The sequence below is a fragment of the Ruegeria sp. BHSC276 genome (assembly GCF_059612945.1).
Genome location: NZ_JBXWRP010000008.1, coordinates 56,586 through 113,040 on the forward strand (window position 1 = coordinate 56,586; position 56,455 = coordinate 113,040).

General features: G+C 63.6%; 55 protein-coding genes and 1 riboswitch (2 of these 56 only partly in view). Of the genes, 18 read left to right on the top strand and 37 right to left on the bottom strand.

What is annotated here, in order from left to right; genetic code table 11:
• The 10 genes from AC2FMD_RS14340 to AC2FMD_RS14385 all read right to left on the bottom strand — a co-directional run.
• Nucleotides 1-473 carry the 5' portion of an ABC transporter ATP-binding protein gene (locus tag AC2FMD_RS14340; protein ID WP_496795146.1) on the bottom strand. It extends 361 nt beyond the left edge of the window, so the window shows 473 of its 834 coding nt (coding positions 1-473); it begins with the start codon at nt 471-473; the stop codon falls past the left edge of the window.
• Between the two features lie 83 nt (nt 474-556).
• The gene (locus AC2FMD_RS14345; protein WP_496710991.1) at nt 557-1,840 is read right to left on the bottom strand and encodes an ABC transporter substrate-binding protein; all 1,284 of its coding nucleotides are present in this window, start codon (nt 1,838-1,840) and stop codon (nt 557-559) included.
• 71 nt (nt 1,841-1,911) lie between these two features.
• Complete coding sequence (locus AC2FMD_RS14350) at nt 1,912-2,988, bottom strand: branched-chain amino acid ABC transporter permease (protein WP_005979938.1); 1,077 nt, start codon at nt 2,986-2,988, stop codon at nt 1,912-1,914.
• Nucleotides 2,989-2,991: 3 nt separating this feature from the next.
• Nucleotides 2,992-3,249 (bottom strand): hypothetical protein, encoded by a 258-nt coding sequence (locus tag AC2FMD_RS14355; protein WP_170443918.1) that lies wholly within the window; start codon nt 3,247-3,249, stop codon nt 2,992-2,994.
• 3 nt (nt 3,250-3,252) lie between these two features.
• Nucleotides 3,253-4,239 (bottom strand): branched-chain amino acid ABC transporter permease, encoded by a 987-nt coding sequence (locus AC2FMD_RS14360; RefSeq protein WP_170443916.1) that lies wholly within the window; start codon nt 4,237-4,239, stop codon nt 3,253-3,255.
• A gap of 29 nt (nt 4,240-4,268) precedes the next feature.
• Nucleotides 4,269-5,090: an ABC transporter ATP-binding protein gene (locus AC2FMD_RS14365; protein ID WP_496742914.1), complete on the bottom strand. Its 822-nt coding sequence runs from the start codon at nt 5,088-5,090 to the stop codon at nt 4,269-4,271.
• A gap of 77 nt (nt 5,091-5,167) precedes the next feature.
• Complete coding sequence (locus AC2FMD_RS14370) at nt 5,168-7,111, bottom strand: AMP-binding protein (protein ID WP_496742940.1); 1,944 nt, start codon at nt 7,109-7,111, stop codon at nt 5,168-5,170.
• A 173-nt stretch (nt 7,112-7,284) separates the two neighbouring features.
• Nucleotides 7,285-7,683 (bottom strand): 8-oxo-dGTP diphosphatase MutT, encoded by a 399-nt coding sequence (gene mutT, locus AC2FMD_RS14375; protein ID WP_496681018.1) that lies wholly within the window; start codon nt 7,681-7,683, stop codon nt 7,285-7,287.
• A 55-nt stretch (nt 7,684-7,738) separates the two neighbouring features.
• Nucleotides 7,739-8,965, bottom strand: a complete 1,227-nt coding sequence (gene argJ / locus AC2FMD_RS14380) for a bifunctional glutamate N-acetyltransferase/amino-acid acetyltransferase ArgJ (protein ID WP_496795147.1) — start codon at nt 8,963-8,965, stop codon at nt 7,739-7,741.
• Nucleotides 8,966-8,971: 6 nt separating this feature from the next.
• Complete coding sequence (locus AC2FMD_RS14385) at nt 8,972-9,820, bottom strand: peptidylprolyl isomerase (RefSeq protein WP_496710993.1); 849 nt, start codon at nt 9,818-9,820, stop codon at nt 8,972-8,974.
• 175 nt (nt 9,821-9,995) lie between these two features.
• Between AC2FMD_RS14385 and secA the strand changes: the two genes are divergently transcribed.
• The 3 genes from secA (at nt 9,996) to AC2FMD_RS14400 (ending at nt 15,285) form a co-directional block, all read left to right on the top strand.
• Nucleotides 9,996-12,701 (top strand): preprotein translocase subunit SecA, encoded by a 2,706-nt coding sequence (secA, locus tag AC2FMD_RS14390; RefSeq protein ID WP_496681025.1) that lies wholly within the window; start codon nt 9,996-9,998, stop codon nt 12,699-12,701.
• Between the two features lie 106 nt (nt 12,702-12,807).
• Complete coding sequence (locus tag AC2FMD_RS14395) at nt 12,808-13,704, top strand: hypothetical protein (protein ID WP_496795166.1); 897 nt, start codon at nt 12,808-12,810, stop codon at nt 13,702-13,704.
• A 24-nt stretch (nt 13,705-13,728) separates the two neighbouring features.
• Entirely contained in the window at nt 13,729-15,285 is a 1,557-nt protein-coding gene (locus tag AC2FMD_RS14400; RefSeq protein ID WP_496710995.1) for a phosphate ABC transporter substrate-binding/OmpA family protein, read from the top strand.
• Nucleotides 15,286-15,288: 3 nt separating this feature from the next.
• Here the strand turns inward: AC2FMD_RS14400 and radC are convergent, their stop codons facing one another.
• From radC to dnaK, 13 genes are all read right to left on the bottom strand, one after another.
• Nucleotides 15,289-16,044, bottom strand: coding sequence for a RadC family protein (radC, locus tag AC2FMD_RS14405; RefSeq protein WP_170457055.1), 756 nt, complete (start codon nt 16,042-16,044; stop codon nt 15,289-15,291).
• Between the two features lie 36 nt (nt 16,045-16,080).
• Nucleotides 16,081-16,815, bottom strand: coding sequence for an ABC transporter permease (locus AC2FMD_RS14410; protein WP_496710996.1), 735 nt, complete (start codon nt 16,813-16,815; stop codon nt 16,081-16,083).
• Nucleotides 16,812-17,540, bottom strand: coding sequence for an ABC transporter ATP-binding protein (locus AC2FMD_RS14415; protein WP_496742922.1), 729 nt, complete (start codon nt 17,538-17,540; stop codon nt 16,812-16,814). Before AC2FMD_RS14415 ends, AC2FMD_RS14410 begins: the two co-directional genes overlap by 4 nt.
• Entirely contained in the window at nt 17,537-18,211 is a 675-nt protein-coding gene (tenA, locus tag AC2FMD_RS14420; protein ID WP_496742923.1) for a thiaminase II, read from the bottom strand. The genes AC2FMD_RS14415 and tenA overlap by 4 nt, the downstream gene beginning before the upstream one ends.
• Nucleotides 18,208-19,143, bottom strand: a complete 936-nt coding sequence (locus AC2FMD_RS14425) for an ABC transporter substrate-binding protein (protein WP_496742925.1) — start codon at nt 19,141-19,143, stop codon at nt 18,208-18,210. Before AC2FMD_RS14425 ends, tenA begins: the two co-directional genes overlap by 4 nt.
• 20 nt (nt 19,144-19,163) lie before the next feature.
• Nucleotides 19,164-20,126: a ThiF family adenylyltransferase gene (locus AC2FMD_RS14430; RefSeq protein ID WP_496742927.1), complete on the bottom strand. Its 963-nt coding sequence runs from the start codon at nt 20,124-20,126 to the stop codon at nt 19,164-19,166.
• Nucleotides 20,123-20,719 carry a thiamine phosphate synthase gene (locus tag AC2FMD_RS14435; protein WP_496742928.1) on the bottom strand — a complete coding sequence of 199 codons (597 nt, stop codon included), beginning with the start codon at nt 20,717-20,719 and terminating at the stop codon, nt 20,123-20,125. The genes AC2FMD_RS14430 and AC2FMD_RS14435 overlap by 4 nt, the downstream gene beginning before the upstream one ends.
• Complete coding sequence (locus tag AC2FMD_RS14440) at nt 20,716-21,486, bottom strand: thiazole synthase (RefSeq protein WP_496742930.1); 771 nt, start codon at nt 21,484-21,486, stop codon at nt 20,716-20,718. The genes AC2FMD_RS14435 and AC2FMD_RS14440 overlap by 4 nt, the downstream gene beginning before the upstream one ends.
• Before the next feature lie 2 nt (nt 21,487-21,488).
• Nucleotides 21,489-21,683 carry a sulfur carrier protein ThiS gene (thiS, locus tag AC2FMD_RS14445; RefSeq protein WP_170342698.1) on the bottom strand — a complete coding sequence of 65 codons (195 nt, stop codon included), beginning with the start codon at nt 21,681-21,683 and terminating at the stop codon, nt 21,489-21,491.
• Entirely contained in the window at nt 21,667-22,644 is a 978-nt protein-coding gene (locus AC2FMD_RS14450) for an FAD-dependent oxidoreductase (protein ID WP_496742932.1), read from the bottom strand. The genes thiS and AC2FMD_RS14450 overlap by 17 nt, the downstream gene beginning before the upstream one ends.
• Complete coding sequence (thiD, locus tag AC2FMD_RS14455; RefSeq protein WP_496742934.1) at nt 22,641-23,444, bottom strand: bifunctional hydroxymethylpyrimidine kinase/phosphomethylpyrimidine kinase; 804 nt, start codon at nt 23,442-23,444, stop codon at nt 22,641-22,643. The genes AC2FMD_RS14450 and thiD overlap by 4 nt, the downstream gene beginning before the upstream one ends.
• A 46-nt stretch (nt 23,445-23,490) precedes the next feature.
• Nucleotides 23,491-23,595: riboswitch (TPP riboswitch) on the bottom strand.
• 124 nt (nt 23,596-23,719) lie between these two features.
• On the bottom strand, nt 23,720-24,859 hold the full coding sequence (dnaJ, locus tag AC2FMD_RS14460; RefSeq protein ID WP_496681560.1) for a molecular chaperone DnaJ: 1,140 nt from the start codon (nt 24,857-24,859) through the stop codon (nt 23,720-23,722).
• A 75-nt stretch (nt 24,860-24,934) separates the two neighbouring features.
• On the bottom strand, nt 24,935-26,842 hold the full coding sequence (dnaK, locus tag AC2FMD_RS14465; RefSeq protein WP_496687818.1) for a molecular chaperone DnaK: 1,908 nt from the start codon (nt 26,840-26,842) through the stop codon (nt 24,935-24,937).
• A 214-nt stretch (nt 26,843-27,056) separates the two neighbouring features.
• Between dnaK and AC2FMD_RS14470 the strand changes: the two genes are divergently transcribed.
• Entirely contained in the window at nt 27,057-27,659 is a 603-nt protein-coding gene (locus tag AC2FMD_RS14470; protein WP_496687820.1) for an alpha-ketoglutarate-dependent dioxygenase AlkB family protein, read from the top strand.
• Here AC2FMD_RS14470 and AC2FMD_RS14475 read toward each other — a convergent pair.
• A complete protein-coding gene (locus tag AC2FMD_RS14475) occupies nt 27,656-28,477 on the bottom strand; it encodes an ABC transporter permease (RefSeq protein WP_496681567.1) in 822 nt (273 codons plus the stop codon). The genes AC2FMD_RS14470 and AC2FMD_RS14475 overlap by 4 nt on opposite strands.
• Nucleotides 28,478-28,599: 122 nt before the next feature.
• Between AC2FMD_RS14475 and cysQ the strand changes: the two genes are divergently transcribed.
• The 7 genes from cysQ (at nt 28,600) to AC2FMD_RS14510 (ending at nt 36,628) form a co-directional block, all read left to right on the top strand.
• Nucleotides 28,600-29,397 (top strand): 3'(2'),5'-bisphosphate nucleotidase CysQ, encoded by a 798-nt coding sequence (gene cysQ / locus AC2FMD_RS14480; protein WP_496742937.1) that lies wholly within the window; start codon nt 28,600-28,602, stop codon nt 29,395-29,397.
• Nucleotides 29,397-30,197 (top strand): 3-deoxy-manno-octulosonate cytidylyltransferase family protein, encoded by an 801-nt coding sequence (locus tag AC2FMD_RS14485; protein WP_496795148.1) that lies wholly within the window; start codon nt 29,397-29,399, stop codon nt 30,195-30,197. Before cysQ ends, AC2FMD_RS14485 begins: the two co-directional genes overlap by 1 nt.
• Nucleotides 30,198-30,270: 73 nt before the next feature.
• Nucleotides 30,271-31,254 carry a UDP-glucose 4-epimerase GalE gene (galE, locus tag AC2FMD_RS14490; RefSeq protein WP_496711007.1) on the top strand — a complete coding sequence of 328 codons (984 nt, stop codon included), beginning with the start codon at nt 30,271-30,273 and terminating at the stop codon, nt 31,252-31,254.
• A 7-nt stretch (nt 31,255-31,261) separates the two neighbouring features.
• Entirely contained in the window at nt 31,262-32,305 is a 1,044-nt protein-coding gene (locus AC2FMD_RS14495) for a glycosyltransferase family 2 protein (protein ID WP_496711066.1), read from the top strand.
• Nucleotides 32,306-32,489: 184 nt separating this feature from the next.
• Nucleotides 32,490-33,476 (top strand): glycosyltransferase family 2 protein, encoded by a 987-nt coding sequence (locus tag AC2FMD_RS14500; RefSeq protein WP_496743437.1) that lies wholly within the window; start codon nt 32,490-32,492, stop codon nt 33,474-33,476.
• Nucleotides 33,473-35,176: a DUF5927 domain-containing protein gene (locus tag AC2FMD_RS14505; protein ID WP_496743436.1), complete on the top strand. Its 1,704-nt coding sequence runs from the start codon at nt 33,473-33,475 to the stop codon at nt 35,174-35,176. The genes AC2FMD_RS14500 and AC2FMD_RS14505 overlap by 4 nt, the downstream gene beginning before the upstream one ends.
• Nucleotides 35,177-35,182: 6 nt before the next feature.
• Entirely contained in the window at nt 35,183-36,628 is a 1,446-nt protein-coding gene (locus AC2FMD_RS14510; protein ID WP_496743434.1) for a nodulation protein NodH, read from the top strand.
• On the opposite strand, the gene AC2FMD_RS14515 is transcribed toward AC2FMD_RS14510, so the two are convergent.
• The 8 genes from AC2FMD_RS14515 to hslO all read right to left on the bottom strand — a co-directional run bounded on the left by AC2FMD_RS14515 (nt 36,612) and on the right by hslO (nt 45,859).
• On the bottom strand, nt 36,612-37,130 hold the full coding sequence (locus tag AC2FMD_RS14515) for a L,D-transpeptidase family protein (RefSeq protein ID WP_496743433.1): 519 nt from the start codon (nt 37,128-37,130) through the stop codon (nt 36,612-36,614). The two genes, AC2FMD_RS14510 and AC2FMD_RS14515, sit on opposite strands and share 17 nt — an antisense overlap.
• A 56-nt stretch (nt 37,131-37,186) precedes the next feature.
• Entirely contained in the window at nt 37,187-37,972 is a 786-nt protein-coding gene (locus AC2FMD_RS14520) for an ion transporter (protein WP_496743432.1), read from the bottom strand.
• A gap of 20 nt (nt 37,973-37,992) precedes the next feature.
• On the bottom strand, nt 37,993-39,222 hold the full coding sequence (locus AC2FMD_RS14525) for a class I SAM-dependent RNA methyltransferase (RefSeq protein WP_496711010.1): 1,230 nt from the start codon (nt 39,220-39,222) through the stop codon (nt 37,993-37,995).
• Nucleotides 39,223-39,261: 39 nt separating this feature from the next.
• Nucleotides 39,262-41,094, bottom strand: a complete 1,833-nt coding sequence (locus AC2FMD_RS14530) for an ABC transporter ATP-binding protein (RefSeq protein WP_496711011.1) — start codon at nt 41,092-41,094, stop codon at nt 39,262-39,264.
• Complete coding sequence (locus AC2FMD_RS14535) at nt 41,091-42,941, bottom strand: ABC transporter ATP-binding protein (protein ID WP_496795149.1); 1,851 nt, start codon at nt 42,939-42,941, stop codon at nt 41,091-41,093. Before AC2FMD_RS14535 ends, AC2FMD_RS14530 begins: the two co-directional genes overlap by 4 nt.
• A gap of 191 nt (nt 42,942-43,132) precedes the next feature.
• Entirely contained in the window at nt 43,133-44,287 is a 1,155-nt protein-coding gene (locus tag AC2FMD_RS14540) for a CCA tRNA nucleotidyltransferase (RefSeq protein WP_496743430.1), read from the bottom strand.
• Nucleotides 44,284-44,883 carry a CoA pyrophosphatase gene (locus AC2FMD_RS14545; RefSeq protein WP_496681590.1) on the bottom strand — a complete coding sequence of 200 codons (600 nt, stop codon included), beginning with the start codon at nt 44,881-44,883 and terminating at the stop codon, nt 44,284-44,286. The genes AC2FMD_RS14540 and AC2FMD_RS14545 overlap by 4 nt, the downstream gene beginning before the upstream one ends.
• On the bottom strand, nt 44,873-45,859 hold the full coding sequence (hslO, locus tag AC2FMD_RS14550; protein WP_496743428.1) for an Hsp33 family molecular chaperone HslO: 987 nt from the start codon (nt 45,857-45,859) through the stop codon (nt 44,873-44,875). Before hslO ends, AC2FMD_RS14545 begins: the two co-directional genes overlap by 11 nt.
• A 76-nt stretch (nt 45,860-45,935) precedes the next feature.
• Here hslO and AC2FMD_RS14555 point away from each other — a divergent pair, with 76 nt between their 5' ends.
• Nucleotides 45,936-46,379 (top strand): NUDIX hydrolase, encoded by a 444-nt coding sequence (locus tag AC2FMD_RS14555; protein WP_496711014.1) that lies wholly within the window; start codon nt 45,936-45,938, stop codon nt 46,377-46,379.
• On the opposite strand, the gene AC2FMD_RS14560 is transcribed toward AC2FMD_RS14555, so the two are convergent.
• Nucleotides 46,376-47,641, bottom strand: coding sequence for a PP2C family protein-serine/threonine phosphatase (locus AC2FMD_RS14560; RefSeq protein WP_496681649.1), 1,266 nt, complete (start codon nt 47,639-47,641; stop codon nt 46,376-46,378). The two genes, AC2FMD_RS14555 and AC2FMD_RS14560, sit on opposite strands and share 4 nt — an antisense overlap.
• Nucleotides 47,642-47,804: 163 nt before the next feature.
• Between AC2FMD_RS14560 and AC2FMD_RS14565 the strand changes: the two genes are divergently transcribed.
• On the top strand, nt 47,805-48,131 hold the full coding sequence (locus tag AC2FMD_RS14565; RefSeq protein ID WP_496681594.1) for an Hpt domain-containing protein: 327 nt from the start codon (nt 47,805-47,807) through the stop codon (nt 48,129-48,131).
• A 4-nt stretch (nt 48,132-48,135) separates the two neighbouring features.
• Here AC2FMD_RS14565 and ilvA read toward each other — a convergent pair whose 3' ends face one another.
• Both ilvA and AC2FMD_RS14575 read right to left on the bottom strand, forming a co-directional pair.
• Complete coding sequence (ilvA, locus tag AC2FMD_RS14570) at nt 48,136-49,362, bottom strand: threonine ammonia-lyase IlvA (protein WP_496795150.1); 1,227 nt, start codon at nt 49,360-49,362, stop codon at nt 48,136-48,138.
• A gap of 59 nt (nt 49,363-49,421) precedes the next feature.
• On the bottom strand, nt 49,422-50,189 hold the full coding sequence (locus tag AC2FMD_RS14575; RefSeq protein WP_496795151.1) for a hypothetical protein: 768 nt from the start codon (nt 50,187-50,189) through the stop codon (nt 49,422-49,424).
• A 135-nt stretch (nt 50,190-50,324) separates the two neighbouring features.
• On the opposite strand from AC2FMD_RS14575, the gene AC2FMD_RS14580 reads away from it, so the two are divergent.
• From AC2FMD_RS14580 to msrA, 4 genes are all read left to right on the top strand, one after another.
• The gene (locus AC2FMD_RS14580; RefSeq protein ID WP_170373152.1) at nt 50,325-51,551 is read left to right on the top strand and encodes an argininosuccinate synthase; all 1,227 of its coding nucleotides are present in this window, start codon (nt 50,325-50,327) and stop codon (nt 51,549-51,551) included.
• A gap of 32 nt (nt 51,552-51,583) precedes the next feature.
• Complete coding sequence (locus AC2FMD_RS14585) at nt 51,584-51,982, top strand: DUF1810 domain-containing protein (RefSeq protein ID WP_496795167.1); 399 nt, start codon at nt 51,584-51,586, stop codon at nt 51,980-51,982.
• 81 nt (nt 51,983-52,063) lie between these two features.
• On the top strand, nt 52,064-52,345 hold the full coding sequence (locus AC2FMD_RS14590) for an SCP2 sterol-binding domain-containing protein (protein ID WP_496795152.1): 282 nt from the start codon (nt 52,064-52,066) through the stop codon (nt 52,343-52,345).
• Between the two features lie 95 nt (nt 52,346-52,440).
• Nucleotides 52,441-53,106: a peptide-methionine (S)-S-oxide reductase MsrA gene (gene msrA, locus AC2FMD_RS14595; RefSeq protein ID WP_496795153.1), complete on the top strand. Its 666-nt coding sequence runs from the start codon at nt 52,441-52,443 to the stop codon at nt 53,104-53,106.
• On the opposite strand, the gene AC2FMD_RS14600 is transcribed toward msrA, so the two are convergent.
• A complete protein-coding gene (locus AC2FMD_RS14600) occupies nt 53,103-53,975 on the bottom strand; it encodes a ribokinase (RefSeq protein WP_496795154.1) in 873 nt (290 codons plus the stop codon). The two genes, msrA and AC2FMD_RS14600, sit on opposite strands and share 4 nt — an antisense overlap.
• Nucleotides 53,976-53,979: 4 nt before the next feature.
• Complete coding sequence (locus tag AC2FMD_RS14605; RefSeq protein WP_496681606.1) at nt 53,980-56,235, bottom strand: NADP-dependent malic enzyme; 2,256 nt, start codon at nt 56,233-56,235, stop codon at nt 53,980-53,982.
• Between the two features lie 160 nt (nt 56,236-56,395).
• Between AC2FMD_RS14605 and mutS the strand changes: the two genes are divergently transcribed.
• Nucleotides 56,396-56,455: the beginning of a DNA mismatch repair protein MutS gene (mutS, locus tag AC2FMD_RS14610; RefSeq protein ID WP_496795168.1), read on the top strand. 2,556 nt of this gene lie beyond the right edge of the window; the window shows 60 of its 2,616 coding nt (coding positions 1-60); its start codon is at nt 56,396-56,398; its stop codon lies beyond the right edge, outside the window.

Sequence of the window (56,455 nt, forward strand, 5' to 3'; positions counted from 1 at the left end):
CCCGAGGTATAGCCCGCCTGGCTGCGGCGCCGCTCTTTCAGGCGGGGGAAATAGTTGTAGACCATCTCGAGGTCCTGCTGGATGGCGACCTTGCCGTCCTTGCGGGTATAGGCCCCGGTCAGCAGGTTTTCCTCGACAGTCAGGTGTTCGAAACAGTGGCGGCCTTCCATCACCTGGATGACGCCCTTCTGCACCAGATCGGCCGGGTCGCGCTCGTGCACGTTCTGGCCGCGATACTTGATCGAGCCTTTGGTCACCTCACCACGTTCGGATTTCAGCAGGTTCGACACCGCCTTGAGCGTCGTCGTCTTACCGGCCCCGTTGCCGCCCAGAAGCGCGGTGATCCCGCCCTTGGGCACGGTCAGGCTGACGCCCTTCAGCACGAGGATCACGTGGTTGTAGATCACCTCGATATTGTTGACCTCAAGCAGGGTTTCCGCCTGCACGTCAGTGGTTTGTGCCGCATCCAGCATCAGCGCGTGTCCTCATGCCTGCCCCGTTCGGGGCTTGTCCGGTTCGGGGCGGCGGTCAGCCGCCGCCCCGGTGTTCGTGCCGCTCAGTTGCAGCGCGATTCGATGTTGTTCTCGGCGGCATAAGCGGCCGAGTCTTCCTCGATCAGCGCACCGATCACGTCGCCATCGGTCGGCTTGAAGTCCGAGATCAGCGACCAAGTCTTGGTGTCCGCATCCCACTGGGTCACACCCACCATTCCGTTGCCGCCGTGGTTTTCACAGCTCACGGTGAAGGTCGGGCCGAAATTCGGCAGTCCCAGTTCGGCCATCTTTTCTTCGGTCATCTCAAGCGCTTCCATACCGGCCCGCATGTCGGCACCGGTGATGTCGGCCTTGCCCGAGATTTCCTGCGCCTTCTTGGCGGCTTCGGCGGCCAGCATCGCGGCATAGAGTCCGCGGTTGTACAGGACCGTACCGACCTGATCGCCGGCACCGGCGGCCTTGCCTGCATCGACGACGTATTTCCTCAGATCGTCATACAGCGGAAAGTCCGAGCCGACGTTGTGGAAAGTCAGCGCCTTGTAGCCATCGGCGGCCGCACCGGCGGGCATCACGTCATGTTCAGCGCCCGACCACCAGATGCCGATGAAGTTCTCCATCGGGAACCGGATGTTCGCGGCCTCCTGAATGGCCACCTGGTTCATCACGCCCCAGCCCCACATCAGGACATAGTCGGGACGATCGCGGCGGATCTGCAGCCACTGCGATTTCTGCTCCTGGCCCGGGTGATCGACCGGCAGGGCCACCAGCTCGAAGCCGTGCTTCTTGGACAGCTCTTCCAGCGTGCGGATCGGCTCTTTGCCATAGGCCGAGTTGTGATAGACCAGCGCGATTTTCTTGCCGTTCAGGTCACCGCCGTTCTCGTCCAGCAGATAGTTGATCGCACCCGAGGCGCCGTCCCAGTAGTTGGCCGGATAGTTGAACGTGTGGCTGAACACCTTGCCGTTCTTGGCCGAGGTGCGGCCATAGCCCATCGTGTGCATCGGGATGTCGTCAGCGGTGGTTTTGGGGATCAGCTGATAGGTGATGCCGGTCGACAACGGCTGATACACCAGCGCACCTTCGCCTTTGGTCGATTCATAGCATTCGACACCCTTCTCGGTGTTGTAGCCGGTTTCGCACTCGATGACCTTGGCCGGAACACCACCGATGCCGCCGTCCCGCTCGTTGAGCAGAGTGAAATAATCCGCGTAGCCATCCGCGAAGGGGATGCCGCCCGCGGCGTAAGGCCCGGTGCGGTAGCTGAGCGACGGGAACACGAGGTCGGCCATTGCCGGACCTGCGGCCATCAGCGCACTCAGCGCCATGGTTGCCAGTTTCTTGTTCATCGGGTGTCTCCTCCCTTGGTTTGTCCGATGTTGGTTCGGGCTTTGCGCCCCTTTCTTGATTGGGCCGGTCCCTAGTGCGGGAAAGGCCAGAGTCTCAGTTTCTCCTTGGCGACGCGCCACAGCTGCGCCAGACCGTGCGGTTCGAGGATCAGGAACAGGATGATCAGCCCGCCCACGATCACCAGCTGCAAATGCGCGACGATGTCGGTGGGCCAGCCCAGCATGTCCGCGCCCACGACCTTGAGCACCACCGGCAGCAGGACCAGGAAGGCCGCGCCGGCGAAGGATCCGAAGATCGAGCCCAGCCCGCCGATGATGACCATGAACAGCACCAGGAAAGATTTCTGGATGCCGAAGGCCTCGCCCACCTCGACCGCGCCCAGGTAGATGGCGAAGAACAGCGCGCCCGACACGCCCACGAAGAACGAACTGACGGCAAAGGCGCTGAGCTTGGCGCGCAGCGGGTTCACACCGATGATTTCGGCGGCGATGTCCATGTCGCGGATCGCCATCCAGGTGCGCCCGGTGGTACCGCGGGTCAGGTTGCGGGCGATGATCGCGCAGGCGGTCAGGAAGATCAGGCAGAACAGATAGGTCGCCCAGGCCGGCGCGTTGGGGCCGGTGATGATGATGCCGAACACGTCACGTTCCGGCGCGTTGATCTGCCCCGAGGCCGAATAGTTGTAGAACCATGGCACCCGGTTGAACAGCCACACCAGAAAGAACTGCGCTGCCAGCGTCGCCACCGCCAGATAGAACCCCTTGATCCGCAGGCTGGGCAGGCCGAACAGCACGCCCACGATGGCAGTGATGCCGCCGGCCAGGATCACATGGATGAACATCGACACGTCGGGAAAGGCGGTCATCAGCTTGTAGCAGGCATAGGCGCCCACGGCCATGAACCCCCCGGTGCCCAAGGAAACCTGCCCGCAATAGCCCACAAGAATGTTCAGCCCGATCGCCGCGATCGCATAGATCAGGAAGGGCAGCAGCAGCGCGTTGGCCCAATAGTCGTTGATGATGAACGGAATTATCCCGAACGCCACCGCCAGCACCACATAATACCGATACCGGTCGAACTTGATCGGGAAAGTCTGGTTGTCGTCCCTGTAGGAGGTCTTGAAGTCTCCTGCCTCACGATAGAACATGTCTTACTTTCCCCATTGTTCCTGCGCCCGGTTGCGGGCTTCGACGTCCAGTTGGTTGGACCGTTTGGCATATCCGCTCGCCTCCGAGGCGCGCACCAGTTTCATGTAAGCCAGAACGCCCATGACCAGCCCGGCAAAGGCCAAAAGCGCGGCCACGGTCAGCTGATTGGCGGTCAGATCGTCCGAGGTTAGGGCGATGTACCCAAAGGCCCAGAACCCCGCCCACGCGATCACGTTGATGATGGCGATCAGCTTGGTCATGGCCTACACCCTCTCGATGATCTTCTCGCCGAACAGGCCCTGCGGCCGGAACACCAGGAAGATCAACGCCAGCACGTAGGCGAACCAGTTCTCGGTCGCGCCACCCACCAGCGGGCCCACGGCGAACTCGAACAGCTTCTCGCCCACACCGATGATCAGCCCGCCGACGATGGCGCCGGGGATCGAAGTGAACCCACCCAGCATCAGAACCGGCAATGCCTTGAGCGCGATCAGCGACAGCGAGAACTGCACGCCCGACTTGGTGCCCCACATGATGCCCGCGACCAGCGCCACGAACCCGGCCACCGACCAGACCATGATCCAGATGAAGTTCAGCGAGATACCGACCGACAGTGCGGCTTGGTGGTCGTCGGCCACAGCCCGCATGGCGCGGCCCTGCTTGGTGTACTGGCTGAACGCAACCAGTGCCGCCACCAGAAGCGCCGCGATGACTGTCGCCACGATGTCCAGATTGTCGATGAAGAAGCCGTAGCCGAAGATGTTGTAGGTGGTCTCGTCGATCCACAGGTTGATGCCCTGCGGCAGACCCACGTCCAGCGTCTTGATCTCGGACCCCCACATCAGATCGGCCACGCCTTCCAGGAAATAGGCAAGGCCGATCGTGGCCATGAACAGGATGATCGGCTCCTGCCCGACCAGGTGGCGCATGACAAAGCGCTGCACCGCCCAGGCCAGCAACACCATTACCGCCATCGTCAGAATGATCGCCAGAAACGCCGGAACGGTCCAGCCGAACGTATAGACATGCGTGCCGAAAATGGCGTTGATCAGATGGGCAAAGGGCACCTGCCCGTTCATGATCCCCACCAGCGTCATCGCCGCAAACAGGGCCATAACCCCCTGGGCATAATTGAAGATCCCAGACGCCTTGTAGATCAGCACAAAGCCCAGCGCGACCAGCGCATACAGCACCCCGGCCATGAGGCCGTTCAGAAAGACCTCCATCGCGAAAATCAACTGATCAGGCATCTGCGCCTCCCCTCAAGTTCGTACGGTGCTCAGTCATGGCTGACCCCCAGATAGGCGTCGATGACTTCCTGGTTGTTGCGCACCTCGTCCGGCGTGCCGTCCCCGATCTTCTTGCCGTAATCCATCACGACCACGCGGTCGCTCAAGTCCATCACCACGCCCATGTCATGCTCGATCAGGGCAATGGTCGTGCCGAATTCGTCGTTCACATCCAGGATAAAGCGGCTCATGTCCTCTTTCTCCTCGACGTTCATGCCCGCCATCGGCTCGTCCAGCAGCAGCAGCTTGGGTTCGGCGGCCAGTGCGCGGGCCAACTCGACGCGTTTCTTCAGGCCATAGGGCAGCCGCGCCACCGGTGTCTTGCGGATGTGCTGGATTTCCAGAAAGTCGATGATCTTTTCCACCGCCTCGCGGTTTTCCACCTCTTCCGCCTCGGCATTGCCGCGCCAGATCGCCTGCTGCACGATGTTGGTCTTCATGAAATTCAGGCGGCCTGTCATCACGTTGTCCAGAACGCTCATGCCTTCAAACAGGGCGATGTTCTGAAAGGTCCGGGCGATGCCCTGCCGGGCCACCTCATAGGGTTTCATCGGCGGGCGCTTCGCCCCGTGGAACCAGACCTCGCCCTCCTGCGGGACGTAGAAGCCGGAAATCACGTTCAGCATCGAGGACTTGCCCGCACCGTTGGGCCCGATGATCGCGCGGATCTCGCCCTGGCGAATGTCGAACGAGATGTCCTTGATAGCCACCACGCCGCCGAACCGCAGGGTGATGTTCTTCATCTCCATCACCACGCCGCCAATCTTGCGGCCATCCTCGGTGACATATCCGTCATCGGATGCATCCAGCATCGTCTACTCCTCAAACTGCGGGTGAACGGGACGGCGGGCGGGGCGATGGCCGCAGGCCGAGCGGCGCGCGACCGGCCTCATTCCGCGGCCACCTTCTGATGCGACACCGGCGCGACCGGCACGTCGACGATCTGCAGCGTGGCGCTGATGGATCCCTTGCGTCCGTCCTCATAGGTCACCTCGGTCGTGGTCGAGACCGTCTCGGACCCGTCATAGAGCGCGGCGATGATGTCGGCGTATTTGTCCTCGACGAACTTGCGGCGCACCTTTCGGGTGCGGGTGATCTCGCCATCATCGGGGTCCAGTTCCTTGTGCAGCACCACGAACCGGTGCACCTGGCAACCCGACAGCATCTCGTCGGCGGCAACCGACTTGTTGACCTCTTCCACGTGGCTGCGGATCGTCTCCAGCACCCGCGTATGGCCCGCCAGTTCCTGGTACGAGGCATAGGCGATGTTGTTGCGCTCGGCCCAATTGCCCACCGCCGTCAGGTCTATGTTGATGAACGCCACGCAACGGTCGCGACCATTGCCGAACAGCACCGCTTCGAGGATGTCGGGATAGAACTTCAGCTTGTTCTCGACATATTTCGGCGCAAACATCGAGCCATCGGCCATCTTGCCCACGTCCTTGGCGCGGTCGATGATCCGCAGGTGGCCGCTGCTTTCCTCGATGAAGCCCGCGTCGCCCGTGGCCACCCAACCTTCGGGGTCCTTGGTCGAGGCGGTGGATTCGGGGTTCTTGAAATATTCGACGAACACGCCGGGCGAGCGATAGAAGATCTCGCCATTCTCGGCGATCTTAAGCTCGACATCGGGGGCCGGGACGCCCACCGTGTCGGCCCGAACCTCGCCGTCGGGCTGGACGGTGATGAACACCGTCGCCTCGGTCTGGCCATAAAGCTGTTTGAGGTTGATCCCCAGCGAGCGGTAGAACTCGAAGATTTCGGGCCCGATCGCCTCGCCCGCGGTGTATCCCACGCGAATGCGGCTATAGCCCAGCGTATCCTTGAGCGGCCCATAGACCAGCACGTTGCCGATCGCGTATTTCAAACGGTCCATGAAACTGACCGGCTTGCCGTCCAGGATGCGTCCACCGACCTTCTTGGCGTGATCCATGAAATAGCGGAACATCCGCTGCTTCATCGGGCTGGCATCCTCCATCCGGATCATCACGTTGGTCAACTGGGTCTCGAACACCCGCGGCGGCGCGAAGAAGTAGGTCGGCCCGATCTCGCGCAGGTCGGTCATCATCGTGTCGGCGCTTTCGGGGCAGTTCACGCAGAAGCCGCACCAATAGGCCTGACCGATCGAGAAGATGAAGTCTCCCACCCAGGCCATCGGCAGATAGGACAGGATATCCTCGTTCCGGGTCAGGTGGTCGAACTCGGCCGAGTTCTTTGCGCTCTCGATCACGTTGCGGTTCGACAGAACCACGCCTTTGGGCTTGCCCGTGGTGCCCGAGGTGTAGAGCATCACGCAGGTGTCGTCATAGGTGATCTCGGCGATGCGGCGGTCCAGCTCGGCATCGAACCGGTGATGCCCGGCGCGCCCCTCGGCCATGATGTCGCTCAGCGCGTTCATCTGGCTGTGGTCGTATTTCCGCATGCCGCGCTTGTCTGTGTACAGGATGTGCTTGACCTGGTGCAGGTCCTGCTGGATCTCGATGACCTTGTCGACCTGTTCCTGGTCGCCGCAGACCACGTATTTCGCGCCGCAGTGCTCCAGCACATAGGCCATCTCTTCTGCGACCGAGTCCTGATACAGCGGCACCGGCACCGCGCCCACCATCTGGGCCGCGACCATCGACCAGTAATGCGCCGGGCGGTTGCGCCCGATCACGGCGATATGGTCGCCCTTTTCAACGCCAAGCTCCAGGAAACCCAGAGCCAGCGCACGAATCTCGGCGGCTGTTTCCGCCCAGGTCCAGCACTGCCAGATCCCGAATTCCTTTTCGCGGTAGGCCGGGGCATCCCCGAACTGCGTCGCATTGCGGTGTAGCAGCGCCGGAAGGGAGTGCATCCCCTCGGCGCCCGACTGCGTCTGAGCCAATTCTATCTCTCCTCCCCATCCGACCCCGGTTTGGGCCGGAACGACGTCGCCGGGTCAGACCCGCGCGCCGCTGCCCCGATTAAGGACAAGGAGGACGATCAGCGTCAACTTTTTCGTGATGTTTTCCGGAATCTTACGAATTGTTACAGCCAATCCCGCAGGATCGGGATCAGTGGAACATCTGCCGCCGGCATCGGATAGTTGCGCAGGTCGTTCGCGCGCACCCATTTCAGCGCCTGCCCTTCTTTTGACTGCGGAATGCCCTGCCATTTACGGCATGCGAACAGAGGCATCAGCAGGTGGAAATCGTCATAGCTGTGGCTGGCAAAGGTCAGCGGCGCCAGGCACGAGGCCCACGTGTCGATGCCCAGTTCCTCGTGCAATTCGCGGATCAGGGCGGCCTCGGGGGTTTCACCCGGCTCGATCTTGCCGCCGGGAAATTCCCACAGCCCGGCCATGGACTTACCCTCCGGGCGCTGCGCCAGCAGCACCCGCCCATCCACGTCGATCAAGGCGACGGCAGAGACGAGAACCGTTTTCATTGTCGCAGTCCCTGACGCAAAACCGGGCTCCACTTCTGCTGGAATTGCTCTGATGTCACGACCGGTAGTCCGCGTTGATCTCGATGTACCCGTGCGTCAGGTCGCAGGTCCAGACAGTGGCCTTGCCCGCGCCCAGCCCCAGATCGACCGCGATCACCAGTTCCCGGCCCTTCATGTAGGCGGCGGCGTCTTCTTCGCGGTAACTGGGGCTGACCCAGCCGTTTTCGGCCACGAGGATATCGCCGAAGGAAATGCTGAGCGTGTCGCGATCGGCCGCCGCGCCGGATTTGCCGATCGCCATGACGACACGGCCCCAGTTCGGGTCCTCGCCCGCGATGGCGGTCTTGACCAGCGGTGAATTGGCGATGGCCATACCGTGGACCTTGGCATCGGCGTCCGAGGCGGCGCCGGTCACGCGGATCTCGACGAATTTGGTGGCGCCTTCGCCGTCCTTCACCACCTGATGCGCCAGGTCCAGCATCACCGATTCCAGCGCCCGCGCGAAATCGGCATTGCCGGTGGCCTCCACCCCTGACGCGCCCGTCGCGCACAGCAGCAGGCTGTCCGAGGTCGAGGTGTCGCTGTCCACGGTGATGCAGTTGAAGGTCCGGTCGGTCTGCTCGGCCAGCAACCGTTGCAGCGCCGGTTGCTCGATCTTCGCGTCGGTGAAGATATAGACCAGCATCGTCGCCATGTCGGGCGCGATCATGCCCGACCCTTTGGCAATCCCCGCAATAGAGACTGTTTTGCCGTCAATCTCCACCTGCGCGCTGGCGCCTTTGGGGAAGGTGTCGGTGGTCATGATCGCCCGCGCCGCCTCTTCCAGCGCGTCGGCGCGCAGGCCGGCGGTCAGTTCGTCCAGCCGGGCCACGATCCGGTCATGCGGCAGCGGCTCGCCGATCACCCCTGTGGACGAGGTGAACACGCGGCTCTGCGCCACACCGGTCGCCTGCGCCACGGCTTCGGTGATCTGCTCGACCGACGCCTGCCCGTACTGCCCGGTAAAGGCGTTGGCGTTGCCCGAGTTCACCAGGATCGCCGCCGGCCCGTCGCTGGGTCCGCCGATCTTGTCCTGGCAATCCAGCACCGGCGCCGCACGGGTGGCCGAGCGGGTGAATACCCCCGCCACCGCGGTGCCCGGATCGAGCACCGCCAGCATCACGTCAGTGCGGCCCTGATACCGCACCCCGGCGGCGACCGTGGCGAATCGCACACCGTCGACAACCGGCAGATCAGGAAAGGCCGCGGGGGCCAGCGGAGACACCTTGGTGATCTTGGCCACTGGGGTTTACTCCTGAACCAGGTCCAGCTTGCGGACCACGTCCGGGGTCAGGCCCTCGACATCGGGGCGCTCGACGCTGCCCGCCTGGGTCAGCTCGTCAATCCTGGCCTGAATGGCCTCCTGACGGACGGACTGGGCCAGCTCGTCGCGCACCTCGGCCAGCTCGGGCGCTTCGGATTTGCGTTTGTCGTTCAGAATCACGACATGCCATCCGAACTGGGTCTGCACCGGGTCCGAAACCTGACCTTTTTCCAGCCCGATCACGGCCTGTTCGAACTCGGGCACCATCTGGCCCTTGCCGAACCAGCCCAGCGCGCCACCATTGGGACCGGACGGACCGGTGGATTTCTCCTTGGCCAGCTCGGCAAAATCGGCGCCGTCATCCAGTTGCGCTTTGATCTCTTTGGCCTCGTCCTCGGTCGCAACAAGGATGTGGCTGGCGTTGAACTCGTCCTCGCCCTGGAACTCGGCGAACTGCGCGTCATAGGCGGCCTGGATCGCGTCGTCGGTCACCTGGGCATCGGTGATCTGGTTCACCGTCTGCACCGCCTTCAGCGAGCGCGCCTCGTTTTCCAGCATCAGCGCGTTCAGGCGGGTCAGGTCTTCCTGCTCTTGGCTCAGCAGCTGCTGCTGGATCAGCTGCTCGACGATGAACTGGTACAGCACCTCGTCATCCAGCTGCTGATATTGCGGCGGCAAGCTGGCCGCGGTGGCGATGACATGGCCCAAAGTGATCTCGTCGCCGTTGACGCGCGCCACAACCGTGTCGGCCGAAGGTTCGGTTTCGGCGGCAACCGGCAGGGCCATCATGGCCGCAAGCGCCAGCGATGGCAGAAAAGTGAGACCTTTGGGCATGAATTCATCCTATATTCTGGCCGCGACAGGGCGTGGCGTTGACACTCTGGAACCTGCCGCTTACATCGCTTGAAGCCTTTGACAGGACCATCTTTCCTCCCAGCTATCTATGGGTTGCGCGCAAGGTGGGCAAGCCTGTCGCAACCAAGACAAGAAAAGATCCGCTGGAGTGAACATGCTGGGACTCGGTACGCTTGCCAAAAAGGTGTTCGGAACACCGAACGACCGCAAGATCAAGGCAACCCGCCCGCTGGTCGAAAAGATCAACGCGCTGGAGCCGGAGTTCGAGAAGCTCTCGGATGACGATCTGAAGGCCAAGACCGACGAGTTGCGCAAACGCGCCAAGGAGGGAGAGAGTCTGGACGACCTGCTGCCCGAAGCCTTCGCCAACGTCCGCGAGGGCGCAAAACGGGCTCTGGGTCTGCGGGCCTTCGACGTGCAGCTTCTGGGCGGTATCTTCCTGCATCAGGGCAACATCGCCGAGATGAAAACGGGCGAAGGCAAGACTTTGGTCGCCACCTTCCCCGCCTATCTGAACGCACTGACCGGCAAGGGCGTGCATGTGGTCACGGTCAACGAATACCTGGCCAAGCGCGACGCCGAATGGATGGGCAAGGTGTTCGGCGCCCTCGGCATGACGACCGGTGTGATCTGGTCGGGTCAGCCCGATGCCGAGAAAAAGGCCGCCTATGCCTGCGACATCACCTATGCCACCAACAACGAGCTGGGCTTCGACTATCTGCGCGACAACATGAAGTCGGACCTGGCGGACGTCTACCAGAAGTACCACAATTTCGCGATCGTGGACGAGGTCGACTCGATCCTGATCGACGAGGCGCGCACGCCGCTGATCATCTCGGGGCCGTCGCAGGACCGGTCGGATCTGTACACCGCCATCGACGCGCTGATCCCCGAGCTGCAGGAAGATCATTATACGATCGACGAAAAATCCCGCAGCGTGACGTTCACAGATGAAGGCAACGAGTTCCTGGAAGAACAGCTGCAGGCCCGCGGCCTGCTGCCCGAGGGCCAGTCGCTGTACGACCCCGAAAGCACCACGGTGGTGCACCACGTCAACCAGGGCCTGCGCGCGCACAAGCTGTTCCAGCGCGACAAGGACTACATCGTCCGCGACGGCAACGTGGTTCTGATCGACGAATTCACCGGGCGCATGATGCCGGGCCGCCGCCTGTCCGAAGGTCTGCACCAGGCGATTGAGGCCAAGGAAGGGGTGCCGATCCAGCCCGAGAACGTGACCCTGGCCAGCGTGACCTTCCAGAACTATTTCCGCCTGTACGACAAGCTGGCCGGCATGACCGGCACCGCCCTGACCGAGGCTGAGGAATTCGCCGAGATCTATGGCCTGGGCGTTGTCGAGATTCCGACCAACAAGCCGATCGCTCGCGTGGACGAGGATGATCAGGTCTATCGCACCGCGGCCGAGAAATACGCGGCCATGATCGAAGAGATCAAGAAAGCCAACGCCAAGGGCCAGCCGGTTCTGGTTGGCACGACCTCGATCGAGAAGTCCGAGATGCTCAGCCAGATGCTGACCAAGGAAGGCATCAAGCACAACGTCCTGAACGCCCGCCAGCACGAGCAGGAGGCCCAGATCGTGGCCGAGGCCGGACGTCTGGGCGCGGTGACCATCGCCACCAACATGGCTGGCCGCGGCACCGACATCCAGCTGGGCGGCAACGTGGAAATGAGCGTGATGCAGGCGCTGGCCGAGAACCCCGACGCCGACCCGGCGGAACTGCGTGCCCGGGAAGAATCTCGCCACGCCGAGGAAAAGCAGAAGGTGCTGGAGGCCGGAGGTTTGTTCGTTCTGGCCTCGGAACGCCATGAAAGCCGCCGCATCGACAATCAGCTGCGCGGCCGCTCGGGCCGTCAGGGCGACCCGGGCCGCACCGTGTTCTTCCTCAGCCTGGAAGACGACCTGATGCGCATCTTCGGCTCGGAACGGCTGGACAAGGTTCTGACCACGCTGGGCATGAAAGAAGGCGAGGCGATCGTGCACCCTTGGGTGAACAAATCGCTGGAGCGCGCGCAGGCCAAGGTCGAAGCCCGCAACTTCGACATGCGCAAGAACGTCCTCAAGTTCGACGACGTTATGAACGATCAGCGCAAGGTGATCTTCAGCCAGCGCCGCGAGATCATGTCCTCCGACGATCTATCCGACATCGTGTCAGACATGCGCGAGCAGGTGATCGACGACCTGATCGACCAGTATATGCCGCCCAAGAGCTATGCCGACCAATGGGATACCGAGGGGCTGCACGCGGCGGTCAAGGACAAGCTGAACATGGATGCCCCGGTTCAGGACTGGGCCGCCGAAGAAGGCGTGGACGATGAAGCCATCCGTGAGCGCCTGATCAAGGCCGCCGACGAGATGATGGCCCAGAAGGCCGTCGCCTTCGGCCCCGAGAACATGCGCAACATCGAAAAGCAGGTTCTGTTGCAGACCATCGACAGCAAATGGCGCGAACACCTGCTGACGCTGGAGCATCTGCGCTCGGTCATCGGGTTCCGCAGCTATGCCCAGCGCGACCCGCTGAACGAATACAAGACCGAGGCGTTCCAGCTGTTCGAGAACATGCTGGACGGCATGCGCGAGACGGTGACCCAACATCTGGCACGTGTGCGCCCGCTGAGCGAGGAAGAGCAGCGCGAGATGCTGGCCCAGATGCAGGCGCAGCAGGCCCAGATCCAGAAGGCCGCCGAACGGGCCGAAGCGGTGGCCGAAGCCAAGGCCTCGGGCGATGCGCGCCCCGGCTTCGTCGAGGACGACCCGTCAACCTGGGGCAATCCCTCGCGCAACGATCAATGTCCCTGCGGATCGGGCAAGAAGTTCAAGCATTGCCATGGCCGGCTGGTCTGACCCGGCCCAATTTCCGACACAATGACTCCGCGTCGCGGCCACAGATTGGCCGCGATCTTTAACGACAGTCTCCTTTGCTCCTTCAACTGGGGAGGGTGTCTTGTTCGTGATTCGAAACTATGTGACCACCGGCGGTACGGTCGCGTGCGCGCTGGCCATCGGGTATCTGATGCAGTACGGCCCGGCGGCGCAGTCGGCCGCATCCCCCTCTGCGGGCCAGACTGCTGTTGCCGAAAGTACGATGATCGCCGGGCTCGAGGACATCGTCCTGACCTCCGCCTCTCCGGCCACCGGAGACACCCCAACCCCGGACACCGCGCGCCCTGCCCCCGCCGACGCGACCGCCGCGGCCGATTGCGGGCTGCGTGCCCGGGCGACGACCGTGCCACTGGCTTCCGCCCATGTCGTCGTGACGGCGCCATGCCATCCGAACCAGACAATCGAACTGCTGCACAGCGGCATGGTCTTCACCGGACAGACCGATCAGGACGGGCGGCTGGATCTGACCATCCCCGTTCTGGCCGAGTACGCGATTTTCCTGATCTCGTTCGATGACAAGCTGGGCACGGTGGCCACCACCCATGTGCCCGAAATCGCCGGATTCGACCGTGTGGCCCTTCAATGGTCGGGCAGCACCGAGCTGCAGCTGCATGCGCTGGAATTCGGTGCGTCGTATGGCGAAGCCGGGCATGTCTGGTCGAACGCGGAAGCGCAAGGCACAGGCCGGGTGGAGCACTATGGCACCGGCGGCGGCCGCAAGGTCGAAATCTACTCGATTCCCAAGAACGGCAACGGAACCGACGGATCAGTCGCTCTGACCGTCGAGGCTGAAATCACCCCCGCGAACTGCGGGCAGGAGCTGAGCATGCAATCGCTCGAGCTGCTGAGCGACCAGGAACTGCGGTCCCGCGAATTGTCGCTTGTTCTACCCGCCTGCGACAGCGGGCAGGATTTTCTGGTGTTGAATAATCTGTTCCAAGACCTGAAAATCGCCGCAAACTAATCGGCAGGCGGGTCAACGGGATTAATGACATTTCTTCGCGCGGCGGTGACGGCGGTGTCGCTGTTCACGGGTGTATCGGGCGCCCTGGCACAAGACATCACACTGACCTCGCATGACGGTCAGGTCGAGATCACGGGCACCCTTCTGGGATATGACGGCGAGTTCTACCGCGTCGGGACCCGGTTCGGAGAGCTGACGGTGGACGGCTCGGGGGTGACCTGCGATGGCCCGGCCTGCCCCAACCTGACCGATTTCGTCACCGAACTGCACCTTTCGGGCGCCCCGGTGATGGCCGAAACTCTGTTTCCTGCGCTGATCGAAGGCTTTGCCGAACGCGAAGGGCTGATGCTGATACGCTCCGACCTTGGCGCCGACCGGTTTCAACTGGCCCTGCATCGGGCCGGACGCGATGCGCCCATGGCCCGATTTACGCTACACGCCACCCCTACCGGCCAGGCGTTTGCCGATCTGATCGCCGATGAAACCGACATCGCCTTGGCGCTGCGCGAGATCCGCGCGCCCGAGATCGCCGCGGCCCGTGATGCCGGTCTTGGCGACCTGACCCGGCCGCGCCGCTCGCGGGTGGTGGCGCTGGACGCGCTCGTGCCGGTGGTGGCACCGGACAATCCGTTGACGCAGATCTCGCCGGCGGACTTGGCACGCGTGTTCAGCGGCGCGGTGACCAACTGGGCCGAACTCGGCGGCCCGGACGCGCCGATTTCCCTGCATCTGCCCGATGCGGGATCAGGCCTGGCGCAGGCCGTGCAGGACCAGCTGTTACAACCCGCCCAGGCACAACCCGCCGACACCGCGATCCGCCATGCACGGGGCAGCGATCTGGTCGCGGCCATCGCGCGCGATCCCTTTGCCATCGGAATCGCCACCTTGGCCCAGGTCCGCGGGTTGCGCGCCCTGCCGCTGGCGGGGGGCTGCGGTCACGCGATGCGGGCCACCCGCCCGGCCATCAAGACCGAGGACTACCCCCTGACCCTACCGATGTTCCTGTATCTGCCACAGCGGCGCCTGCCCAAGATCGCCCGACAGTTTCTGGCCTATGCCCTGGGTCCCGAGGCGCAGATGGTGATCCGCAAAGCCGGGTTCACCGACCAATCGCACGAGGCCGTTCAGATCGGGCTGCAGGGGGACCGGCTGGCCAATGCCATCACTTCGGGCGGGTCCGAAGTGGGGCTGCAGGAGCTGCAACGCATGGTCGAAACCCTGCGCCCCCTCTCGCGCCTGTCGCTATCGTTCCGGTTCGAGCCGGGATCGTCGCGGCCGGACGCACAGTCACGGTCGAACATCCAGCAATTGGCGCAGGCGCTGGAGGCCGGCCAATATGACGGGCGCAAGCTGGTCTTCGTCGGCTTCAGCGACGGAGACGGACCGGCCGAGTCCAATGCCCGGATCGCCCTGCGCCGGGCGCAGACCGTGCGCAACGCGGTTCTGGCGGCGGTGCAGACATCGGTGCCCGACTCCGTCGACATCTCGGTCGAGGGGTTCGGAGAGGCAATGCCCCTGGCCTGCGACGACACCGACTGGGGCCGCAAGGCCAACCGTCGCGTCGAAGTCTGGGTGCGCTAGCGGTTAGAGATAACCTTCTGACCGGAAGCTCAGTTCGGTCGATTTCCCGATGATCAGGTGGTCGTGCAAGGTCAGCCCAAGTGCGGCGCAGGCATCGTTGATGCGGTTGGTCATGTCGATATCCGACTGCGACGGCGTCGGGTCGCCCGACGGGTGGTTGTGCACCAAGATCAGCGCCGAGGCGTTCAGCTCCAGCGCGCGTTTGGCGACCTCGCGCGGGTAGACGGGTACGTGATCGACGGTGCCCTTGGCCTGCTCCTCATCCGCGATCAGCACGTTCTTGCGGTCCAGGTAGAACACGCGGAACTGCTCGATCTCGCGATGGGCCATGGTGGTGTGGCAATAGTCCAGCAACGCGTCCCAGCTGGAGATCACATGCCGCTGCATCACCCGGGCGCGGGCCATGCGATGGGCGCAGGCCTCGAGGATCTTGAGGTCGGTGATGACGGTATCGCCCACGCCCTTGATCTGGCGCAGACGCTCGACCGGGGCGGTCAGCACCCGGTTGAAATCACCGAACGTATCCAGCAACCGCCGCGCTAGCGGCTTCACGTCCTGCCGGGGGATCGAGCGGAACAGGACCAGTTCCAGCAGCTCGTAATCCGGCATCGCCCCCGCGCCACCCGACATGAACCGTTCGCGCAGGCGCTTGCGGTGGTCCTTGATATACGAGGGCAGACGACCCGTGGGCAGCGGCGTGACCGGCGCTTCGTCACTTTCGAACAGCGATGGGGCTTCGGCAAAGGCGTCCTTGGTCATGCGCCCATGATTGCCGCAGAATCGGTTTCCGAATGGTTAACGCGCCTCACCGGCCATGCGGGCTGTGGCGCGGCGCACAACCAGATGCAGCAGGATCGAGAACACCCCCAGCGTCAGCATCGCGGCGAACATCAGGTCGGTCTTGGCGCGGCCATTGGCCAGCAGCATCAGGTATCCCAACCCCTGAGACGAGCCGACCCATTCGCCGATCACGGCCCCGATCGGGGCATAGACCGCCGCCAGCCGCATCCCCGAGGCCAGCGAGGGCAGCGCTGCCGGGATGCGGATATGCCACAACACGCTGCGTGGGCTGGCTTGCATGGTGCGGGCCAGGTCCAGATAGCCGGGCGGCGTGCGCATCAGCCCGTCGAAAAACGACGCGGTGATGGGGAAATAGATGATCAGCACGGCCATCGCGACCTTGGACCACAGCCCATAGCCCAGCCACAGGGTCAGCAATGGCGCCAGCGCAAAGACCGGCAGTGCCTGGGTGAACACAAGCATCGGCTGCACCAGCACCCGCGCGGCGCGGGAATTGGCCAGCTGCAGCGCCGTTATGACACCCAGCACCGTTCCAAAGGCCAGGCCGATCAGCACCTCGATGGCGGTGATCCAGGTGTGCTCGGCGATCAGCCAGCGGTTCTGCCACCAGGTCTCGGCCACCACCGCCGGTCCAGGCAGGATGAATTTCGGCAGGCCGGTCAGGGTGACGATCGCCTGCCAGAGGACCAGCGCAAACAGCGTCGCGGCAAGGGCCGAGAGCGTCTTCATTCCACCTCCTCGCGCAGCAGCTTCAGAAGCGCCCCCTGCGTTTCCAGCGTCTCGAGATCGTCCACCTTGCGCGGCACCGGCGCATGGGGCGGCTGACACGGGGTCAGGCCACGGCGCGTCATCACCATGATCGACTGACCCAGACGCGCGGCCTCGGCCGGGTCGTGGGTGACCAGCAAGACGGTGCGTCCCTGCAACGCTTCGGCGGCCAGGTCCTGCATGTCAGCGCGGGTGCGCGCATCCAGCGCCGAGAACGGCTCGTCCAACAGGATGATCGGCTTGTCCTCCATCAGGGTGCGGGCCAGCGCCACGCGCTGACTCTGCCCGCCGGACAGTTCCGAGGGCTTCTTGGTCATGTGATCCCGCAACCCCATCCGTTCGATCAGCCGGGCGCGGCGGTCCTCGTCGATCCGTTCGCCGCGCAACCGGGCACCCAGCGCCACGTTCTGCGCGACCGTGGCCCAAGGCAGCAGCAGATCGTCCTGCGCCATGTAGGCGACGCGCTCGGCCACCGGCAGCCCGTCGCTGGCGCGGATCTCGCCGGTGAACTCGGCCCCCGTCGCCAACCCGGCGATCAGGCGCAGAACCGTGGTCTTGCCGACCCCCGATCCGCCCAGCAGACAGGTCCACTGCCCCGCCTTCAGCGACAGGGTCAGCCGTGCGAACAGCGGCGCGCCGTCGATGCTGGCCTGTCCGCTGAGGATCAGATCGGGGGGAGGGGTCATGGGGTCAGACCCATCTGCCAGAAATTCACCTCGAGCTCGGTCGCGGTGCGGAAGGTCTGGCACAGGCGATCCCAACGCGGTGTGGTACGGAAATCCGCCCCAAGCCGTCGTGTCAGAGCCGAATCCAGCAACTCACCCACGGCCCGGCAGGCTTCCTGGTAGTCGTCCCCGGCATAGGTATCGATCCAATCGCGATAGGTGTCCGAGGTCGCCTCGGCCGCCAGCCGGGTGCCGATCTCGCCATATCCCATCACGCAGGGCGCCAGCGCCGCCAACAGATCCAGCAGATCACCGCTGTAGCCGGCCTCGAGCACATAGCGGGTATAGGCCAGGTTCTCGGGGCGTTCGGGGGTGGCGAACAGCTCGTCCTGGCTGATGCCCTCGGCCTTGCAAATGCCGATATGCAACTGCATCTCTTCGCTGATCAGACCGTTCACCGTGCGCGACGCGGCCAGCATTTCGGTATGGGTTTCCGATTTCACCACCGCCAGCGCCCAGGCGCGCGAGAAATGGATCAGGAACACGTAATCCTGCCGCAGGTAATGCAGGAACGCCGCGCGCGGCAGGGTGCCGTCCTTCAGCCCCTCGACAAAGGCGTGGCGGGTATAGTCCCGCCACGGCCCGTGCGCCGCGTCGCGCATCAGTGCGAAGGCTTTGCCGTACTCGCTCATTGCGCGGTCACGTCGATGGTGATGTCGCTGACCGGGTTGATGCTGTCGATCATGCCGGACTCTTTCAGAAAGGCCTCGAACCGGGCATAGCGGCCGGCATCGAAACTCGCCGGGCGCAGTGCGAAACGCGGCAGGGTATCGACCCAGGCGCGGGCGTTCAGTTCGTCCTGCAACTCGGGCGAGGTGGCGGCGAAGATCTCCCAGCTTTTTTCCGGATTGTTCACGATGTACTGCGTGGCCTTCTCAGTGGCGGCCAGGAAGCGGGCAATCATGTCCTTGTCCATCGTCTCGGGGTTGGCGACATAGATCAACTCGTCATAGGGCGGCACGCCTTCTTCCTCGATGTAGAAGCAGCGGCCCGGGACGCCCTCGATATCCATCTGGTTCAGTTCGAAATTACGGAAGGCGCCGATCACGGCGTCCACCTGCCCGGTCATCAGCGACGGCGACAGCGAGAAGTTGACGTTGATCATCTCGATATCGTCCAGCGACACGCCATGCGCGTTCAGCATCGCGGTCAGGATCGCCTCTTCGACACCGGCAACCGAAAAGCCGATCTTCTTGCCCTTGAGATCGGCCAGCGTGTTGATCGGTCCATCCTCGAGCACCAGAAGGCAGTTCAGCGGCGTGGCGACCAGCGTCCCGACCCGTTTCAGCGGCAGGCCCTCGTGGATCTGCAGGTGCAGCTGCGGCTGGTAGGACACGGCCAAATCGGCCTGACCGGCGGCCACAAGGCGCGGCGGGGCGGACGGATCGGCGGGCGGAACGATTTCGACCTCAAGCCCCTGTTCGGCGAAATAGCCGTTTTCCTGCGCCACGATGATCGGCCCGTGGTCGGGGTTCACGAACCAGTCCAGCAGAATGGTCATCTTGTCCTGCGCCCAGGCGGGCGCGGCGGCCAGCAAGGCAAGGGCGGCGATCAGTTTCTTCATGGTCTGCGTTTCCTTTTGCTTCACGACGTTGCGGCGGCGACCAGAACGATCCGGCCGGGCCAATGGGGGTGGAGTTCCTCTGCCGCGCGCCAGGCGCGCAGCCCGGTGGCACAGCAGAGGGCCAGCGATTTTCTTTTGTTAGGATCTGTTTTCAGCGCTTCGACCGTCAATCGGCGAGCGTTGGGGTGAATCGGCTGGGGGGCCTCATCGACGCTGCGCAGATCGACAACCAGGTCGTTCGGGGTCAGTTGCGAGGGAGCAACAAAGGGGAAATGGCCGTCCGGTTCCGGCGCGGTGTCAAAGCGAAAGCCGCTGCTGATACAGCTGCGCCCGTCCACCTGCACCATTTGGCCCAACGGCGAAGGCTCGAGGCCCAGGATCACGCCCAGCGCCATCTGCGCCTGCATCGCGCCGATCATCGCTACGACCGGGCCTAGAACGCCCGCGGTGGCACAACTGGCGCCATTGTCCGGCGCGTCGGGAAAAACCGCGCGCAAGGAGGGCGCACCGCCGCAGAACCCGCCAACATAACCCGACAGGCCCAAAACCGAGGCGCTGATCAGCGGCTTGCCCTGCGCCAGGCAGGTATCCGACAACGTATAGCTGGCCGCGTAACTGTCCGCGCAGTCCAGAACCAGATCGGCCTCGGCCACCAATTCAGCGGCATTGGCAGGCGTTAGAGTCTCTTTTCGCGCTGCAACGGTAATCTCGCTGTTCAGTGCCCGGCAGCGTTCGGCGGCCGCTTCGGCCTTGGGGCGGCCGCAATCGGACTCGGCAAACAGCGTCTGGCGGTGCAGGTTCGTCAGGTCCACCGTATCGGGATCGACGATGGTCAGATGCCCCACCCCAGCCCCGGCCAGCAGCGGCAGGGCGGGCGCGGCCAGCCCCCCGGCGCCGACGACCAAAACCCGCGCGCGGGCAAGCCGGTTCTGCCCCTCGGCCTCGACCTCGGGCAGGATCATCTGGCGGGTATAGCGGCTCATCGCGTGACCTCGATCCACTGGCGCACCCGCGCTTCGGGGTCGGCGTTCAGGGTGATGTCGGTCACGGCCGAGACGATGTCGGCCCCGGCCTGAAACACGCCCGGCGCGCGCTCGACGCTCATACCGCCGATGCCGACCAGAGGGATGTCACCCACGCGCCGTTTCCACTCGGTCACCCGCGGCAGGCCCTGTTGGTGCCATTTCATCTTTTTAAGGATGGTCGGATAGACCGGCCCCAGTGCCACATAGTCCGGGTCCATCGACAACACGCGTTCAAGCTCGTCATCGTCATGCGTGGATACGCCCAGTTTCAGCCCGGCCTTGCGGATGGCGGGCAGTTCGGCGTCGTCCAGGTCCTCCTGCCCCAGGTGGATCCAATCGCAGCCCGCGTCGATGGCGGCCCGCCAATAGTCGTTCACCACCAGCACCGCGCCGTGGTCGCGGCACAGGGCCTGCGCGGTGGCGATCTCCGCGCGCACCACCGCGTCGGGCTGATCCTTGATGCGCAGCTGCACCAATTTCACGCCCAGGGGCAGCATCCGCCGCAGCCAGTCGGTGTGATCGAAGATCGGATAGAAGCGGTCGAGCGTCATGACAGGAAGGCCTTTCCGATCACGGGGGTCGAGGGTTCGGCCATGTCGCGCGGCTCGATCGGGTCGGCCTGATGCGCCAATTGCCCGGCCTGCACCGCCATCGCCATGGCCTGCGCCATCGCCACCGGATCGCCTGCGCGGGCGACGGCGGTGTTCAGCAGAACCGCGTCATAGCCCAGCTCCATCGCGTGGGCGGCGTGGCTGGGCAGGCCGATGCCCGCATCCACCACCAACGGCACGTCGGGAAACTCGGCCCGCATCGCGCGCAGGGCGTATTCGTTGTTCAAACCCCGCCCCGACCCGATCGGTGCTCCCCAGGGCATCAGAACCTGACATCCAGCGGCCAGCAGACGCTCGGCCACGATCAGGTCTTCGGTGGTGTAGGGAAACACCTGGAACCCCTCGTCGGTCAGAATGCGCGCGGCCTCGACCAGTTGGAACACGTCGGGCTGCAGGCTGTCGGTGTGGCCGATCAGTTCCAGCTTGATCCACGGTGTGTCGAACACCTCGCGCGCCATGTGGGCGGTGGTGACGGCCTCTTTGACCGTGTGACAGCCGGCGGTGTTGGGCAGGATCAGCACGCCCAGATCGCGGATCATCGACCAGAACGCCTGACCCGCCCCGCCCGCGCCCTCGCGCCGCAATGACACCGTGGCCACGCCCGCGCCGCTGGCTTGGAAGGCCTGTTCCAGGATCGCCGGGCTGGGATATTGCGCGGTGCCCAGCATCAGCGGGTTGGGCAGTTCGGTGCCGTAAAACGTTTTCATCCTCAGCCCCCCTGCATCGGTGCGACGACCTCGACCCGGTCGCCCTCGGCCAGTTTGTGCGCGATGCGCAGGCTGGAGGGCACGAATTCCTCGTTCACCGCGGTGGCGACGCGGCCGGAAAAGCCGCATTCCGCCAGCAATTCACCAAGGGTTTCGGCGCGCACCTCGCGCGGTTCGCCATTAAGCACGATCTTCATCGACCATCTCCGAATGTGTGTTCTCTAGCGCCAGATCGGCCACGCCCCGGGCCAAGGCCGGGGCCAGCAGGTAGCCATGGCGATACAGCCCGTTGGCATAGATCGTCCGGCCCAGCCGGCGGATGCGCGGCAGGTTGTCGGCAAAGGCCGGGCGCAGATCGACGCCGATCTCCAGCACTTCGGCCTCGCCGAAGGCCGGGTTCAGCGCATAGGCCGCGCTGAGCAGTTCCAGTATCGAGCGCGCGGTGATGCGGCTGCTGTCCTCGGATTCGATCATCGTGGCGCCCAGCATGTAGACGCCCTCGCCCCGCGGCACGACATAGAGCGGCATCCGAGGATGTAGAAGCCGCACGGGACGGGTCAGCGTCACGTCGGGGCAGCGGATCACCAGCATTTCCCCCTTCACGCCGCGCAGGTCGTGAAGGATGTCGCGCGCGTGCAGGCCACGGCAGTCGATGGCGTTGTCCAGCCGCGACGGAGCCAGCTTGCGATGGAATGCGACGCCCTTATCCTGAAGGCCGCGATACAGGTCCTGCAGCGCACGGCGAGGGTCCAGATGGGCCTCATCTGCGAAGAACAGGCCTTGGGAAAAACCGTGCAAATCAGGCTCTAATTCAGCAATTTTCGCTTGATCGACCTGCGTGAACCCCTCAGTCCGGCGGGCAAATCGGCGCAGGTCGGGCAGGTCTCGCATGTTGGCCACAACCAGCGTTCCTTGCCGCGTGACCGGAGTGCGGGCTGCCCACCAATCGATGGCCTGTTGCCCCAGTCGCAGCACGGGTTCCTCGGCATTCTCATATTCGCACCAGGGCGCCAACATGCCACCGGCCCACCACGAACAGCCATGTGGCCCAGGAGGCCCGCCGGGGTCAAACACCCGTACCTGCGCACCCCGCGCGACCAGTTCCGAGGCCACGGCCAGACCGGCCACCCCGGCACCTATGACGGACCAGACCGTCACGACTCCCAAACCCGATAGAAATGGTGAACGGGGCCATGCCCGTGCCCGACTGCAAGACCGTCCGCCGCCGCAATCGCGCCCTGCAGATAGGAATGTGCCTGCGCCGCGGCATCCGCCAGCCCTAGCCCTCTGGCCAATCCGGCCGCGATGGACGAAGACAGGGTGCAACCCGTGCCATGCGTGTTCTTCGTGTTCACCCGCGCGGCCTCGAACTGAGCGACGACCCCGTCCTGAGATACCAGCAGATCCCGGCAGACATCGCCCTTGCCATGCCCGCCCTTCATCAGAACCGCGCCCGCACCCAGATCGCACAGGGCATGGCCTTGCGCGGTCATTTCGTCTGTGGTCTCCGCAACCATCTGATCCAGCAGGCAGGCCGCCTCGGGCAGGTTCGGGGTCAGGACGGTGGCGCGGGGCAGCAGCACCTCGCGCAACGTCTGCACCGCCTCACGCGCCAGCAGGGCATCGCCCGATTTGGCGATCATCACCGGGTCCAGCACGATGGGCCCGGTAAAGCCGGACAGGCCGTCGGCGACGGTCTGGATGATTTCGGGCGTGGCCAACATGCCGATCTTGACCGCGCGCACGTCCAGATCGGACAGAACCGCGTCGATCTGCGCGGCGATCACGTCCAGCGGGATTCCATGCACGGCGGTGACCGCCTGCGTGTTCTGGGCGGTGACGGCGGTGATGACACTGGCACCGAACACACCCAGCGCCGACATCGCCTTGAGGTCGGCCTGAATGCCGGCCCCTCCGCCGCTGTCGGATCCCGCGATGGTCAAAGCGATATGCGCCATGTCGCTCCCTTCTTGCATGTGGGGCAACGCGGGCATGGAAAACGTCTGAGTGTTTTAGACCGTTCCCTCCGCCGGTATTGCCCGGATCAGGTTCGATGGGTTGGCTCGCGCGCCTCTCAGCCCCGGGTTCGGGGCACCCCAACGGTTGGGCGCACATTCTCAAGGCTAGGGCGAGGAATCAAGGGCCAATTCCGCGCAGTTTCGGACCAAACTGGACTCAGAACGAAAAAGGCCGGCGATGTTTCGCCGGCCCTTGGCTGTCTGAAACACTGGGATCAGCTTTGCATCCGCTCCCAGAAGGATTTGACGGATGAGAAGAAGCTCTTGGATTCCGGGTGGTTGTCTTCGCCCAGCTCGTCAAACTCCTTCAGCAGTTCTTTCTGCCGCGCGGTCAGGTTGACAGGGGTCTCGACCGCCAGTTCGATGAACATGTCACCGACACCGCCGCCCCTCAGCGCAGGCATGCCCTTGCCGCGCAGACGCATCTGCCGGCCCGACTGGCTGCCGGCCGGAATCTGCACCCGGCCGCGGCCACCGTCGATGGTGGGCACCTCGATCGAGCCGCCCAGCGCCGCCTTGGCCATGCTGACCGGGACCCGGCAATACAGGTTCATGCCATCCCGCTCGAAAAGCTTGTGCGGCGTCACCTCGACAAAGATGTAGAGGTCGCCCGGAGGACCGCCGCGCATGCCGGCTTCGCCTTCGCCCGCCAGGCGGATGCGGGTGCCGGTTTCGACACCTGCCGGAATGTTGACCGACAGCGCGCGTTCCTTCTCGACCCGACCCGAGCCGTGGCAGGATTTGCAGGGGTTCTTGATGATCTGGCCCAGGCCCGCACAGGTCGGGCAACTGCGCTCGACGGTGAAAAAGCCCTGTTGCGCGCGCACCTTACCCATGCCCGAACAGGTCGGGCAGGTGGTGGGTTCGACCCCGCCTTCGGCGCCGGTGCCTTCGCAGGACGAACAGGCCACGGCGGTCGGCACGTTGATGGTTTTCTGCAGCCCCGAGTAGGCCTCTTCCAAGGTCACGCGCAGATTGTAGCGCAGGTCGGACCCCCGCGCGGCCCGGCGCCCACCACCCTGCCGGCCGCCCATGAAATCGCCGAACAGATCGTCGAACACGTCGGAAAAGGCGCTGGAAAAATCGCCCGAGCCAAAACCGCCACCCGGGCGCGCACCGCCGGTGCCGTTCTCAAAGGCCGCGTGACCGAACCGGTCATAAGCGGCTTTCTTGTCGGCATCGCGCAGGATGTCATAGGCCTCGTTGGCCTCTTTGAACAGCGCCTCGGCCTCTGGGTTGTCCTTGTTGCGGTCGGGATGCAGCTCCTTCGCCTTTCGGCGAAAGGCCTTCTTGATCTCTTCCGCCGAAGCGCCCTTGGATACGCCGAGCACTTCGTAATAGCAGCGTTTTGACATCGGTGTTTCCTTCTGCCTCAACGTAAAACGGGCCGGCCCGGTATCCGGACCGGCCCGAACTGGCCCGGTTAGCCGTTAGGTGCGCTTGTCATCGTCCAGATCTTCGAACTCGGCATCGACGATGTCGTCATCGCCGGGGCCCGCATCGGCGGCGGTCGGTTCTTCGCTGGCCTCTTCAGACTGCGCCTTGTAGATCGCCTCGCCCAGCTTCATGGACGCTTCAGTCACGTTCTGGATGCCCGACTTGATCTTGTCGGCATTGTCCGATTCCAATTCGTCCTTAAGCGCGGCCACGGCCAGTTCGATCGCCTCGATGGTCGACGGATCGACCTTGTCGCCATGCTCCTCGATCGATTTCTCGGTCGCATGGATCAGGCTTTCGGCTTGGTTCTTGGCCTCGACCAGCTCCTTGCGCTTGCGGTCGGCCTCGGCGTTCTCTTCAGCATCCTTGACCATCCGTTCGATGTCTTCTTCCGACAGACCGCCCGAAGCCTGGATGGTGATCTTCTGCTCTTTGCCGGTGCCTTTGTCCTTGGCCGAAACCGAGACGATGCCGTTGGCGTCGATGTCGAAGGTCACCTCGATCTGAGGCATACCGCGCGGGGCCGGCGGGATGTCTTCAAGGTTGAACTGACCCAGCAGCTTGTTGTCGGCTGCCATTTCACGTTCACCCTGGAACACCCGGATGGTCACCGCGTTCTGGTTGTCCTCGGCGGTCGAGAATACCTGAGACTTCTTGGTCGGGATCGTGGTGTTGCGGTCGATCAGACGGGTGAACACGCCGCCCAAGGTTTCGATGCCCAGCGACAGCGGGGTCACGTCCAGCAGGACCACGTCCTTGACGTCGCCTTGCAGAACGCCGGCCTGGATTGCAGCACCCATGGCCACGACTTCATCAGGGTTCACGCCCTTGTGGGGCTCTTTGCCGAAGAACTTGGTCACCTCTTCGATGACCTTCGGCATCCGGGTCATACCACCGACCAGAACCACCTCGTCCACGTCGCTGGCCGAGATGCCGGCGTCTTTCAGAGCGGCCTGACAGGGTTTCAGCGATTTCTTGATCAGGTCACCGACCAGCGATTCCAGCTTGGCGCGGGTCAGTTTCATGACCATGTGCAGCGGCTGGCCGTTCGAGCCCATCGAGATGAACGGCTGGTTGATCTCGGTCTGGGTCGTCGAGCTGAGCTCGATCTTGGCCTTTTCGGCAGCTTCCTTCAGTCGCTGCAGCGCCATCTTGTCCTGGCTCAGGTCGACGCCGTGTTCCTTTTTGAACTCTTCGGCCAGGTAGTTGACGATGCGCATGTCAAAGTCTTCACCACCCAGGAAGGTGTCACCGTTGGTCGACTTGACCTCGAACAGGCCGTCGTCGATTTCCAGGATGGTCACGTCGAAAGTACCACCGCCAAGGTCATAGACCGCGATGGTCTGGCTGTCTTTCTTGTCCAGGCCATAGGCCAGCGCGGCGGCGGTCGGCTCGTTGATGATCCGCAGCACTTCCAGGCCGGCGATCTTGCCGGCATCCTTGGTGGCCTGACGCTGGGCGTCGTTGAAATAGGCCGGAACGGTGATGACGGCCTGCGTGACTTCCTCACCCAAGTAGCTTTCAGCAGTTTCCTTCATCTTGCCCAGGATGAAAGCCGAAATCTGGCTTGGGGAGTACTTTTCGCCGCGGGCTTCGACCCATGCGTCGCCGTTGCCGCCGTCGATGATGCGATAGGGCACCATCTTCTTGTCTTTTTCGACCTCGGGGTCGTCGACCCGGCGGCCGATCAGGCGCTTGACGCCGAAAATCGTGTTTTCAGGGTTGGTGACCGCCTGGCGTTTTGCCGGCTGTCCGACCAGTCGCTCATTCTCGGTGAAGGCGACGATCGAGGGCGTGGTCCGCGCCCCTTCTGCGTTTTCGATGACCTTCGGCTGCGAGCCGTCCATGATGGCCACGCACGAGTTGGTGGTCCCGAGGTCAATCCCGATTACTTTTCCCATTATTTCGATCCCTTTCTTTTCAAGGCGATGTCCCGAGGCCAGAACCCGTTATGGCATCCCAGCCCCGATCTGTTGGGCGCGGTGGCACTACACCCTCGCGCGTCCCGGCGTATATAAGGGCGAGGCCCAAGGCCTGCAAGCACTGTGAAATGCAGGTTTTCGGGAATCTTGGGCCTTTTTTGGCAAGGATTTCGAAAGGAATGAGGTTTCTGCCGTGACGCGCCTGAATTTACGCGGATTCGACATCAGAAAAGGCCATCTGGACGGCGCCGCCCAGCAACAGCTGGTCGACGCCTTGCGACCGGTTCTGAAAGCCGCGCCGCTGTTTCATCCCAGCACGGCCTCGGGGCGCAAGATGTCGGTGCGCATGACCTCGGCCGGGCCGTTGGGCTGGGTGTCGGACGGCCGCGGATACCGCTACCAGGGCGCGCACCCCAAAGGCATGCCCTGGCCGGACATCCCGCAGCCGATCCTGACCATCTGGCGCGAGGTGACCGCGCTGGACCGCGACCCGGACTGCTGCCTGATCAACTATTACGGCGAAGGCGCCCGCATGGGCCTGCACCAGGACAGGGACGAGGCCGATTTCTCGTGGCCGGTCGTGTCAATCTCATTGGGGGATGACGCTCTGTTCCGCATCGGCAACACCACCCGCGGCGGAAAAACCGAATCCGTGTGGCTGAACTCGGGCGACGTGGTGGTCATGGGCGGCCCCGCACGGCTGGCCTATCACGGAATCGACCGGATCCGGTTCGGGTCGTCGCGCCTGCTGCCCCGGGGTGGCCGCATCAACCTGACCCTGCGCGTGGCGACCTAGCGCCGGGCGTCCCAGCTTTTCGAGATGTGCTTGCGTGTATAGAATTCACCCAGCAGGCCGATCATCATCAGCGCGATGCCGACCCAAAGCGCATATTCCCAGCTGGTGTTGCGCGGGAAATAGTTGCGAAAGATGAACCCGCGGCACTGATCGATCGCGTGGAACAGCGGGTTCCAGGCAAACATCGCCAGCAAATAGCCGCCCAACGCGTTGGCGACGAACATCTTGCCGGAAAACACCATGTTCAACCGCCGATAGACGTTGCTGAGCATCAGGGACACCGTCGGCAGCCACGGCTTGAGCGCCATGAACACCAGCCCCACGGAACAGCCCGTGTACCAAGCCAGCACCAACATCGCGAAGGCGCCGCCGGGGTCCTGCATCTCGATCGGGGTAACCGCCACGCTGTAGACGAACAGGATCACCAGGATCGACACGATCTGCGTATACAGCGCGCCGAAAGCCGCCGCCAGCAGCAGAACCATCATGTTCATCGGCGAATGCAGCATCATCGGGTTGTTGGTGCCCCCCAACGAGGCGATCGCGCCCACCGCCTTGATATGGGTCATGAACAGGAAAATGCCCGACAGCAGGTACAGGATGAACTCGCCGCGGATCTTGGCCACCCGGGCACCCATGAAAGACATGATCAGGTAGAATACGCTGGCCAGCAGCACGACCTGCAGGATGTTCATCACGATGGCCAGAACGGCGTTGCTGTGCTGCGAGCGGATGTTGCGCACGACGGCGTGGAACACCAGTTCCGCCGTGGTGAAGGCGCTGCCAAGCAGACTGCTGCTGCGCTTGTAATAGAACACTCGAACGCTCTTTCCCGGGTTTGTTCCGACAGCCTGGCACGAATTCCTTGCCGTTCCGTATCCGGCACAGCATAAGTTCGTCAGGTTTTCGGATCAACAAACCATGGAAACGGAGCATTTTTGTGACCTATGACGACCTCATCCCCGTGATCAGACGCCTGGCCCTGGAAGCGGGCGACAAGATCATGGAGATCTACGATGCCGATGATTTTGACGTGAAGGACAAATCCGATTCCAGCCCAGTGACCGAAGCTGACGAAGCCGCCGATGCGCTGATCTCGGCCGGGCTGCGCGCCGCCTTCCCCGACATCCTGCTGGTGACCGAGGAACAGGCCGCGTCGCACAGCCAGCAAGGCGACACCTTTCTAATCGTCGATCCGCTGGACGGCACCAAGGAATTCATCAACCGGCGCGGGGATTTCACCGTGAACATCGCGCTGGTCGAAAACGGCGTGCCCACCCGCGGCGTGGTCTATGCCCCGGCCCGCGGGCGCATGTTCTATACCCTGGCCGATGGCCGCTCGGTCGAGGAGACCGACGCCTTGGACAAGGACAAACCGGGCGAGGTCACGCCGATTTCAGTCTCTGATCCGGACAATTCGGCGCTTTTGGTGGTGGCCTCGAAATCGCATCGCGATCAGGCCACGGATGACTACATCAACAAATACCAGGTCAAAGACAGCAAGTCGGCGGGCTCGTCGCTGAAATTCTGCCTGGTGGCCACGGGCGAGGCCGACCTCTACCCGCGTGTCGGGCGAACCATGGAGTGGGACACCGCCGCAGGCCACGCGGTGCTGGCCGGAGCCGGGGGCCATGTGGTGCGTTTCGACGACCACACGCCGCTGACCTACGGCAAGGAGGGTTATGCCAACCCGTTCTTTATTGCCTATGCCCCGGGCGTCGAACTCAAGGAGGCCTGATGTCGGTTCTGATCGCGATCCCCGCCCGCTATGCCTCGACCCGCTATCCGGGCAAACCGCTGGTGCCGCTGACCGGCGCAACGGGAAAGCCCATGACCCTTATCGAGCGGTCCTGGCGCGCGGCCATGTCGGTCTCGGGCGTCGACAGGGTGGTGGTGGCCACCGATGACGACCGCATCCGCGCTGCGGCCGAGGGCTTTGGCGCCGAGGTGGTGATGACCTCAGAAAGCTGCGCCAACGGCACCGAACGCTGCGCCGAGGCGCATGACAGGCTGGGCGGCGGATACGAGATCGTGGTCAACCTGCAAGGCGACGCCCCCCTGACCCCGCATTGGTTCATCGAGGATTTGGTCAATGGCCTGCGCGCTGCGCCTGAGGCCGGCGTGGCCACGCCGGTGCTGCGGTGCGACGGCGAGGCGCTGAACGGGCTGCTGAACGACCGCAGGCATGGCCGGGTGGGCGGCACCACCGCCGTCTTCGCGTCCGATCACAGCGCGCTCTATTTCTCGAAGGAAGTGATCCCCTTCACCGCCGAAACCTATGCCGGGTCGGATCCGACGCCGGTGTTCCACCATGTGGGCGTCTACGCCTACCGGCCCGACGCGCTGGCCGCCTATCCGGGCTGGCCGGTCGGGCCGCTGGAACGGCTCGAGGGGCTGGAACAGCTGCGGTTCATGGAAAACGGGCGCAAGGTTCTGTGTGTCGAGGTCGAGGCAAAAGGCCGCCAGTTCTGGGAGTTGAACAATCCGCAGGACGTGGCCAAGATCGAAAGCATGATGGCCGCGATGGGGTTGGAATAGGCGCAGATTCCCCGTTCCGCGCGGGCAGCGCAGCAATTAACCCATGAGCGGCAGACATTCGGCAGGACCACGGATGACAAACATACTCGTGACCGGCGGTGCCGGATATATCGGATCTCATGCCTGCAAGGCGCTGGCGCAGGCGGGCTATGTGCCCGTGACCTATGACAACCTTGTAACCGGCTGGCAGGATGCGGTGAAATTCGGCCCGTTCGAACAGGGCGATCTGCTGGACCGCGCGCGGCTGGATCAGGTCTTTGCCAAGTACCAACCGGCGGCGGTGATGCATTTCGCCGCGCTCAGCCAAGTCGGCGAAGCCATGAGCGAGCCGGGCCGGTACTGGCGCAACAACGTCACCGGATCACTGAACCTGATCGAGGCGGCCGTGGCCGCCGGTTGCCTGGATTTCGTTTTCTCGTCCACCTGCGCAACCTATGGCGACCAGGACAACGTGGTGCTGGACGAAACCACGCCGCAACACCCGCTGAACGCCTATGGCGCCTCGAAACGCGCGATCGAGGACATCCTGCGCGATTTCGAACAGGCGCACGGGCTGAACCACGTGATCTTTCGCTATTTCAACGTGGCCGGTGCCGACCCTGACGGCGACGTGGGCGAGTTCCACCGCCCCGAGACCCATCTGGTTCCGCTGCTATTGGACGCGATCGACGGCAAGCGCGATGCGCTGACCGTCTATGGCACCGATTACGACACGCCCGACGGCACCTGCATCCGCGACTATGTCCATGTCTGCGACCTGGTGGATGCGCATGTGCTGGGCCTGCGCTGGCTGGAACAGGGCAAGGGCAGCCGGGTGTTCAATCTGGGCACCGGCACCGGGTTTTCAGTAAAAGAGGTGATCGCGCAGTCGCACAGCGTGACCAACCGCGAGGTGCCCTTCAATGTCGGTCCGCGCCGGGCGGGCGACTGCACCAAGCTGGTTTCAGGCTCGACCCGGGCCGAGGCCGAACTGGGCTGGCGGCCCAAACGGTCGCGGCTGGAAGTGATGATCGCCGATGCCTGGCGCTGGCATCAGAATGGCCATTACGAAAAGTGATCGTGCCATGGGCGCCGCGCACCATCATGACGAAAACGCCCCGGGCTGGATTCGCAGATACCGCCTGCGCCTGAAACGCAAGCGCCTGTTGTGGCGGTCCTTCCGCAGCCGCCACGCGCTGACGCCGGTTTCGGACAAGACCCGGCTGATCGCGCCCACCGACATTCTGGCCTTTACCACCCTACGCAACGAGATGGAGCGCCTTCCTTGGTTCCTGCGCCACTATCGCCGGCTGGGGGTCGATCATTTCCTGATGGTCGACAACGGCAGCGATGACGGCTCGGTCACCTACCTGCTCAACCAGCCGGACGTTTCGCTGTGGCAGACCGGGGCCAGCTATCGCGAGGCGCGGTTCGGGCTGGACTGGCTGACCTGGTTGCAGATGCGCTATGGCCATGGCCACTGGACCCTGATGGTGGATGCCGACGAACTGCTGATCTATGCCCATCACGACAGCCGCACCCTGCATGACCTGACCCGATGGCTGGACGGAAACGGGCAGCTGGCTTTCGGCGCGCTGATGCTCGACCTTTATCCCAAGGGACCGCTGGGCAGCCAGACGCACGACCCCGATACCGACCCGACCGAGACCCTGCCCTGGTTCGACCCCGGCCCCTATCGCGTGCGGCGGCAACAGCCGCTGGGCAATCTGTGGGTGCAAGGCGGGGTGCGTGACCGGGTTTTCTTTGCCGACCGGCCCGAGCGGGCGCCGACGTTGAACAAGATCCCCTTGGTCAAGTGGAACCGCCGGTTCGCCTATGTGAATTCCTGCCACTCGGCGCTGCCCCGACATCTGAACCATGCCTATGACGGGCCGGGGGGCGAGGCGCCTTCGGGGGTGATGCTGCACACCAAGTTCCTGCCGCAGGTCGTCGCCAAATCGCAGGAGGAAAAGCGCAGGCGCCAGCATTTTCACGATCCCGACCAATTCGGGCCATACTATGATGGCATCATCGCCAGGCCCGACTTGTGGACCACCCATTCCGAGCGCTTTGCGGGCTGGGTGCATCTGCAGGCGTTGGGGCTGATGTCTTCGGGCGGTTGGCGTTGAAGGGGGAACTCCGCACCCGGAAAACCCCTGTCTGGATAACGCCATTTAAATAGATTGCCTTGCAAGGTGCGAAAATGTCATAAAACGTCATTGCCCGGCACCACTCTGGCCGCAACCAGCCCCGGGCATGCTCGCGTAAGGAAAAAGGTTGGGCAGTCGCGTGAGCCTTTTGGATTCCTATCGGATGAGACTGCGGCGCAAGCGCCGTCTGTTGCGTTGCGCACGCCGCGGCCGCGATCTGAAACCCGTTCAGGACAAGACCCGCCAGATCCGCTCGGACGACATCCTGTTGATGAGCGTGGTGCGCAACGAAAAGATCCGCCTGCCCTGGTTCCTGTCCTACTACCGCAAGCTGGGCATCGACCACTTTCTGTTCGTGGACAATGACAGCGATGACGGCACGCTGGAATACCTGGCACAGCAGCCCGACGTCTCGGTCTGGCATACGGCGGCCAGCTATCGCCGGGCCACATTTGGGGTTGACTGGTCCAACCACCTGCTGCGCCGATACGCGCATGGCCACTGGGTCCTGACCGTCGATCCGGATGAGTTCTTCGTCTATCCCTTCTGCGACACGCGCCCGCTGCGCGCGCTGACCGACTGGCTGGACGGCACCGGGGTGCGCAGCTTCGGCACCATGCTGCTGGACATGTACCCCGAAGGCCCGATCCAGGAGGCCCCGTATTACGAAGGTCAGGACCCGTTCGAAATTGCGCCCTGGTTCGACTCGGGCAACTATGTGATCAGCAAAAACCCCGTGTACGGCAACCTCTGGATCCAGGGTGGCCCGCGCGCGCGCATGTTCTTCAGGGACCGGCCGGAAAAGGCCCCGGCCCTGAACAAGATCCCGCTGGTCAGATGGGACCGGCGATATGTCTATGTCAGTTCGACCCATGCCTTGCTGCCGCGCGGCCTGAACCAGGTCTATGACGAATGGGGCGGAGAAAAGGCCAGCGGCGCCTTGCTGCATGCCAAGCTGATCGACACCCTGGGAACCAAGGTGCAGGAAGAGCTGCGGCGGGGCCAGCACTATCGCGGGTCGGCGGAATACATGGCCTATCTGGCCGAGCTGGAAAACCGGCCTGTCTTCTGGTGCAAATGGTCCGAGAAATACATCAACTGGCGCCAGCTCGAGATTCTGGGCCTGATGTCCAAGGGGAACTGGGCATGAATGGCAGCTTGGGCATCATCATGCTGGTCCATACCGCGCTGGGCCGGGCCGAACAGGTGGCCCGGCACTGGACGGCTGCGGGATGCCCTGTGGTGATCCATGTCGATCGTAAGGTCGCCCGACAGGTGCATGACGATTTCGTGTCGGCCTGCGCCGATGATCCGCTGATCGTGTTCTGTGACCGCCATGTCTGTCACTGGGGCGGCTGGGGGATCGTCGCGGCCACCCAGACGGCCGCGGAACTGATGCTGGACCGCTTCCCGGGCGTGCGTCACGTCTTTCTGTCCTCGGGCGCGTGCCTGCCGCTGCGCCCGGTGCAGGACCTGATCGACTATCTGGCTGACCGGCCGCGCGCGGACTTCATCGAAAGCGCCACCACCGCCGATGTCAGCTGGACCGTGGGCGGGCTGGATGCCGAGCGATTCACGCTGCGGTTTCCGTTCTCGTGGCGCAAGCACCGCAAGCTGTTCGACCGGTTCGTAAAGCTGCAACGCGCGGTCGGCTACCGGCGGCGAATCCCCGACGGGTTGGTGCCCCACATGGGCAGCCAGTGGTGGTGCCTGACCCGCCAGACGCTGTCGGCGATCCTGCAGGACCCGAAACGCCCGATTTACGATCGCTATTTCCGGCATGTCTGGATTCCGGATGAAAGCTATTTCCAGACACTGGCGCGGCTGTATTCCACCCAGATCGAAAGCCGTTCGCTGACCCTGTCTAAATTCGACTACCAGGGCCGGCCGCACATCTTCTATGACGATCACCTGCAGCTGCTGCGCCGGTCCGACTGTTTCGTCGCCCGCAAAATCTGGCCACAAGCCGACCGGCTGTACCAGGCGTTCCTGTCCGACCAGCCCGGCGCGCTAAAACCTGCCGAACCCAATCCGGGCAAGATCGACCGGGTGTTTTCCCGCGCGGTCGAGCGTCGCACCCGCGGACGCGACGGGCTGTACATGCAAAGCCGCTTTCCCCGCCACGGCAGCGAGAACGGGCTGACCGCGTTCCCTTATTCGGTGTTTCAGGGATTTTCGGAGCTGTTCGTCGATTTCGAGGACTGGCTGTCCAACACCACCGGCGCGCGGGTCCAGGGCCATCTGTTCGCACCCGAGCGGGCCGAGTTCGCAGGCCGGGAAACCCTCATCAACGGCGCGCTCAGCGACAGCGCGACGCTGCGTGACTACAACCCAACCGCCTTTCTGTCGAACCTGATCTGGAACACCCGCGGCGAGCGGCAGTGCTTTCAGTTCGGCCCCGCCGATACGCAAAAGATCAACTGGTTCCTGGCGCGGGACAAGAACGCGCAGGTTTCGGTCGTTACCGGCGCCTGGGCGGTGCCCCTGTTCCGGTCGAACCAGAATTTCGGGGAAATCCGCGCCCAGGCCGCGCGGCTGCAGAAGATCGAGAGCGAGCAGCTCGAGGTGCTCGATTCCGTCTGGACCAAGGCACGGGTGCGAATCTGGTCGATGGCAGAATTCCTCGAATCCCCGATCGAGCATCTGCAGACCGTAATCGACGAGATGGGCGTGTCGCAGCCGGGCCACCTGATCGAAGCGCCCAGGATGGTCGATCTGACCGGGTTCGGAAAATTCCTGCAGAACCTAAAGAACCAAGGCATGCACCCCTTCCTGATGGGGGATTTTCCGGTCGACGACGTGTTCGGCGGCCAGACCCGGCCTTATCACAAGCCCTATCTGGTGCAATGATCCGGAATGCCCAGCCCGTTTGACCATTTCATCATCCTGGCCGACATGCGCACCGGCTCGAACCTGCTCGAGACGCATTTGAACGCGCTGGACGGCGTGACCTGCCATGGCGAGCTGTTCAACCCGCATTTTATCGGGTACCCGAAAGAGACCCATGTTCTGGGTTTCTCCATCGACCAGCGCGACCAGGACCCCGCCGCGGTGATCCAGGCCGTGCGCAGGGCACCGGGCGGCCTGCACGGGTTCCGGTTTTTTCCGTCGCACGACCCGCGCGCGCTGGCGCTGGCGCTGGACGATCCGCGCTGCGCCAAAATCATCCTGACCCGCAACCCGCTGGACAGCTACATCTCGTTGAAGATCGCCCGCGCTACCCAGCAGTGGAAGCTGACCAACGTGAAACAGCGGCGCGATGCGACGGTGCCCTTCGATCCGCAGGAATTCGCCGACTATCTGGACCGGAGACAGGAGCATCGCCTTGCGGTCTTGAACCACCTGCAACGCACCGGACAGGTTGCCTTCCACATCGGATATGACGACCTGTCGGATCTGGAGGTTCTAAACGGGCTGGCCGCCTGGCTGGGTGTGGCTGCGCGGTTGGATCGGCTGGCCCCCGACCTAAAACCGCAGAATCCGGCACCCGCCCTGTCCAAGGTCTCGAACCCCGAGGAAATGCAACAGGCGCTGCGCGACACCGATTGGTTCAACCTGCACCGCCCACCAAGTTTCGAACCGCGCCGCGGCCCCGGCGTGCCCCGCTATGTCGCGGCTCCGGACACGCCGCTGATATATCTGCCGGTGCGCGGCGGACCCGAGCAGGCGGTGACCCACTGGCTGGCCGCGCTGGACGGCTGCCCGCCCGACGGGCTGCTGACCCGACGCAACCAGCAACAGGTGCGCCGCTGGATGAAGACGCGCCCGGGGCATCGCAAATTTACCGTGCTGCGACACCCGCTGGCCCGCGCGCATACTACATTCTGCAACAAGATCCTTGCCACCGGGCCGGGCAGCTATGCCGCCATCCGCGCCACGCTGCGCAATCGGTTCAAACTGCCCATTCCGGGGCAGCTGCGCGAACAGAATTATACGCTGGATCAGCATCATGCGGCCTTTGCCGCGTTTCTGGAGTTTCTGAAGCTGAACCTCGCGGGGCAGACCCCGATCCGGGTGGATGGGCTGTGGTGCAGCCAGGCGCAGGTGCTGGAGGGCATCGCCGCCTTTGCCCAGCCTGACCTGATCCTGCGCGAGGATGAGATGGCAACCGCCCTGCCGGATCTTGCGCGCAGGTTTGGCCACGGCGCACCGCCCGCGCCGCCCCCGTTAGAGCCGGATGCGCCCTACAGGCTGGAACAGATCTACGATGCCCGGCTCGAGGCGCTGGCGGCCGATGCCTATCAGCGCGACTATGTCCAGTTCGGTTTCGGCGACTGGCGGCCGGTCACGGACGCAGCGTGATGACCGTGCCGGGCTTGACCATGGCATAGATCTCTTCGATCTCGTCATTCTTGACGGCGATGCAGCCTGCGGTCCAGTCCGGGGTCTTTTTCGCGCGCTTGCGCTCTTTGCGCAGGTTCGGCTGGCCGTGGATGAAGATGTCGCCGCCGGGATCGACCCCCATCGACTTGGCCTTGGCGACGTCCTGCGCGTTTGGATAGGAAATTCCGACCGACAGGTGATATCGGCTGCGAGGGTTGCGGCGGTCGATCAGATAGGTGCCTTCGGGTGTGCGGCCGTCTCCGCGCTTGACCTTTGTGCCGCTTGGAGCGAAGCCAAGCTCGACATCATACTCGCGCAAGACCTGCTCGTGATGCAGCAGGTACATCTTGCGCGCGCCCTTGTTCACAACGATGGATGTCACCTCGGGTCCGTTGTAGGTCAGAAATCGAGGGCCCCCACTTCCACAAGCCGAAAGGCTCAGTGTTGCCAGTGCACCCAATCCAAATGCTCGACGATCCATGATTTCACTGCCTGCTCGTTTTGCAGCATCATGCCAAAATCCGGCGGAAACGGAAATCACTTTTTGCTGTTCATATGTTCGGTCAGGCGGCGTTCGATCGAGTCCAGCCGCTCGAGCACCTCGTCCCGATAGGCATCGGTCCTGACGCCTTCCTCGGCGTGGTGGGCATCCTGCATCGAATTCACGATCAGACCGACCAGCAGGTTCACCACCGCGAAGGTTGTGACCATGATGAATGGCACGAAAAACAGCCAGGCATAGGGATAGACCTCCATCACCGGGCGCACGATGCCCATCGACCAGCTTTCCAGCGTCATGATCTGGAACAGGGTATAGGCTGAGCGGCCGAGGTCTCCGAACCAGTCGGGGAAGCTGTCGCCGAACAATTTGGTCGATATCACCGCGCCGATATAGAACAGGATCGCCATCAGCAGGAACACGCTGCCCATGCCCGGCAGCGCCTGGATGAACCCTTCGACCACCCGGCGCAGACGCGGCGCGACCGAGATCACCCGCAGCACCCGCAAGATCCGCAACGCGCGCAGAACCGAAATGCCGGCGCCGCCGGGGACTAGGGCGATGCCGACGATCACGAAATCGAAAATGTTCCAGCCATTGAGGAAAAACCGGCGCCCGTTGGTCACCAGTTTCATCGCGATCTCGGCCACGAAGATGGTCAGGCAGATGGTATCGAGCAGCACGATCACCGGCCCGAACTTCGCCATCAGCGTGTCCGAGGTTTCCATGCCCAGCAGAACCGCGTTCACCAGAATGACGCCGGTGATGAATTGCGCAAATCGCGGGTTTTCGACAAAGGCCTGCAGGCGCTGCCGGATCGTCATGCGAAGGGTCTCCTGTCGGGTCATGGGTTCTCTGCCAGTTTGAAGCTGCCCACCAGTTCGCTGTGGGATGACCATCGAAATTGGTCAACCACTTGGACCCATTCAAGGGCATAGCCCGCCTTAACCAGAATTTTTGCATCCCGCGCGAAGGTCACAGGGTTGCAGGACACATAGGCGATGACCGGACGGCGGGCCTGAGCCAGCTCGGCCACCTGGGCCTCGGCGCCGGCGCGTGGCGGGTCCAGAACCACGGCGTCGAAGCGGCGCAGCTCGTCCGGCATCAAGGGGCGGCGGAACAGGTCGCGCATCTCGGTCGTGACCTGTTTCAATCCCGTGGACTTGCGCCAGCCCTGGTCCAGCGCGCGGGTCATATCAGCCGCGCCTTCAACGGCATGAACCTCGGCCCGTTGCGCCAGCGGCAACGAGAACGTGCCGCAGCCCGCGAACAGATCAACCACACGCTTGGCTGGGCCAACAATCTCCAAAACTGCCAGTGTTAGAGCCTGTTCTCCATCTTTCGTGGCCTGGAGGAAAGCCCCCGGCGGCGGGACCACCGTGGCCGGACCGAAGCGCTGTGCGGGTGGGTTGCGCATGGCGATCACCTCGCCATCCCAGGCCAGCCGTGCCAAGCCGTGCTGCTCGGTCGCCTGCGCAAGCGCCAGTTCCAGCGGGCCGTCCAGAGGTTTGCCGCCCTGCACCGCCACGTCCAGCCCGGCTTCGGACAGGGTCAGGGTGACCGACAACACGCCCTTGCGGCTGCCGCCCAGTTCGGCCAGCGCCTTGGCCACGGGGATGGCGGCGGTCAGCGCCGGGTCCAGCAGCTGGCAATCAGGAATCTCGGTGATCACGTCCGAGGCGCGGCCGTGGAACCCCGCCAGCGCGCCCTTCTTGGTGCGGCGCACCGCGATGGTGGCGCGGCGACGCGACTGCGGCGGCGACGTCAGGATCGGGCGCATCTCGGCCTGCAGCCCCTGAGCAGCCAGCGCGGTACGCACCACCTCGACCTTCCAATCTGCCACGAAGGCGTCCGAGGCGTGCTGCAACTGGCAGCCGCCGCAGCTTTTGTAGTGGCGGCACGGCGGTTTGACCCGATCATCCGACGGCGTCAGCACCTTGATATCGGTCAGCTCCGAGCCGTCCAGCAGGCCGCTGACCCGCTCGCCAGGCAGCGTTCGGGGGGCATAGACCGGGCCCTCGGCGATGCCGTCGCCCTGATGCCCGAGGCGGAGAATGGTGTATTCCTGCGTCATGGCCTGCCTGATAGCCGGGCTGATGCGCCAACAAAACCCTTATTCGGCGGCCTCGGTCTGGATGAACCCGCCCGACTGGCGGTGCCAGAACCGCGCATACAGCCCGCCCTGCGCCAGCAGGGTGTCATGCGGCCCGCTCTCCACGATGCGCCCGTGATCCAGAACGATGATCCGGTCCATCTCGCTGAGGGTGGACAGGCGGTGGGCGATGGCCAGAACGGTCTTGCCCTCCATCACCCGGTGCAGCGCGGTCTGGATCGCGGCCTCGACCTCGGAGTCCAGCGCCGAGGTCGCCTCGTCCAGCACGAGGATCGGCGCGTCCTTGAGGATCGCGCGGGCCAGCGCGATGCGCTGCCGCTGGCCGCCGCTCAACTTGACGCCGCGCTCGCCCAGATGCGCGTCATATCCCTTGCGCCCCTGCCCGTCCTGCAGATCGAGGATAAAGTCATGCGCTTCGGCCTTTTGGGCCGCGGCGATCATCTGGTCTTCGGTGGCATCGGGTCGGCCGTACAGGATGTTGTCGCGGGCCGAGCGGTTGAACATCGCGGTTTCCTGCGTGACCATGCCGATCTGGCGGCGCAGGCTGTCCTGCGTGACGCGGGCGATGTCCTGCCCGTCGATCAATATCTGGCCATTTTCCCTGTCGTAGAGCCTGAGAAGCAGCGAAACCAGGGTGGATTTGCCCGCCCCCGAGGCGCCGACGATCCCCAGCTTCTCCCCCGGCTGCACCTTTAGCGTCAGGTCCGAGACCCCGCCCACGTCGCGACCATAGGCAAAGCTGACATCGCGGAACTCGATCCGGCCCTCGGGCACTGCCAGCTCGGTGGCGTCCGGCGCATCCTCGACCCGGTCGGGCCGCGCCAGGGTTTTCATGCCGTTCTCGATCTCGCCCACATGTGCGTAGATCCCCATCAGGGTGAAGCTGACCCAGCCCGTCATCTGTGCGATGCGAATCGAGATGGCACCCGCCGCCACGATATCCCCGGTGGTCGCCGACCCGACCTGCCAATGCCACAAGGTGGCGCCCAAAAGCAGAACCGGCAGAAGCCCCGCCAAGGTCATCAAAATGAACCGGAAACTGGCCGACAGCTTGCCGAAGGCCAGCGACTTGTCGCGCAGCGCAACCATCGAGTCGCGGGCGGCCTGATCCTCGAACTCGGAATGGGCAAACAGCTTGACCGTCTTGATGTTGGTGATCGTGTCCACTACCTGCCCCGACACCATCGCCCGCGCCCCGGCCCGCGCGGCCGAGCGTGTGCGAATGCGCGGCAGGTACCAGCGCACCAGCAGGAAATACACCGCCAGCCAAGCCACGAAGGGCAGCATGACCAAGGGGTGAATAGACCCTAACAAAAGCAAAGATCCGACAAGCGAGGCGAGGGCAAAGACGATGGCGCTGATGGTCTCCGATACGACCGATGTCAGCGCATTGGCCGTCTGCATCTGTTTCTGCGCGATGCGGCCGGCAAAATCGTCGTCGAAATAGGCGACCGACTGGCCCAGCGTCCAGCGGTTCAGCTTTGCCAGCACCAGCGGCGGGATGTTGGGCATGACGATATAGTTGTTCGACACCGAGGACAGCCCGAACAGCAGCGGTCGGATCAACATGAAGAACGCCACAGCCCCCAGGATCATCCACAGGTTTCGCGGTGTCAGAAAGTTTTCGGGCCCACTGGCAGTCGCCATGTCGATCACCCAGCCCAGAATCCAAGCGGTTCCGGCCTCCATTGCACCTGCAAGGGCGGAAAACAGCGCAGCGGCGAACAACATGGGCCAGGCCCCTGTCAGGCACCAGCGAACGAACGCCCCCAGCCTTTGCGGCGGGGGCGTCTGGGTGGGTTCAAACGGTTTGATCAGGTCTGCGACCGTCATTCTGCTGCCTCGTCCGCGGCCCCGGGGTTCATGAAGCCGCCAGATTGGCGCGCCCAGAACTGGGCGTAAAGACCGCCCTGCTCCAGAAGATCGGCATGGGTGCCTTCCTCGACGATCCGGCCTCCGTCCATCACCAGGATGCGGTCCATCTGGGCGATGGTGCTGAGCCGGTGCGCGATGGCGATCACGGTCTTGCCCTGCATCATGCCGTACAGCGTCTCCTGGATTGCGGCTTCGACCTCGGAATCTAGGGCGGATGTGGCCTCGTCCAACAACAAGATCGGCGCGTCCTTAAGGATCACCCGCGCCAGCGTCACCCGCTGCCGCTGCCCGCCGCTCAGCTTGACGCCGCGCTCGCCCACATGGGCGTCATAGCCGGTGCGGCCCTGCGGGTCCTGCAGGTCGAGGATGAAGTCATGCGCCTCGGCCTGTTTGGCGGCGGCGATCATCTGGTCTTCTGTCGCATCGGGGCGGCCATACAGGATGTTGTCGCGCACCGAGCGGTGCAGCAGCGCGCTGTCCTGCTGAACCATGCCGATATTGCGGCGCAGGCTGTCTTGGGTGACGGTGCAGATGTCCTGCCCGTCGATCAGGATCGCACCGCTTTCCACGTCGTAGAACCGCAGTAACAGCTTGACGAGGGTCGATTTCCCGGCCCCCGACCGCCCGATCAAGCCGACCTTTTCGCCCGGCTGGATGGTCAGATTGACATGATCCAGCCCGCCGGTCTCGCGGCCATAGTGGTGCGACAGGTCGCGGATCTCAATCCGGCCATCGGTCAGTTGCAGCGGCTTGGCGCCGGGCGCATCCAGCAGGTCGACGGGCTGGGCGATGGTCTCCATCCCCTCGGCCACGACGCCCAGCTGGCGGAAGAAGCTGGTCAGCGCCCACATGATCCAGCCGGTCATGGCATTCAGCCGCAGCGTCAGCGCGGTGGCCGCCGCCACCACCCCAACCGAGGCACTGCCCTGCATCCACAGGTAAATGGCCCAGCCGACCACACCGATGATCAACACGCCGTTCAGCGCGACCAGAACGGCATCCATGATGGTGAAGATACGCATTTCGATCTGGAAGGTGCGCCGGGTCTCCTCGATCGCTTCGCGCGCATAATCGAGTTCCTGCTGGGCATGGGCGAACATTTTCACCGAATGGATGTTGGTATAGCTGTCCACTACCCGGCCCGTCACCGTGGACCGCGCATCGGAAGCGGCCTGCGAGGCCGGTCCCACCCGCTGAACCGTCCAGCGCACCAGCAGCGCATAGAGCGCGAACCAGATCAGCAGCGGCAGCAGCAGGCGTGGATCGGCGGCCATCAGCAGGATCGCCGCGCCGATCAGATAGGCCAGCGAGAACGAAATCGCATCGAACACTTGAAACACCACCTCGCCCGCAGCGGGCGGGGTCTGCATGATGCGGTTGGCGATGCGCCCGGCAAAATCATTCTCGAACCAACCGACCGACTGGCGCAGAACGTGCTTGTGCGCCCGCCAGCGGATCAGTGTGCCAAAATTGGGCAGGATCGCGTTGTTCAGCAGCAATACGTCCAGCACATGCAGGATCGGGCGAAGGAACAGGATGAACAGCGCGACCAGAACTAGCTCGGTCCCGTGGGCCTGCCAGACCTCGGACGGCGATCCGCCCAGAAGGTCGACGACCCGGCCCATGTAATAGATCAGCCCGATCTCGACCGCGGCCACGATGATTGACATCAGCGCGGCCCAGAAGAAGACGCGCCGAAAAGGGCGGGAATAATCCAGCATGAAGGGCCACAGCCGTGTCGGCGGCGTGTCGACCTCTTCATAGGCAACAAAAGGGTCAACGAGGTTTTCGAAATAGCGAAACATGGAGGTGCTCCGATCGAGCAGGAAAATTGAAAATGCGAAAGCAGATGGCGCCAAAACACCACCCGTACGGGTCAGGTGTTCTGGCTTTAGCCGAACCAGATCCCGTAATACATTCGCAGTCCTCCATCCATGAGACAGGCGCACCCTAGCCGGAAACCCAAGGACTTGTCATCCCCTTTTGAGACTTCCCGTCAATCTTGCAGCAACGCGTCCCGGTCCAGCGTGAAATGCGAGTCGATCCAGCGGCTTTCCAGTTCGGCCAGTTTCGCGCCCAGCGCCGGGCCAGAGTAACGCCCGAGCAGATCGGCGGCCCTGACCGGGAAGGTCGCCGACGCCCCTTTTTCGACGGCCGCGCTCGTTTCAGCCGTCCAGGGTTGTTCCAGAAAGGCGCAGCGCAGCAGGGCCGCGTCCTGTCCGTCTGGTTGGCCCAGCCGATATCCCAATTCGGCCGCCCCGGCACCGCCCTGCGCGCCGTCTCGGATACGGGTCAGGCGGGCCAGTTGCGCCTTGCTGAGGCGCAGAGTCCCGGCAACCTCGGGCCCTGCGATGACCGCGAGACGGCGCAGCGCGTCGGGGGCAAGCCCGGCCTGCGATTCAAGATGGATCAGGATCGGCAGCGCCCGATCGTCGGCGCCGGGCAGCAGATGCGCCAGAACGCCGATGCTGCGCATGGCGGCCACCGATGGGGCCGGATCGGGCGCGGCCAGAAGTTTCAGCATCTCGGCCCCGACCCGCTCGCGCGACAGCCGGTCGAGCCCGTCCAGATCGGCCGCAATCGCCGCCAGAGCATCCGGGTCCATCCCGGCCTGCGCGTCGCCATACCAGGAGTGGAACCGGAAATACCGCAACGAGCGCAGATAGTCCTCGCGGATGCGATCCCCGGCCGTGCCGATAAACCGCACGCGCCGCGCCTGCAGGTCAGGCAGGCCGCCCAGCGGGTCCAGAATGCTGCCGTCGGGGCGGGCATAGAGCGCGTTCATGGTGAAATCGCGACGGGCGGCGTCCTCTTCCACCTGGTCGGAAAAGGCAACGACCGCGCGCCGCCCGTCGGTTTCGACGTCGCGGCGAAAGGTGGTGATTTCATGCGGTATGCCGTCGCTGACCACGGTCACGGTGCCGTGATCAATCCCCGTCGGAATCGCCTTCAGCCCGGCCCGTTCGGCCAGTTCCATCACCTGCTGCGGCCGGGCATCGGTGGCGATGTCGAGATCCGAGACCGGTGCCCCCAGCAACGCATTGCGCACACAGCCCCCCACGAACAACGCCTGCGCACCGCCCTCGGTCAGCGCTGCACACACGTTCTGTGTGGCCGGGTTCGTGATCCAGTCTTCGGTGATCCGCATCATTCGCTCATCCGTGCCGCCAACCCGCGCAACATGCGGGCCGTGGCGCCCCAGATGTAGTAGGGGCCATAGGGCACCGCGAAGAAATACCGTCGTGTTCCGCGCCAGATGCGCGATTCAACCACATAATTCGCAGGGTTCAGCACATGCGCAAGCGGAACCGAAAACACCTCGTCCACCTCGCCGGGTTCGGCCACCGGGTCAAAGCCGCGCTCCAGAACCGCCACCACCGGCGTCACGGCAAATGACGTGACGGTTTCATGCACCGGCAAGGTACCCAGAATGCGCGGCAGGTCCGGCGGCAGGCCGATCTCCTCCTGCGCCTCTCGCAGGGCCGTGGCGGTCACATCCGCATCGGTGTCGTCCTGCTTGCCGCCCGGAAAGGCGATCTGCCCCGGATGATGTTTCAGGGCCGAGGACCGCTTGGTCAGGATCAGGCGCGGATCGCCACGGACCAGGTCCACGGCGACCAGAACACCTGCCGGGCGCAGCTTGCGCCCCGCAGGCAGAACCGTGCCGGGATTGAGGTCGAAGTCGCTGGACCCATCACCCGGTCGGGCCAGCGCTTCGCTCAGACGCGGGATCAGGTCAGCCGTCATCCGGGTCTTCGGCCTCGAACCCGACCGATTTCGGATCCAGCACGTAATGCGCGCCGCAGAACTGGCAGTCGGCGGTGACGGTGCCTTCGTCGGTGGTCATCTTCTCGATGTCCTGGGCCGAGTAGATAGACAGGCTTTGACGCACGCGATCCTCGGAGCAGGTGCAGCCGAACTGCACCGACTGGGCCTCGTACACGCGGGGCTGTTCCTCGTGGAACAGACGCACCAGCAGGTCGGTCGGCGCCACGGACGGCCCGATCATTTCCAGATCCTCGACCGTATCCAGCAGGATGTTCACGCGGTCCCAGTTTTCGCCTTCATTGCCATCCACCAGGTCCGACGCCGTCAAGATGTCGCCGGTACCGTCATTCGTGGCCACGAAGGGCGAGGCCTTGGGCATGTGCTGCAGCATGATGCCGCCTGCCCGCCAGCGTTCGCCGGCTCCGGGTTCGGTCGATTTTCCGAAACTCAGCGAGAACCGCGTCGGCAACTGCTCGGACTGCGCGAAATAAGACTCGGCGCAGGCCTTCAGCGATCCGCCGGTCAGCGGCGTGATCCCCTGATAGGGCTGCGTTCCCTTGCCTTGGTCGATGAGGATCGCGAAATACCCCTCGCCCACCTGATCGAACGGCGCGCCATCGGTCAGCCGGTCGCGGTCAAAGCTGGCATAGGCCCGGATCTGCGCGGGCTGGCCGTCTTCGCGCGGGGCATAGTAATCTGTGGCGATCATCCGCACCGGTCCGTTCGACTGCACCTGCAGCGACAGCTTCCAGCGCAGCGCGACGGTCTGGCCAATCAGCGCGGTCAGCAGGGCCATCTCGGCCACCAGCGCCTCGACCTGTTCGGGATAGTCGTGCTGTTTCAGGATGCCGTCCAGCACCCCGTCCAGCCGCGCCACACGGCCGCGCATATCCGAGACATCGAGTTGAAAGGGCAGGACGGTATCGTCCCACGCGATTTTCGTTCCAAAAGACATGGGGTTTCCTTAAACGCCACGGGTTGGCATACCGCCACCATATAGGTCGAAGATCCAGAGTTGAAAGGGCTCTTACATGATCAGGCGGTTCGGCGAAACCCCGGAACCGGGGCGCAGATATACTCGGCGCGTGGGAGTCTATGCGCTGCTGCCCCGGGGCGGCAGCCTGCTGCTGACCTGCCAGATCGAGCCCGGCCCCGACCTGCAGCTGCCCGGCGGCGGCATCGACCCGGGCGAATCCCCGGTCGCCGCCCTGCATCGCGAAGTGTTCGAGGAAACCGGCTGGTCGATTGCCTCCCCCCGCCGGGTCGGCGCGTTCCGGCGCTTTACCTACATGCCTGAATACGACCTGTGGGCCGAAAAGATCTGCCTGATCTATCGCGCCCGCCCGGTGCGGCGCCAGGGGCCGCCGACCGAAGCCTTTCACGAGGCGGTCTGGATGAACGCGGGCGATGCGGTCCAGATGCTGGGCAATGCCGGCGACCGCCATTTCGCCCGCTTGCACCTTTCGGAGCGCTAATTCCCGTTGAACTCGAAAAACACGGCCGAGACGTCATCATCCATCGTTTCGCCGGGCGGCATCGACTGGGTGAGCCGCCAGAACATGTCGTCCAGAAACTCGGGGCCGTTGTGCTGGGCCAGACAGTCCCCCGCCAGCCTGCACAGCCCATCTTCGTCAAGCAGCCCGCCATCGGCCACCCGGCATTCGGTGAACCCGTCGGAATACAACAGCAACCGGTCGCCCGGTTGCATGTAGAAGTCGATCTTTCGGAAGGTCGCCCCATCGATCAGGCCGATCGGCAGACCGCCGTCGCCCATGAACTGCATCGAACCATCTGCACGGATCAACAACGGGTGCGGGTGGCCGGCCTGAACCATCTTCACATGGCCATACCGAAGATCGACGATCGCATAGACCATCGTGAAATATTCCTCGATCCCGGTATCGGCCATCAGGCGGGCATTCAGCGTCTCGGCCACCTGTTCGGGGGGCAGCAGTGCATAGAACTTGTTGAACCGCTTCTCCATCGCCACGTTCTGGTCAAAATGCTGGCTGGTCAGGTACCCACCCAACCGCGCGGTCATCATGGCCGAGGTGATGCCGTGCCCGGACACGTCGATGCTGTAGAACCCGATCCGGTTCGCACCGGGCGAGAACATGCCCACGAGGTCGCCGCCGATATGACCGCAGGGCTTGAGCAACAGGCTGACGCGCGAGCGGCCAAACTCCCGGGTCAGCTCGGGCACCAGCGATTCCTGGATGCTGCGGGCCTGCATGAGATCCTTGTCGATCAAGTCATGTGCGGCGCGCAGTTCGGACAAGGCCTTTTCGATCAGCCGGTTCTTTTCCGACAATTCACGCTGCATGCCCAATATCCGCGCACCGGCCGAAATCCGCGCGCGCAGTTCGTCTGCCTCGAGCGGCTTGATGAGGAAATCATCCGCCCCCGCGTCCAGGCCGCGCGCCACCTCCTGCTTTTCGCTCTTGGACGTCAAAAGGATGAAGTAGGTGTACGCGTCTTTTTCCAGCTGTCGGAAGGCGCGGCAGAACTCCAGCCCGCCCATCCCCGGCATCACCCAGTCGCTGAGCACCAGATCGGGCAGACCTTGCCTGCACAGGTCGAGCGCCTCTTCACCGCTGTCCGCCTCGATGACGGTGAACCCCCATCTCTTGAGCGATGCCACGAGGATCCGGCGCTGAAGGCGGCTGTCATCCACCACCAGCACGTTCTGGATGGCACCAAAATCCAGATCAGACTTGATCTCTGGTTGGCTGGGCAATCGCACGCCGACCTCTGCACTTCCTATTCGGGGTGTAGAAACGCTAAGAGTCCAATCTTAACAACCGGTGAAAACCCGGCATCACCACACAGGGACCGACTTAACGTGCTCTTTACCCGATCCCGGTAGTCAGGTCACAAATGGGTCAATGCGGAGAACGGGCATGATAAACTGGCCCAGGGTGCGCCAATTGCGGGATGAGGTCGGGCCCGACGAGTTCGATGAGGTCGTTCACATCTTTCTGGACGAGGTGGGCGAGGTCATCGACCGCCTGCAGGCCGATACCGAACGGCGCGAGCTTGAGCAGAACCTGCATTTCCTGAAGGGCAGCGCACTGAGCCTCGGGTTCGAAACCTTCTCCAAGCTGTGCCAGGATGGCGAGCGACGGGCCGCGGCGGGCCAGGGCGCCGAGGTGAATCTGGACGCGCTCCTGGCCGCCTTCGACGAGTCGCGCAAGACGTTCCTGGCCGAACTGGCGCAGAGCCTGTGAGCGGTCAGATCACGAACTGGGCCAGTGTCTCGTCCTCGGTGATGTCGGTATAGACGAAACCGGCATCGTCCAGATGGGCGAACAGGCGCAGAAAGTTCTCGGGCTTGGCGGTTTCGATCCCGATCAGGACCGAGCCGAAATTGCGCGCCGATTTCTTCATGTATTCAAATCGGGCGATGTCATCTTCGGGGCCGAGGATGTTCAGAAATTCCTTCAGTGCTCCGGGGCGCTGCGGCAGGCGCAGGATGAAGTATTTCTTGACGCCCGAGTAGCGCTGCGCGCGTTCCTTGACTTCGGGAAGACGCTCGAAATCGAAATTCCCGCCCGAGGTGACGCAGACGACCGTCTTGCCGCGCACAAAGCTTTGGACATCGCCCACCGCCTCGATCGCAAGGGCGCCGGCGGGTTCCAGCACGATGCCTTCCACGTTCAGCATCTCGATCATAGTGGTGCAGATGCGGTCCTCGGGGAGAACGATCACGTCCGACAGGTGCCGGTCGCGCAACAGCCGGAACGGCTTGTCGCCAATCCGGCCCACCGCCGCGCCGTCGACAAAATTGTCCACCTTGTCCAGCGACACCGGATGGCCCGCCGCCAGCGCCGCGCGCAGACAGGCCCCGCCTGCGGGTTCGACAAACAGGCAGTGAGTGCGGTCGCCGAACCACGTCGCCACGCCCGAGGACATGCCGCCCCCGCCCACCGGCAGCACCACGTGATCGGGCAGGCCGCCCAGCTGCTCCTCGATTTCGACGGCCAATGAGGCCTGCCCCTCGATCACGTCATCATCGTCGAAGGGCGACAGGAAATACCCACCCTGCTGCGCGCACCAGTCCTGAGCCGCGGCAAGCGTGTGGTCGAAATAGTCGCCGGTCAGGTGGATCTGGATGTTGTCGCCGCCGAACATCCGAGTTTTCTGGATCTTCTGCTGCGGCGTGGTGACCGGCATGAAGATCACGCCCCGCACATCCATGTGCTTGCACATGAACGCCACGCCCTGCGCGTGGTTGCCGGCGCTGGCGCAGACGAACAGGTCCTGCCCCTGCTGTTTGCGCATGGAATTGAACGCGCCGCGGATCTTGTAGGATCGCACCGGGCTGAGGTCTTCACGTTTCAGCCAGATATCGGCATCGTATTTCTCGGACAGATGGGCATTGCGCTGCAACGGGGTTGCAGGAAACACGGTGCGCATCGCCTGTTCGGCGGCGCGGGCGCGGGTCATGAAATCACTCATGCCGCATTCCCTGCCCCATTAGGCCGACAAGGGCAAGGAATACATCGGTGTACGGGCGATCAGCCCAGTTCGCGTTTTTCGATGAACACGCCATACATCGTGGTCAGGATGCTGACACTGATCATCGGCAGGATCACCATGCCGAAGAACACGGCGATCAGAACCCCCAGAACCGGAATCATCGACAGAACGCCACCGGCCAGCTGCACCAGGAACTGGAACAGGATCGAAACCAGAACCAAAACGAGGATGGCGCCCCAAGTGCGTTGGGTGTTGCTCCACGCATCGCCCAGCGTGATCGGATGGCCGATGGCGGCCGCAGGCAGGATGATGGATAACCGATAGAAGCAGACGGTCAGGAACACGATGTAAAGGATCGTCAGAAATATCGAAACCGCGATCGCGCCCTCGCCCAACATTCCGATCATCACAAGCATCGGCAGGTATCCGATCGCAAACAGGAGTATCAACATCAGCCCGCGCCCGAAATAGGCCAGGATGCGGTCGAACCGGAAGGTCGGCAGAAGCCCACTGGGATACTCCTCGAGCAGGATGAAGCGGTGCCACGCCACGGCGATCCAGCCCATGGTGACAAGCATCACGATCGCCAGAAGTATGATGAACAGGATGAATGATACCGGATTCACCTCGGGCGGCAATCCTGTATCGCTGTCGTCAAAGGCTTCGACCGGAATGCCGGACACCAGAAACAGCCCGATGACTACGACGGTTCCGATCACGGCCGGACCAAGAACGATTTGCAGAACCTGCGGCAGATTGCCTAACACCATCCGCAGCGAATGGGCGAAAATCTTCCATCCAAGCATTCAAAAAACCCCTTTGACAATCTTTGGTTGTCTCTGGTGTGCGCTTATTCGCAGCGCCCGGTCAACCCACTGCTTCTTGCCCCCACGTCGAAAACCCGCTAGGGGCCAATCGTCTTACGCATAAGGGGAAGTCAGATGTCCGCGCCCAAGAAAGTTGTTCTGGCCTATTCCGGTGGCCTTGATACCTCGATCATCCTGAAATGGCTGCAGACCGAGTACGGCTGTGAGGTCGTGACCTTCACCGCCGATCTGGGTCAGGGCGAAGAACTGGAGCCCGCCCGCCAGAAGGCCGAGCTGCTGGGGATCAAGCCTGAGAACATCTATATCGAGGACATCCGCGAGGAGTTCGTCCGCGATTTCGTCTTCCCGATGTTCCGCGCCAATGCGCAGTACGAGGGGCTTTATCTGCTGGGCACGTCCATCGCGCGTCCGCTGATCTCGAAACGCCTGATCGAGATCGCTAAGGAAACCGGCGCCGATGCGGTGGCCCATGGCGCGACCGGCAAGGGCAACGACCAGGTGCGGTTCGAACTGGCGGCCTATGCGCTAAACCCCGACATCAAGGTGATCGCGCCCTGGCGCGAGTGGGACTTGACCAGCCGCACCAAGCTGCTGGAATTTGCCGAAGCGCACCAGATCCCGATCGCCAAGGACAAGCGCGGCGAGGCGCCGTTCTCGGTGGACGCAAACCTGCTGCACACCTCGTCCGAGGGCAAGGTTCTGGAAGATCCCGCCGTTCAGGCGCCCGACTATGTCTATCAGCGCACCGTCCACCCCGAGGACGCCCCGAACGAGCCCGAATATATCGAGATCGGCTTTGAAAAAGGCGACCCGGTCAGCATCAATGGCGAGGCGATGAGCCCCGCCACCCTGCTGACCAAGCTGAACGAATACGGCGGCAAGCACGGCATCGGCCGTCTCGATCTGGTCGAGGGCCGGTTCGTGGGCATGAAATCGCGCGGCATCTATGAAACACCGGGCGGCACCATCCTGCTGGAAGCGCATCGCGGCATCGAATCCATCACCATGGATCGCGGCGCGATGCACCTGAAAGACCAGCTGATGCCGCAATATGCGGAACTGATCTACAACGGCTTCTGGTACAGCCCCGAGCGCGAGATGTTGCAGGCCGCCATCGACAAAAGCCAGGAACATGTCACCGGCACCGTTCGCGTGAAACTCTACAAGGGTCTGGCCTCGACCGTGGGCCGCTGGTCGGATCATTCGCTGTATTCCGAGGCGCATGTGACCTTCGAAGAAGACGCCGGCGCCTATGACCAGAAAGACGCCGCGGGCTTCATCCAGTTGAACGCCCTGCGGCTCAAGCTGCTGGCGGCGCGCGACAAGCGGTTGTCCAAGTGACCGAGGATGACGGCATAAACGACGAACTGGAAATGTTCATCGAAGCGCAGGACACGGTCTGGTCCGATGTCCTGCGCGAACTGGAACAGGGGCAGAAGACCAGCCACTGGATGTGGTTCGTCTTTCCGCAACTGGCCGAGCTGGGCCAATCGCACATGGCGCAACTCTACGGGATCGAGGATCTGGACGAGGCTGCGGCCTACCTGGCCCACCCCGAACTGCGCCGCCGCCTGACCGAGGTGGCCCGGCTGATGCTGACCCACGCCGGCAAGGACCCGGCCGAGATTCTGAGCAAAGTGGATGCCAAGAAGCTGCGGTCGTCCATGACCTTGTTCGCCACCGTGCCCGATGCGCCCCCCGAATTCCAGGCGGTTCTGGATGCGTTCTACGACGGTCATCCCTGCCCGCGCACGCAGCAGGCCCTGGGCTGAGCGGTTTCCCGTAAGGTCACGCTTGCCCCGGCCCCTGCCCTCTGTCACCCCGAACGCAAGAGCGAAAAAAGGGAGGCAGGGATGCTGCAGGAAATCGCTGAGGGACTCCAGAAGGGACTGGCCGACAAGCGCTTTGACGGCTCGTTGAAGTTTGATTGCGGCGCCGATGGCGTGATCGTGCTGGCCGACAACACGGCCACCACCCAGGACCGCGAGACCGATTGCACCATCCGCATCTCGCCCGAGAATCTGGGCAAACTGTTGACCGGCAAGCTGAACCCGATGACCGGGGTGATGATGGGCAAGCTCAAGATCTCGGGCGACATGGGCGTCGCGGTGAAGCTGGGGCAGCTGCTGGGCTAGGCGATAAACTCGTCTCACCACCGCGTGACAAACGGTTTCAGCCGATTGTCAGCCGCCCCAATGCGCGGCAGCCTGAGGCGGAAAGGAGGTCCGCCATGACCCGTTGCCTCGACCAGATCAAGCTGACCCTTCTGTTTGCTCTGATTGCGCTGGCGCTGATCCTGCGCGCTCAGCCGGCCCCGGCGGCCGGGACCGAGACGCTGACCGTGGCGGGCGGCTGTTTCTGGTGCGTCGAAGCCGATTTCGAATCCGTGCCCGGCGTGATCGAAGCGGTTTCGGGCTATACCGGCGGCACGACCCCGAACCCCACCTACAGCCAGGTCACGAGCGGCGGCACCGGCCACTACGAGGCGGTGCAGATCACCTTTGACCCGGCCCGCGTTTCCCGTGAAACTTTGCTGAACCTGTTTTTCCGCTCGGTCGATCCCACCGATGCCGGAGGCCAGTTCTGTGACCGGGGCGAAAGCTATCGCACCGCGATTTTCGTCTCTAACACAGGCGAAAAAGCTTTAGCCGAACGCAGCAAAACCGAAGCGAATCGTGCGCTGGGTCAGGCCATCGTGACTCCGATCCTGCCGCTTGGGGCGTTCTATCCGGCCGAGGCCTATCACCAAGACTACTACAAGGGCAAAAAGCTGGTGTTCACCCGGTTCGGGCCGAAACGCCAGCTGAATGCCTACAAGGCGTATCGCAAGGCCTGCGGCCGCGATGCGCGGGTCCGGCAGCTGTGGGGCAGCGCCGCGCCATTTGCCGGATCTTAATCCAACACGGCTTCGCGCACCTCTTTCAGGTCCGGAATGACGTCTGCCGTGCCGGGCCGCATCACCATCAACGCCGCCGCCCGGTTGGCTTGGGTGATGGCCTGCGCCATCGGCATCCCCCGGTCCATTCCGGCCAGGACATATCCGGTAAAGGTGTCCCCGGCCCCGGTCGTGTCCACGGCCTTGACCTTGTGGGCGGGAAACTCAACCGCCGACTGGCCGCGTTGATGATATCGGGCGCCTTTTGACCCCAGCGTGACGATCACATGTTCGACCGGCAGATCGGCCGGGGCCAGCCCCGTGGCCTGTTGCAGCTGAGCCGCCTCGACCTCGTTCAGGATCAGGAAATCCAGATAGGGCAGCACCGCCTGCACCGCCGGCGCGCTGAAGGGGGCTGCGGCATAGCACACCGTCAGACCCCGCTCGCGGCCCAGCTTCGCTGCTTCGACCTGTGCGGTGGTCTCGTTCTGGAAAACCAGAATATCGCCCGTGTCAGAGTCTGTCAGCGCGGCAGAAACCTGATCGGCCCCGATCGCGTGGTTGGCGCCGGGGTACAGAATTATCAGGTTTTCGCCCTGCGCATCCACGGCGATGATCGCATGGCCCGTGGGCTGATCGACCTGCGCGATGTGCCGCGTGTCGACCCCGTATTCGGTCAACCGGTCGCGCGCCCACAGCCCATCGGACCCCACGGCGCCGATGTGGCGCACATGCGCCCCGGCCCGTGCCGCCGCAACAGACATGTTCGCACCCTTGCCGCCCAGAAACCGCTGCAACCCGCTGGCCGCCAAGGTTTCACCCGGCGCCGGCAGGTGCGGCAGCGCATAGACCGTGTCAGCATTGATCGAGCCAAGGTTCCAGATTGCCATTAGATCACGCCATGTCGCACGAGGCCAGGATGGCCATGTTCAGGATGTCATTCGCGGTCGAGCCGGTCGAACAGATCTGGATCGGCTTGTCGATGCCGGTCAGGATCGGGCCGATCACCGTGGCCCCGGCCATTTCCTGCATCAGCTTGGTGGAAATCGACGCCGAGTGCCGCGCAGGCACGATCAGGATGTTGGCCGGCCCGGTCAGGCGGCAGAAGGGATAGGCCTCTTGCTGATGGGCGTTCAGCGCCACGTCGACGGTCATCTCGCCTTCGTATTCGAAATCGACGCCGCGCGCCTCCAGCACTTGTGGGGCCTTGTACAGCTTTTCGGTCCGCTCGGACACCGGATACCCGAAGGTCGAGAAGCTGACAAACGCCACCCGAGGCTCCAGCCCCATATGGCGGGCAACAGTGGCGGCGCGTTCGGCAATCGTCGCCAGATCGTTCTCGTCGGGCCATTCATGCACCAGCGTGTCGCCGATCAGCACGATCCGGCCCTTGTGCAGCAGCGCGGTGATCCCGGCAGCGCCATGGGCGGCGTCGGCGTCGAACACATGGCTGATGCGGTCCAGCACATGCGCCGACTTGCGGGTGGCCCCGGTCACCAGACCGTCGCCATGCCCATGCGCCAGCATCAGGGCCGAGAACACATGCCGGTCGCGCGCGGCCAGGCGGTGGATGTCCTTGCGGTCAAAGCCTTTGCGCTGCAGTCGCTGGTACAGAAAGTCCTTGTAGGCATCGAGATGCGTGGTGTTGGCGGCATTGACCACCTCCAATTCGCGCACCGCGTCGCCCAGACCGGCGGCTTCCAGCTTGGTCTTCACGTCGTCGGGCCGGCCCACGACCAGCGCCTTGCCGAAGCCCGACCGCTGATACATCACCGCCGCGCGCAGAACCCGTGGATCGTCGCCCTCGGCAAAGATCATCCGGCTTTGCGCCGCGCGGGCCCGGGCGTTCAGGCCGCGCAGGATGCTGGCGGTCGGGTCCATGCGCGACTTGAGGCTCAGCTCATAGGCCTCCATGTCGATGATCGGCCGCCGGGCCGCGCCGGTGTCCATCCCCGCCTTCGCGACGGCGGGCGGAATGCGGTAGATCAGGCGCGGGTCAAACGGCGTGGGAATGATGTAGTCGCGCCCAAAGGTCAGCGATTTGCCATAAGCCAGCGCCACCTCGTCGGGCACATCCTCGCGCGCCAGACGGGCCAGCGCGTGGGCGCAGGCGATCTTCATCTCGTCATTGATGGCGCGGGCGTGGATGTCCAGTGCCCCGCGGAACAGGTAGGGAAAGCCCAGAACGTTGTTGACCTGGTTGGGGTAATCGCTGCGCCCGGTGGCCACGATGGCGTCAACGCGCACCTCGTGCGCCTCTTCCGGGGTGATTTCCGGATCGGGATTAGCCATGGCGAAGATCACCGGATTGTCGGCCATGCTGGCGACCATCTCTTGCGTGACCGCGCCTTTGACGGATACGCCCAGGAACACGTCGGCGCCCTTCATGGCCTCTTCCAGCGTGCGCAGCTCGGTCGCAATCGCGTGAGCCGATTTCCACTGGTTCATGCCCTCGGTCCGGCCCTGATAGATCACGCCCTTGGTGTCACAGACGATGCAGTTTTCATGCCGGGCACCCATCGCCTTGAGCAGTTCGATACAGGCGATCCCCGCTGCCCCGGCCCCGTTGAGGACGATCTTCACGTCCTCGATCTTCTTGCCCGAGATGTGCAGCGCGTTGATCAGCCCCGCCGCACAGATCACCGCCGTGCCGTGCTGGTCGTCGTGAAAGACGGGGATGTCCATCTCTTCCTTCAGGCGCTGCTCGATGATGAAGCACTCGGGCGCCTTGATGTCTTCCAAATTGATGCCGCCAAAGGTCGGCCCCATCAGCTTGACCGCGCGGCAGAATTCGTCGGGGTCTTCGGTGTCCAGCTCGATATCGATCGAGTTCACGTCAGCGAAGCGCTTGAACAGGACGGATTTGCCCTCCATCACCGGCTTGGACCCCAACGCGCCCAGATTGCCCAGCCCCAGAACCGCCGTCCCGTTCGAGATCACGGCCACGAGGTTGCCCTTGTTGGTATAGTCATAGGCGGTCTCGGGGTTTTCCGCGATGGCTTCACATGGAACCGCCACGCCGGGGCTGTAGGCCAGCGACAGATCGCGCTGCGTGGTCATGGGAACGGTGGCCTGCACCTCCCACTTGCCGGGGGTGGGTTCCAGGTGAAAGGCCAGCGCCTCTTCTTTGGTGATCTTCGCTTTGGGCATTTTGACGGTCGGTTCCATGGCTTCGGGGCTTTTCGCCTCATACCGCAGGCGGGGGCGCGCCTCAACGACTATGCGATTTCACCTTTCGTCGCGGTTGGGGGATTTGTAAGGTCGCGCCGGAATACGCCAGAGGGGAGCAGCCTTGTCCAACGTCACGCCGATGATGGCGCAATACCTGGAAATCAAAGAGGCCCACAAAGACGCCCTGCTGTTCTATCGC

Excerpts from the sequence above, each read along its gene's own strand:
- AC2FMD_RS14585 (WP_496795167.1), top strand. The coding sequence starts at position 51,584 with ATGTTCATCGAAGCGCAGGACACGGTCTGGTCCGATGTCCTGCGCGAA.
- AC2FMD_RS14530 (WP_496711011.1), bottom strand. The coding sequence starts at position 41,094 with ATGACGGTCGCAGACCTGATCAAACCGTTTGAACCCACCCAGACGCCC.
- AC2FMD_RS14505 (WP_496743436.1), top strand. The coding sequence starts at position 33,473 with ATGAATGGCAGCTTGGGCATCATCATGCTGGTCCATACCGCGCTGGGC.
- dnaJ (WP_496681560.1), bottom strand. The coding sequence starts at position 24,859 with ATGTCAAAACGCTGCTATTACGAAGTGCTCGGCGTATCCAAGGGCGCT.
- tenA (WP_496742923.1), bottom strand. The coding sequence starts at position 18,211 with ATGAGCGAGTACGGCAAAGCCTTCGCACTGATGCGCGACGCGGCGCAC.
- AC2FMD_RS14515 (WP_496743433.1), bottom strand. The coding sequence starts at position 37,130 with ATGGATCGTCGAGCATTTGGATTGGGTGCACTGGCAACACTGAGCCTT.
- AC2FMD_RS14370 (WP_496742940.1), bottom strand. The coding sequence starts at position 7,111 with ATGCACTCCCTTCCGGCGCTGCTACACCGCAATGCGACGCAGTTCGGG.
- AC2FMD_RS14525 (WP_496711010.1), bottom strand. The coding sequence starts at position 39,222 with ATGACGCAGGAATACACCATTCTCCGCCTCGGGCATCAGGGCGACGGC.
- AC2FMD_RS14510 (WP_496743434.1), top strand. The coding sequence starts at position 35,183 with ATGCCCAGCCCGTTTGACCATTTCATCATCCTGGCCGACATGCGCACC.
- thiD (WP_496742934.1), bottom strand. The coding sequence starts at position 23,444 with ATGGCGCATATCGCTTTGACCATCGCGGGATCCGACAGCGGCGGAGGG.
- AC2FMD_RS14440 (WP_496742930.1), bottom strand. The coding sequence starts at position 21,486 with ATGAAAACGTTTTACGGCACCGAACTGCCCAACCCGCTGATGCTGGGC.
- AC2FMD_RS14365 (WP_496742914.1), bottom strand. The coding sequence starts at position 5,090 with ATGCTGGATGCATCCGATGACGGATATGTCACCGAGGATGGCCGCAAG.
- AC2FMD_RS14415 (WP_496742922.1), bottom strand. The coding sequence starts at position 17,540 with ATGACCCCTCCCCCCGATCTGATCCTCAGCGGACAGGCCAGCATCGAC.
- radC (WP_170457055.1), bottom strand. The coding sequence starts at position 16,044 with ATGACCAAGGACGCCTTTGCCGAAGCCCCATCGCTGTTCGAAAGTGAC.
- AC2FMD_RS14605 (WP_496681606.1), bottom strand. The coding sequence starts at position 56,235 with ATGCCCAAAGCGAAGATCACCAAAGAAGAGGCGCTGGCCTTTCACCTG.
- thiS (WP_170342698.1), bottom strand. The coding sequence starts at position 21,683 with ATGAAGATCGTGCTTAATGGCGAACCGCGCGAGGTGCGCGCCGAAACC.
- AC2FMD_RS14360 (WP_170443916.1), bottom strand. The coding sequence starts at position 4,239 with ATGCCTGATCAGTTGATTTTCGCGATGGAGGTCTTTCTGAACGGCCTC.
- AC2FMD_RS14355 (WP_170443918.1), bottom strand. The coding sequence starts at position 3,249 with ATGACCAAGCTGATCGCCATCATCAACGTGATCGCGTGGGCGGGGTTC.
- AC2FMD_RS14495 (WP_496711066.1), top strand. The coding sequence starts at position 31,262 with ATGGGCGCCGCGCACCATCATGACGAAAACGCCCCGGGCTGGATTCGC.
- mutT (WP_496681018.1), bottom strand. The coding sequence starts at position 7,683 with ATGAAAACGGTTCTCGTCTCTGCCGTCGCCTTGATCGACGTGGATGGG.
- AC2FMD_RS14600 (WP_496795154.1), bottom strand. The coding sequence starts at position 53,975 with ATGGCAATCTGGAACCTTGGCTCGATCAATGCTGACACGGTCTATGCG.
- ilvA (WP_496795150.1), bottom strand. The coding sequence starts at position 49,362 with ATGAGTGATTTCATGACCCGCGCCCGCGCCGCCGAACAGGCGATGCGC.
- AC2FMD_RS14400 (WP_496710995.1), top strand. The coding sequence starts at position 13,729 with ATGACATTTCTTCGCGCGGCGGTGACGGCGGTGTCGCTGTTCACGGGT.
- AC2FMD_RS14535 (WP_496795149.1), bottom strand. The coding sequence starts at position 42,941 with ATGTTTCGCTATTTCGAAAACCTCGTTGACCCTTTTGTTGCCTATGAA.
- dnaK (WP_496687818.1), bottom strand. The coding sequence starts at position 26,842 with ATGGGAAAAGTAATCGGGATTGACCTCGGGACCACCAACTCGTGCGTG.
- AC2FMD_RS14385 (WP_496710993.1), bottom strand. The coding sequence starts at position 9,820 with ATGCCCAAAGGTCTCACTTTTCTGCCATCGCTGGCGCTTGCGGCCATG.
- galE (WP_496711007.1), top strand. The coding sequence starts at position 30,271 with ATGACAAACATACTCGTGACCGGCGGTGCCGGATATATCGGATCTCAT.
- secA (WP_496681025.1), top strand. The coding sequence starts at position 9,996 with ATGCTGGGACTCGGTACGCTTGCCAAAAAGGTGTTCGGAACACCGAAC.
- AC2FMD_RS14540 (WP_496743430.1), bottom strand. The coding sequence starts at position 44,287 with ATGATGCGGATCACCGAAGACTGGATCACGAACCCGGCCACACAGAAC.
- AC2FMD_RS14500 (WP_496743437.1), top strand. The coding sequence starts at position 32,490 with ATGAGACTGCGGCGCAAGCGCCGTCTGTTGCGTTGCGCACGCCGCGGC.
- AC2FMD_RS14545 (WP_496681590.1), bottom strand. The coding sequence starts at position 44,883 with ATGACGGCTGACCTGATCCCGCGTCTGAGCGAAGCGCTGGCCCGACCG.
- AC2FMD_RS14425 (WP_496742925.1), bottom strand. The coding sequence starts at position 19,143 with ATGAAGAAACTGATCGCCGCCCTTGCCTTGCTGGCCGCCGCGCCCGCC.
- msrA (WP_496795153.1), top strand. The coding sequence starts at position 52,441 with ATGACCCGTTGCCTCGACCAGATCAAGCTGACCCTTCTGTTTGCTCTG.
- hslO (WP_496743428.1), bottom strand. The coding sequence starts at position 45,859 with ATGTCTTTTGGAACGAAAATCGCGTGGGACGATACCGTCCTGCCCTTT.
- AC2FMD_RS14555 (WP_496711014.1), top strand. The coding sequence starts at position 45,936 with ATGATCAGGCGGTTCGGCGAAACCCCGGAACCGGGGCGCAGATATACT.
- AC2FMD_RS14485 (WP_496795148.1), top strand. The coding sequence starts at position 29,397 with ATGTCGGTTCTGATCGCGATCCCCGCCCGCTATGCCTCGACCCGCTAT.
- AC2FMD_RS14430 (WP_496742927.1), bottom strand. The coding sequence starts at position 20,126 with ATGAGCCGCTATACCCGCCAGATGATCCTGCCCGAGGTCGAGGCCGAG.
- AC2FMD_RS14575 (WP_496795151.1), bottom strand. The coding sequence starts at position 50,189 with ATGCTTGGATGGAAGATTTTCGCCCATTCGCTGCGGATGGTGTTAGGC.
- AC2FMD_RS14410 (WP_496710996.1), bottom strand. The coding sequence starts at position 16,815 with ATGAAGACGCTCTCGGCCCTTGCCGCGACGCTGTTTGCGCTGGTCCTC.
- AC2FMD_RS14435 (WP_496742928.1), bottom strand. The coding sequence starts at position 20,719 with ATGACGCTCGACCGCTTCTATCCGATCTTCGATCACACCGACTGGCTG.
- AC2FMD_RS14590 (WP_496795152.1), top strand. The coding sequence starts at position 52,064 with ATGCTGCAGGAAATCGCTGAGGGACTCCAGAAGGGACTGGCCGACAAG.
- AC2FMD_RS14580 (WP_170373152.1), top strand. The coding sequence starts at position 50,325 with ATGTCCGCGCCCAAGAAAGTTGTTCTGGCCTATTCCGGTGGCCTTGAT.
- AC2FMD_RS14520 (WP_496743432.1), bottom strand. The coding sequence starts at position 37,972 with ATGACGATCCGGCAGCGCCTGCAGGCCTTTGTCGAAAACCCGCGATTT.
- AC2FMD_RS14345 (WP_496710991.1), bottom strand. The coding sequence starts at position 1,840 with ATGAACAAGAAACTGGCAACCATGGCGCTGAGTGCGCTGATGGCCGCA.
- AC2FMD_RS14565 (WP_496681594.1), top strand. The coding sequence starts at position 47,805 with ATGATAAACTGGCCCAGGGTGCGCCAATTGCGGGATGAGGTCGGGCCC.
- AC2FMD_RS14350 (WP_005979938.1), bottom strand. The coding sequence starts at position 2,988 with ATGTTCTATCGTGAGGCAGGAGACTTCAAGACCTCCTACAGGGACGAC.